Origin of the sequence: Lacinutrix sp. Hel_I_90 (assembly GCF_000934685.1) — a bacterium.
GTDB lineage: Bacteria > Bacteroidota > Bacteroidia > Flavobacteriales > Flavobacteriaceae > Lacinutrix.
The window spans coordinates 1-57,671 of record NZ_JYNQ01000001.1 but is presented as its reverse complement, the minus strand read 5'-3'; the positions used below and the strand labels follow the sequence as shown (position 1 = coordinate 57,671).

Annotated in this window: 36 protein-coding genes; 5 read left to right on the top strand and 31 right to left on the bottom strand. The window is 34.1% G+C overall.

Annotation, left to right across the window (positions count from 1 at the left end; translation table 11 throughout):
- Positions 1 to 248: 248 nt before the first annotated feature.
- The 7 genes from GQ46_RS00180 to GQ46_RS00150 all read right to left on the bottom strand — a co-directional run bounded on the left by GQ46_RS00180 (position 249) and on the right by GQ46_RS00150 (position 5,747).
- Positions 249 to 587: a DUF4870 domain-containing protein gene (locus GQ46_RS00180; protein WP_044397290.1), complete on the bottom strand. Its 339-nt coding sequence runs from the start codon at positions 585 to 587 to the stop codon at positions 249 to 251.
- Between the two features lie 333 nt (positions 588 to 920).
- Positions 921 to 1,340 carry a DUF6691 family protein gene (locus GQ46_RS00175; RefSeq protein ID WP_044397288.1) on the bottom strand — a complete coding sequence of 140 codons (420 nt, stop codon included), beginning with the start codon at positions 1,338 to 1,340 and terminating at the stop codon, positions 921 to 923.
- A 1-nt stretch (position 1,341) separates the two neighbouring features.
- On the bottom strand, positions 1,342 to 1,896 hold the full coding sequence (locus GQ46_RS00170) for a YeeE/YedE family protein (RefSeq protein ID WP_044397286.1): 555 nt from the start codon (positions 1,894 to 1,896) through the stop codon (positions 1,342 to 1,344).
- 18 nt (positions 1,897 to 1,914) lie between these two features.
- Positions 1,915 to 3,333 carry a rhodanese-like domain-containing protein gene (locus GQ46_RS00165; RefSeq protein ID WP_044397284.1) on the bottom strand — a complete coding sequence of 473 codons (1,419 nt, stop codon included), beginning with the start codon at positions 3,331 to 3,333 and terminating at the stop codon, positions 1,915 to 1,917.
- Positions 3,334 to 3,408: 75 nt separating this feature from the next.
- Entirely contained in the window at positions 3,409 to 4,215 is an 807-nt protein-coding gene (locus GQ46_RS00160) for a sulfite exporter TauE/SafE family protein (protein WP_044397282.1), read from the bottom strand.
- A gap of 54 nt (positions 4,216 to 4,269) precedes the next feature.
- On the bottom strand, positions 4,270 to 4,902 hold the full coding sequence (locus GQ46_RS00155; protein ID WP_044397280.1) for a Crp/Fnr family transcriptional regulator: 633 nt from the start codon (positions 4,900 to 4,902) through the stop codon (positions 4,270 to 4,272).
- Positions 4,903 to 4,973: 71 nt separating this feature from the next.
- Entirely contained in the window at positions 4,974 to 5,747 is a 774-nt protein-coding gene (locus tag GQ46_RS00150) for a zinc-dependent peptidase (RefSeq protein WP_044397278.1), read from the bottom strand.
- A 108-nt stretch (positions 5,748 to 5,855) separates the two neighbouring features.
- Here GQ46_RS00150 and GQ46_RS00145 point away from each other — a divergent pair, with 108 nt between their 5' ends.
- The 3 genes from GQ46_RS00145 (at position 5,856) to GQ46_RS00135 (ending at position 10,533) form a co-directional block, all read left to right on the top strand.
- Positions 5,856 to 6,494, top strand: coding sequence for an HAD family phosphatase (locus tag GQ46_RS00145; protein ID WP_044397275.1), 639 nt, complete (start codon positions 5,856 to 5,858; stop codon positions 6,492 to 6,494).
- A 69-nt stretch (positions 6,495 to 6,563) separates the two neighbouring features.
- Complete coding sequence (locus GQ46_RS00140) at positions 6,564 to 7,766, top strand: GAF domain-containing sensor histidine kinase (RefSeq protein ID WP_044397273.1); 1,203 nt, start codon at positions 6,564 to 6,566, stop codon at positions 7,764 to 7,766.
- Between the two features lie 529 nt (positions 7,767 to 8,295).
- The gene (locus GQ46_RS00135) at positions 8,296 to 10,533 is read left to right on the top strand and encodes a T9SS type A sorting domain-containing protein (RefSeq protein ID WP_044397271.1); all 2,238 of its coding nucleotides are present in this window, start codon (positions 8,296 to 8,298) and stop codon (positions 10,531 to 10,533) included.
- Positions 10,534 to 10,667: 134 nt separating this feature from the next.
- Here the strand turns inward: GQ46_RS00135 and GQ46_RS00130 are convergent, their stop codons facing one another.
- The 13 genes from GQ46_RS00130 to GQ46_RS00070 form a co-directional block, all read right to left on the bottom strand.
- Positions 10,668 to 11,150, bottom strand: a complete 483-nt coding sequence (locus GQ46_RS00130) for a hypothetical protein (protein ID WP_156133062.1) — start codon at positions 11,148 to 11,150, stop codon at positions 10,668 to 10,670.
- 5 nt (positions 11,151 to 11,155) lie between these two features.
- Positions 11,156 to 12,142: a hypothetical protein gene (locus GQ46_RS00125; protein WP_044397267.1), complete on the bottom strand. Its 987-nt coding sequence runs from the start codon at positions 12,140 to 12,142 to the stop codon at positions 11,156 to 11,158.
- Positions 12,117 to 12,527: a hypothetical protein gene (locus GQ46_RS00120; RefSeq protein ID WP_156133061.1), complete on the bottom strand. Its 411-nt coding sequence runs from the start codon at positions 12,525 to 12,527 to the stop codon at positions 12,117 to 12,119. The genes GQ46_RS00125 and GQ46_RS00120 overlap by 26 nt, the downstream gene beginning before the upstream one ends.
- 127 nt (positions 12,528 to 12,654) lie before the next feature.
- Positions 12,655 to 13,833 carry a hypothetical protein gene (locus tag GQ46_RS00115; RefSeq protein ID WP_044397263.1) on the bottom strand — a complete coding sequence of 393 codons (1,179 nt, stop codon included), beginning with the start codon at positions 13,831 to 13,833 and terminating at the stop codon, positions 12,655 to 12,657.
- The gene (locus GQ46_RS00110) at positions 13,833 to 15,770 is read right to left on the bottom strand and encodes a type II secretion system protein GspD (protein WP_044397261.1); all 1,938 of its coding nucleotides are present in this window, start codon (positions 15,768 to 15,770) and stop codon (positions 13,833 to 13,835) included. The genes GQ46_RS00115 and GQ46_RS00110 overlap by 1 nt, the downstream gene beginning before the upstream one ends.
- Position 15,771: 1 nt before the next feature.
- Positions 15,772 to 17,181: a GspE/PulE family protein gene (locus GQ46_RS00105; RefSeq protein ID WP_044397259.1), complete on the bottom strand. Its 1,410-nt coding sequence runs from the start codon at positions 17,179 to 17,181 to the stop codon at positions 15,772 to 15,774.
- Positions 17,175 to 17,666 carry a prepilin peptidase gene (locus GQ46_RS18115; protein WP_197077318.1) on the bottom strand — a complete coding sequence of 164 codons (492 nt, stop codon included), beginning with the start codon at positions 17,664 to 17,666 and terminating at the stop codon, positions 17,175 to 17,177. Before GQ46_RS18115 ends, GQ46_RS00105 begins: the two co-directional genes overlap by 7 nt.
- A 4-nt stretch (positions 17,667 to 17,670) precedes the next feature.
- Positions 17,671 to 18,087, bottom strand: a complete 417-nt coding sequence (locus GQ46_RS00095; protein ID WP_044397254.1) for a type IV pilin protein — start codon at positions 18,085 to 18,087, stop codon at positions 17,671 to 17,673.
- 81 nt (positions 18,088 to 18,168) lie between these two features.
- On the bottom strand, positions 18,169 to 19,290 hold the full coding sequence (locus GQ46_RS00090; protein WP_044397252.1) for a type II secretion system F family protein: 1,122 nt from the start codon (positions 19,288 to 19,290) through the stop codon (positions 18,169 to 18,171).
- Entirely contained in the window at positions 19,280 to 19,774 is a 495-nt protein-coding gene (locus GQ46_RS00085) for a type II secretion system protein J (RefSeq protein WP_044397250.1), read from the bottom strand. The genes GQ46_RS00090 and GQ46_RS00085 overlap by 11 nt, the downstream gene beginning before the upstream one ends.
- A complete protein-coding gene (locus GQ46_RS00080) occupies positions 19,758 to 20,117 on the bottom strand; it encodes a hypothetical protein (RefSeq protein WP_044397248.1) in 360 nt (119 codons plus the stop codon). The genes GQ46_RS00085 and GQ46_RS00080 overlap by 17 nt, the downstream gene beginning before the upstream one ends.
- Positions 20,095 to 21,321 carry a hypothetical protein gene (locus GQ46_RS00075; protein WP_044397246.1) on the bottom strand — a complete coding sequence of 409 codons (1,227 nt, stop codon included), beginning with the start codon at positions 21,319 to 21,321 and terminating at the stop codon, positions 20,095 to 20,097. Before GQ46_RS00075 ends, GQ46_RS00080 begins: the two co-directional genes overlap by 23 nt.
- Positions 21,308 to 22,021 (bottom strand): toxin-antitoxin system YwqK family antitoxin, encoded by a 714-nt coding sequence (locus GQ46_RS00070; protein ID WP_044397244.1) that lies wholly within the window; start codon positions 22,019 to 22,021, stop codon positions 21,308 to 21,310. Before GQ46_RS00070 ends, GQ46_RS00075 begins: the two co-directional genes overlap by 14 nt.
- A gap of 168 nt (positions 22,022 to 22,189) precedes the next feature.
- Here GQ46_RS00070 and GQ46_RS16975 point away from each other — a divergent pair, with 168 nt between their 5' ends.
- A complete protein-coding gene (locus GQ46_RS16975; protein WP_255350647.1) occupies positions 22,190 to 23,344 on the top strand; it encodes an RHS repeat domain-containing protein in 1,155 nt (384 codons plus the stop codon).
- Positions 23,298 to 24,470: a hypothetical protein gene (locus GQ46_RS00060; RefSeq protein WP_156133060.1), complete on the top strand. Its 1,173-nt coding sequence runs from the start codon at positions 23,298 to 23,300 to the stop codon at positions 24,468 to 24,470. The genes GQ46_RS16975 and GQ46_RS00060 overlap by 47 nt, the downstream gene beginning before the upstream one ends.
- A gap of 291 nt (positions 24,471 to 24,761) precedes the next feature.
- Here GQ46_RS00060 and GQ46_RS00055 read toward each other — a convergent pair whose 3' ends face one another.
- The 11 genes from GQ46_RS00055 to GQ46_RS00005 form a co-directional block, all read right to left on the bottom strand.
- The gene (locus GQ46_RS00055; protein ID WP_044397239.1) at positions 24,762 to 25,811 is read right to left on the bottom strand and encodes a tyrosine-type recombinase/integrase; all 1,050 of its coding nucleotides are present in this window, start codon (positions 25,809 to 25,811) and stop codon (positions 24,762 to 24,764) included.
- Between the two features lie 168 nt (positions 25,812 to 25,979).
- Complete coding sequence (locus GQ46_RS00050) at positions 25,980 to 26,456, bottom strand: hypothetical protein (protein WP_044397237.1); 477 nt, start codon at positions 26,454 to 26,456, stop codon at positions 25,980 to 25,982.
- 2 nt (positions 26,457 to 26,458) lie between these two features.
- Positions 26,459 to 26,851: a hypothetical protein gene (locus GQ46_RS00045; protein ID WP_156133059.1), complete on the bottom strand. Its 393-nt coding sequence runs from the start codon at positions 26,849 to 26,851 to the stop codon at positions 26,459 to 26,461.
- A 64-nt stretch (positions 26,852 to 26,915) separates the two neighbouring features.
- Positions 26,916 to 40,259, bottom strand: a complete 13,344-nt coding sequence (locus GQ46_RS00040) for an RHS repeat-associated core domain-containing protein (RefSeq protein WP_044397233.1) — start codon at positions 40,257 to 40,259, stop codon at positions 26,916 to 26,918.
- A 23-nt stretch (positions 40,260 to 40,282) separates the two neighbouring features.
- Positions 40,283 to 41,008 (bottom strand): hypothetical protein, encoded by a 726-nt coding sequence (locus tag GQ46_RS00035; RefSeq protein ID WP_044397231.1) that lies wholly within the window; start codon positions 41,006 to 41,008, stop codon positions 40,283 to 40,285.
- Positions 41,008 to 44,034: a hypothetical protein gene (locus GQ46_RS00030; RefSeq protein ID WP_156133058.1), complete on the bottom strand. Its 3,027-nt coding sequence runs from the start codon at positions 44,032 to 44,034 to the stop codon at positions 41,008 to 41,010. Before GQ46_RS00030 ends, GQ46_RS00035 begins: the two co-directional genes overlap by 1 nt.
- 7 nt (positions 44,035 to 44,041) lie before the next feature.
- Positions 44,042 to 49,909, bottom strand: coding sequence for a hypothetical protein (locus GQ46_RS00025; RefSeq protein ID WP_044397227.1), 5,868 nt, complete (start codon positions 49,907 to 49,909; stop codon positions 44,042 to 44,044).
- A gap of 4 nt (positions 49,910 to 49,913) precedes the next feature.
- Complete coding sequence (locus GQ46_RS00020) at positions 49,914 to 50,471, bottom strand: hypothetical protein (RefSeq protein WP_052503360.1); 558 nt, start codon at positions 50,469 to 50,471, stop codon at positions 49,914 to 49,916.
- Between the two features lie 25 nt (positions 50,472 to 50,496).
- Positions 50,497 to 50,994 (bottom strand): OmpH family outer membrane protein, encoded by a 498-nt coding sequence (locus GQ46_RS00015; protein ID WP_044397223.1) that lies wholly within the window; start codon positions 50,992 to 50,994, stop codon positions 50,497 to 50,499.
- Between the two features lie 103 nt (positions 50,995 to 51,097).
- Positions 51,098 to 52,072: a type IX secretion system membrane protein PorP/SprF gene (locus GQ46_RS00010; RefSeq protein WP_044397221.1), complete on the bottom strand. Its 975-nt coding sequence runs from the start codon at positions 52,070 to 52,072 to the stop codon at positions 51,098 to 51,100.
- A 42-nt stretch (positions 52,073 to 52,114) separates the two neighbouring features.
- Positions 52,115 to 57,671, bottom strand: a 5,557-nt coding sequence (locus GQ46_RS00005; RefSeq protein ID WP_052503359.1) for a T9SS type B sorting domain-containing protein, incomplete at its 5' end; no start/stop codon positions are given.

Genomic DNA, 57,671 nt, shown 5'->3' with positions numbered 1-57,671 from the left:
CTAGTTTGTTTTGATACTATTAATAATTGATAAAATTAATAACTTAAATAGATATAAAAACAGGTACTTATACGGTATTATTCGTTTAAGTAAATCTACTAGGAATCCAAGGCGTCATAAAAAAAACAACAAACTATTAGGAACTAAAAAACGCGTACTTTTCAGTACGCGTTTACCTTTTATCTCTTAATTAATTATAACTAACTAATAAAACCAACTCGTGAGATTTCTGCATTCGCAGGAAAACACTAACTAATAAAATTAAAAGATAAAGGATATTTTGGGTTTTCACCATGACTGGCTTTAATCGCATTTACAATGGGGAATAAGACCGAAACAACACCTAAAACAAGGAAGCCTAACAAGCCTAAACCAAAAAATAAGATTAGAGGAATACAGATGATACAGTTTACAATTAAACTTAATTGAAAATTGATGATGTTTTTTCCATGTTCATCTAACTGGTACGATTCATTCCGTTTGCTTAACCAAATAATTAATGGTACAATTAAACCGCCAAAGCCTGTGAGGACTGTTAGCAACTGACTTAAATGGGTTACGACTAATAATTGTCTCTCTTCTTTCATGATTGTAGCGATTTGATGATTGATACTTATATGACGTTCAATCTTTTAAAATGTTACAAGAAATTGACAAAAAATAATTTTAGAGCTGACTAAATCCGCTTTCTTTTGATTAAAAAAATCATGCTCTTTTTTTAAAAAGAGCTATACATCCCCAGATCTGTAGTACTCATTTATACTATCAAAATCCCCGTTACTTCATTTAATTGAAGGCAGATGTTTTTTTTGAAGAAGCAAGCGGAAGGTTTAACGGCAAATCGCAAAACCTATTTTAAATCCTATAGCGTACTACCTTCAAGGTTCTTAAAAACGTGCAGGATAAAATGCCTAAAAATATTAATGAGGTAATTTTTTTCTTAACAAACCATAAGCAAAGGTTCCCAAAAGCGCTCCAAAAATTAACACTAAAATGCTGCTAATAAATCCGGATCCTAGCAACACATACATGGGCCCTGGGCATGCACCAGCCAAAGCCCAACCTAAACCAAAAATAATACCCCCAACCATATAACGAGTGAACCCTTTATCTTTTGGTTCAATAATGATGTCCTTTCCGCTAAAATCTTTTGCTTGAGTATATTTAAAATAGGTAGTGATAATGATTCCTAGGACAATAGCCGAACCTATTATGCCATACATGTGAAAGCTTTTAAACTGAAACATCTCATAAATACGAAACCAAGAAGCGACTTCCGATTTTATAAATAGCACGCCTAATAATAAACCGATACTGAAAAATGATAAAAACTGTCGCATATTAAAATATAATTGGAAAAATTAAATGAATCATAACTAAGCCGCCAATAAAGAAACCAATAACCGCTATTAGCGATGGTAACTGCAAATCACTAATCCCTGAAATCGCATGACCAGAAGTACAACCTCCTGCATAGCGCGCACCAAAACCAACCAGGAATCCTCCAATAAGTAAGATGGAAAACCCTTTAAGGGTTAGCAAACTTTCTAAACTAAATAGCTCTGTTGGCAAAAAGGAGGTGTTGGTACTAGTAATACCTAAGCCTTGTAATTGGTCAACAACATCTGGATGCACTTGTGGGGCATGAGGTGTTAAAAATTGAAAGGCAATAATACCACCGACGATAACACCAGCAACGACATACAAATTCCATTTTGAAGACTTCCAGTCATACTTAAAAAAATCTGAAAATTTCCCTGCCCCACCAATAGAACACATGGCTCTTAAATTGGAGGACATTCCGAATTTTTTACCCATTTTAAGAAGTAAAAACATGACAAGCGCAATTAATGGCCCTGCAACATACCAAGGCCAGGTATTGTAAATTAATTCCATAAAAGATTTATATTTTTTTTATTTTTTTAGTGTTGATGGACAAACGAAGTCTGAAACCGGAATACCTACTTGCTTAATAGCTCCCATACCTCCTGCAATATCAATCATGTTATGAATGCCCCGACTTTTTAAAATTGAAGCTGCAATTACCGATCGATAACCACCAGCACAATGCATATAAAAGGGTTCTTCTTCTGGAAACTCACTCAAATACTTATTCAAATCATCTAAAGGCGTGAAATTTGCACCTTCTATATGACCCGCAATAAATTCACCTTCTTTTCTAACATCAAATACAGGGATATCTTTATTGGCTTCAAGTCTGTCTTTAAAAGTTTCAGCTGAAATAGACAATAGATCATCTGTTTGTTTTCCTGAGCTTTTCCAGGCCGCAAAACCACCTTTTAAATAACCAATTGTATTATCAAAACCAACACGTGATAACCGTGTAATTGCTTCTTCTTCATTCCCTTCATCAACCACTAATAATAAGGGCTGTTTTACATCTGCGATTAAAGCCCCAACCCAGGGTGCAAAGCCCCCTTTAAGACCAATAAAAATAGACCGTGGAATATGTCCTTTTACAAAATCTGATTGATGACGTACATCTAATACTAAGGCTTCCGTTTCATTTGCCGCAGCCTCAAAGTCGTCTGAAGATAGTGCTTGTGCGCCTTTAGCAATGACATCATCAATATGCGCGTAGCCTTCCTTATTCATTTTTACATTTAGCGGGAAGTATTTTGGTGGTGGTAACAAGCCTTCGGTCACCTCTTTTACAAATTCTTCTTTAGTCATATCGGCACGTAAGGCATAATTCATTTGCTTCTGGTTGCCTAGAGTATCTACCGTTTCTTTCATCATATTCTTTCCACAGGCAGAACCGGCACCATGTCCAGGATACACAATAACATCATCTGCCAAAGGCATGATTTTATTTCGCAAACTATCAAAAGACAAACCAGCTAAATCCTCCATAGTCATATTTGCCGCTTTTTGGGCCAAATCTGGTCGCCCAACATCTCCTAAGAACAGCGTATCGCCACTAAAAATAGCATGATCTTTTCCGTTTTCATCCTTTAGAAGATAGGTCGTGCTTTCCATGGTATGTCCAGGTGTATGCAACGCTTTAATGGTTATTTTCCCTAATTTAAACTCCTGTCCATCTGTAGCAATAATGGCATCAAACGATGGCTTTGCTGTTGGACCATAAACTATTGGCGCACCTGTTTCTTTAGAGAGCGTTACATGCCCACTTACAAAATCGGCATGAAAATGCGTCTCAAAAATGTATTTTATTTTGGCGTTATTCTCTTCCGCTTGAGCAATGTAATCTTTAACTTCTCGCAACGGGTCTATGATTGCTACTTCCCCTTCACTCTCTATATAATATGCGCCTTGCGCTAAACAACCTGTATATATTTGTTCTATTTTCATAAAATTTGTATTTATTTTTTTCAACGTTACAAAGTTAACGAAGATTATTCATTTTGAAAGTAACCTATGTTACAGTTAGTGGTTTACAAAAAATTCAATATAAAAAATGAAAATGGCCATTACTAATATAAAATAGCCAAAGCCTTTTTTTAGCTTTTTTCCGTCGACGAAGTTGCTTAAATAGCTTCCTATAACAATACCTATTAGCGATAATACCGTAAATACTATTAGAAATTCCCAATCTATAGTCATGGTAAATGCATCTCCTAAAAAGAAACCTAGTAAGGATTTAAAGGCAATGATAATAAGAGACGTACCCACAGCGATTTTCATTTTTACATTCGCTAAGATCACCAGTGCAGGAATGATTAAAAAGCCACCGCCTGCGCCTATGAATCCTGTTATTCCTCCAACAACTAAACCTTCAATTAAAATAAGTACGTAATTGTATTTTATTGCACCAGTTATTTCTCTTTCCTTGTCCTTTTTTAACATGGAAATGGCAGCAGGAATCATTAAAATGGCAAAGAGACCGAACATGCCCATGCGCCTAGTGAACTCAAAATCGTATATACTAAATAGCACATTAGGCAACACAGGAACAAGGTAATGGCGCACTAAGGTTACCCCTATAATAGCTGGAATTCCAAACACAACAGCCGTTCGCCAATCTACATAGCCTTTATAATGTTGTTTTATTCCGCCAAACAAAGCACTTGAGCCTACAATGAACAGCGAATATGCGGTCGCCACTTTTTCATTTACCGAAAATAAATAGGCCAACACCGGAACGGCTAAAATAGAGCCACCGCCACCTATTAACCCTAATAGAATTCCTATTAGTATTGCTCCGAAATATCCAAAAATTTCTATTGTATTCATACACTTAATTTCTGCAAATGTATAGCCTTATATTGGTAGGTAATGTGACTAATGTTACAAATCTATTATTTTAATAAAGTTACGTTGTAATTGTATTTGTTTATTGTTTTCTAGGGCTTTTAGCAATCTGGAAATAACAACTCTAGAGGTATGTAAGTCATTTGCAATCTCTTGGTGTGTTGTTTGTAAACAATCGTTGTGGTTTACTTTGGCTTTATCTCTTAAATATTTAAGTAAGCGTTCATCCATTTTAAGAAAGGCAATATTATCGATAGTTTCAAGCATCTCCATAAGTCTTTCGTGGTAGCTTTGGAGTATAAAATTTTGCCAGCTTTTATACTTACCCATCCATTCACTCATTTTTTCAACAGGTATCATAATAAGCTTTGTCTGTGTTTCAGCAATGGCTCTAATTTCACTTTTTTTATCTCCTATGCAACAGGTTATCGTCATAGCACAGGTGTCACCTTGTTCTATAAAATAAAGAATAAGTTCATCTCCCTTTTCATCTTCACGAAGAATTTTAATTGCTCCTGACAATAATAAAGGCATGGCTTTTATTTTTTGTCCGATATCAATGAGCATAAAGTCTTCTGGAACTTCTTTATAGCTCCCTACTTTTTCGATTTCCTGAAGCAATTCATCTTCAAACAAATAGCCATATTGTGATTTAAGGTTTTCTAGCATTTAACTTTTAATATTTATCCGAGGTTAAATTATTCAATATTTAGGCATAAAACAAATAGGTCCGCTCAAAGTCATATGGTTTTTGGCTGCTGAAAACAAAGCGATAACATCTTATACAACTCTGGATGTTTCTGTTCAAAAAGCTTGGGGCGTTCAAAGAAATACTCTGAAGCTACAGCAAAAAACTCAGCCTGACTTGTACCACCGTAGGTTCTAATATCTGAATCATCCTTATTAATCGCTTCCATTTCTTTGTGCATTAATTCCAACCAGGGTTCAATAAATGCTTTACCCACAAAATAATCCGGAATACCGTCTATATTATTATCCATTTTATCTAGTAAATGCACAAATTCATGTATTGGTGTGTTTTGTTTATCGGTTTTGTTACTAAAAGCCTGTCTAATGGCTTTTCGAGATAAAATCATCTGATTTTCAAAACGGCCTGTACCAACCATACCCCATATTTTTCTGTTTTTATTAGCGGCAGCAAACTGTAAATCTTCATCAAAAGCATCGGGATATACTATAATACCAGAGAGATTATTATAGCTCCAATTTGGGAAACCAAAAACAGGTATAACGCCGCTTGATGCAATAAGTATTTTATCTAGTTCATCAATCTCCGTTTTAACACCTTCAATATGAATTTCGCTTAGAAACAGCATGATTCGCTTCTTGAAATCTGCTTGTTTTGATTCTGAAAGGTTTTTATAAAACAACACATGCTTTAACAAACTAGGATGCCAATGGTTTGGGAAAATGGCTGCTTTTTTAGTCTTAACCTTGGTAAACGCATATATAACAAAGGCTACTAAAAGAATAAAAATAAATATATAAATCATATAAGAAATGTATGACCGCAAATTATCGCAATTTATAGAGAGAAAAAAATAACTTGTCGTAAAAGCGCCTATAATAATTATCTTTGCGAAACTAAAAGAAAAACTCCAATGCATAAAGCTGTTTTATTTGACATGGATGGTGTGATTGTAGATACAGAACCACTGCACAAAAAAGCGTATTATATGATGTTTAATCATTATAATATCGCTGTCTCAGACACACTCTTTCAGAGCTTTACAGGACAATCTACAATCAATGTGTGCAAACAGGTTTGCTCGGTTTTCAATTTAGAGCATCCAGCAGAAGTGCTTGTGAGTAAAAAACGGGAGTACTTTAAAGCCTTATTTTTTAATGATCCCGATTTAAAACTTATTGATGGTGTTTTAGACTTGATAAAGAATTATTATAATAATGGCTTAACCCTAGTCTTAGCCTCTTCTGCTTCTATGACTACGATTGATAATGTATTTACGCGCTTTGATTTAGATCAATATTTTAAGGCTAAAATAAGTGGTGCCGATTTAAAAGCCTCGAAACCACATCCTGAAATTTTTGAAAAAGCGGCTGAGCTTTCAGGTTTTAAAAAACAGGAATGTATGGTCATTGAAGATTCTACGAATGGTATAAAAGCGGCAAAAGCAGCAGGCATTTATTGTATTGGATTTGATAGTTTTCATTCTAAAAACCAGGATTATTCACTTGCAGATAAGGTGATTACTAATTTTTTATCTATTCATATAAACTAATACTAAATAAAAGTTAATTGCACAGTAAACCTGAGCTATTTGACTACATTTACTTTGTAAATGTAGCATATGTTAGTCCCAAAAACACCTTTAAATGAATGTGAAAGACAGAAAGAAGTTGAAAAATACCATGTTTTAGACTCTTTTGAAGAGGAATCTTACGATAATATAACTTCAATCATGAGTTTTATTACCGATAGTCCAATTTCGTTTATCACCTTATTAGATAATGATCGTAACTATATTAAATCTAATTATGGCTTTTCTGTCAAAGAATCGCCAAGAGCCCTGTCGTTTTGTGGTCATGCAATAAATCAAGAAGATATATTACTTGTTGAAGATGCCAGAAAAGATGACCGTTTTAAAGACAACCCACTAGTTATAGAACACCAACTTATATTTTATGCTGGTGCACCATTAATAAATTCTAAAGGCTACAAATTAGGCACATTATGTGTTTATGATCACAAACCTAAAACCCTAAATCCAGCACAAATTGATGCTTTGAGAAACATGGCCAAGCAAGTGGTTCATCTCTTTGAATTAAGACTGCAGAATAAGCTTCTTAAAACGTCTCAAAATATTATAACAAACAGAAATACAGAACTGGAAAAATTTGCAAATGTGGTTTCTCACGATTTAAAATCACCACTAGCAAACATTATCTCTTTAACAGAATTATTAGAACAAGAAAATGAGGGTAAATTAAGCGAAGACTCAAAAACCTATCTTAATTACCTAAAATCTTCATCAAACGCTTTAAAAGATTATATAGATGGTATTTTAGCCTACTACAAAAATGATGACCTTCTTAAATTTGATAAAGAAACGGTTTCATTTAATAGTTTAATGCATGAGATTCAAAAAATAGCTATTCCTAATGACGACAAGATTAGTTTTACGTTTACAGAAAACGCGGGGGATCTAACCATTAACAAATCTGCAATTTTAAGAATTTTGGTTAATTTGGTTATAAATGCTATAAAGTATAATGATAAAGACACCATCGAAATTAGCGTTAATTTAAAAGAAAGCGCAAAAGATTATCATTTTACAGTTTCTGACAACGGAAAAGGTATTGCTAAAGAGAAAATAGCTACTATATTCGATTTATTTGCTACAGAAGGTGTTACTGACAGAAATGGCAATATGGGGACAGGTATAGGTTTAGCTTCAGTAAAAAAACTTATTGAAAGTCAAAACGGTAAAATAAGCGTGGCGTCTTCTCCATCTGTAGGTAGTCGTTTTCTATTTAATATTCCTAAAAAATAATGAAATAAAATAGATAATCTAAGCTACTAAACTGTACCATTGTTTTACTATGAAAATGTGATAAGTTAAACCGATATAAACAGTAAGTTTCTATTTTAACTTTATAATTAATCAGTATCTTAGCGCTTCAAATAAATCTATTAAGATGGAATTACGCATTTCAACAACATTTTTTTTTAGCAGCATTGGTTTTTATAATAACACCTTATATCTGTTTAATATAAAAAAGGAACAACGGACTATTCCAATTTTAAATACACAATAGTTTAAATCTTTCACAGTAAAATGTATTATAGTAAATGCTGTAATTTATTAGATATTAAGGACACCAGTTTTTTGAATTGAATAGCTATGACCTTAAAAAGTAAAGCAATCTTTAAACAGTATCTTCAAGTCATTACTATTTAAAATTAGCCTCTGTTAAAAGAGGTACATAAACCATTAAACGTAAATTCAAACAGACAAAAATTATTGACTTTCTAAACATAAAAAATTTCAAATTAAACTTTAACTTTTAAGCCATGCTTTTATGAAACACCTTTCTCTTTTCTTTTTATTAGTACTTTTATTTAATTTTTCTATTAATGCGCAAGGTCCTCCACCTGTTGGCTGCCCTATAACTGTCTGGAACGGTTCAAGCTGGAGCAATATTACGGGTCCTAATCTTGGAATAGAAGCTATTATAGATGGAGATTATGATACAAACTTATTAGGAATAGAAAGCTTTACGTGCTGCCAACTTACAATAAATGCACCTTACACACTAACTATAGCTCCCTCTAATTATGTAGAAGTAAGAACTATAGCCAAAATAAATGGTAACCTTATAGTACAACATCAAGGTTCTTTTGTTCAAAAAGAAGACTTAATAAACGCTTTTATAGTTGGACCAACTGGAAGTGCTACAGTAAATAAAAGTTTTAACTCTACTTTTTCTACTGCTGTCAAGTTATGGAGTTCCCCTATAAAAGGGGAAACAATTGATGAAACTTTTACCAACACACCCTCTTTTGGTGGATACCGTTATTATTATAAAACTGAAAACTTTCAAGACTTAACTTATGAGGAAAATAATAATAACGCAACGAATCCAGGTATTGGTGTTGATGGTATAGACGATGGAGCTCCCTTTGCTTGGAATTTTGCATATTTAAATTTACCTGTTGAGTCTGGTGTGGGTTATATTACAAGACAAGCTCCTGGTTCTGCTGGCATAGGCACTTTTAATTATGCCTTTGATGGAGAATTCAACAACGGTTATATAGAAGTTCCTATTACTAGAAATGACGCAAATTTATCGCCGCCTGCCGGCACAGCTCCAGGCAATGATAATAATAACGTATTTATAGGCAACCCTTATGCTTCAGCAATAAGTCTAGAGGCTTTTTTACTCAAAAACACCTATGATCCTGTTAACAATACTACCGGAATTCTTGATGGCTGTGTCGCTTTATGGTCTGCTTCTGCGCCACCAATTAGTAATAATAATGGAAATGAAAGTTTAAATTATAGCGTATCTGATTATTTTTATATGAATTTTTCAGGCCCAACCTTAAACGTTTGCGAATCGTTGCCATTTACGACTTGTGCACCAGATGCCGGTGGTACGCCTTCTCCTACACCAGACCCCTCTATTTCATCAGCGCAAGGTTTTTTTGCTAACTTCTCTGACGATATCCCATCAATGTCTCCTTTACCAACAACTGGTAAAGTAATATTTAATAACGCCATGCGAATTGTAGATTTAAATGAGAATTTTTATAAAACCTCTTCAAGCTCTAAAAGCACTCCTTTAAGTAATAAACTTTGGCTTAACTTAAATAGTTCATCTGGAATAAATGAAAATATTTTATTAAGTTATGTAAATGGAGCTACAAGTGCTAATGATGGAAGGTCTTATGATTTAGATTTAGATATCCCTTATGCTATACCTTACAGCTTAATTTACTTTAATATAGACGAATCAGAAGAAAAGTTTAGAATACAAGGTAAAAATCCAAGCGACTTAAACAGTAATGAGGAAGTCTCTCTTGGTTTCTATAACTCTATTGAAGCTGTAGATGCTGCGCCAGAGGAATTTGCAATCTCAATTACGCAATTTCAGGGTGAATTTATTCAAAACCGCACTACGTTCTTAGTTGATAATTTATTAAATGTTTGCCATAATTTAACTGATTCTCCTTATTTCTTTACCTCTGAAGTGGGTGAATTTAATGAACGTTTTAAAATAGTATTTCAAAGTTGTGATTATTCTGAAGCCTGTAATGTTATTTTTGATGCTTTTGCTGGCTCAATAGCGCCCCAAGGAAAATGTGGGAAATATAGAATCAAAGCGCCAAAGGGTGATTATAAAGGCTATAACGTTGTTTTAACACATCAAGGAACAGATATTAATGTTCCTACCAATGGAGCAAATACGACATTTTTATATACTGAGAATGGTAACTATATCGAAGTCTTATCTATATTTGACGAAGAGACTGGTGAATTATGTTACAGAGGAGATGTAGAACTAGTAGTAGATTGCTTTAAAGATAAAAAGACATTATCCATCTACCCTAATCCTGCAAGAGATACTTTTAATGTTAGACTAAACAATACGTCTGAACAAATAGAACGTACTGTCTTAAGAAACTTAATGGGTATTATTGTAAAACAAAGTAATGCGAATAGCATGCGTATTACTAGTTTAAAACCTGGTGTGTACTTTGTTGAAGTAACTAGCAAAACTGGGAAGACCTATAGAAAACAATTAGTTGTGAAATAAAATTGTTTTAATGGCATAAAAAAAAATGAGAGAAGCGATTCTCTCATTTTTTTTATATTATATATGGTCAAACCATTAGGTCTCGAAATCGCAGTAGGTCATTCTTTTATACAAACTGTATTTCAATTTAAGAACTAGTTTTTCCTTATTATTCGCTTTTCGTTATTAAAAGCGACTTCAATAGAATCTTTATAAAAAGCAACCACATTAAAGCCTTCAATAAAAGCTTCTGATGCTTTTTTTCTATAGAGCTTCTTGTTTATCTTAATTAGCAAAAGCGGTTTACCATGCGCCTCTTTAACAAACCCTAGATAATCAATAAGTGGCCATTTCTGATTTGTAGGTATTGCTTGTTTTATTACTTTTTTTGTTGCACCTAAATTGGACTTCACTTCTTTAGGCGTTTTAAAATTGCCTAAAAAAGGGTCTCTTTGATAATCTTTAAGATTAATCGTGTCTTTGGCTACCTGAGCAATTATTTTTGCTTCAGGAAGGTTTTCGGTCGCTATTTCGGTATCCTCATCAAAAACCATAGTATTAATAAACTTATACAGTAAAATGCTCCATATTATGGTGACCCCTACTATTAAGACTCTATTAATGTTTTTTTTCGACATCTATATTAATTTACTGTAATCTTATTATAACCAGAATAGGCGCTTTCATTACCCGCCTGGTCGCGGGTTTTTACTCTCCAATAATAATCTCCTGTTACTACAAAAGTAATGCCTTGTGTTAGTGTTGTCGTTGAATATACTTCTGCGTTGCTGAAATTTGTATTTGTCGCAATTTCAAGTAGATGTGTTAATGGTGCATTAATATTACCCGGATCCGTTCCAGAATCCCAGTTAAAAACAACATTTGTATTTACTACGGCCGTAGCATTATTGGCTGGACTCAACAGACCTGGTACATTAGGAACTGTTGAGTCAAAAAGAATACTTCTGCTGGCATATATTGTTTCTGTCATTGTAGTTGTATTAAGCGCTTTTACTTTCCAAATATATGCCGCATCTTCATTAAGATAACTACCATCTATAGTGTAGGTGGTTGCTGTAATTCCTGCTTCTTGATAAAGTGTCGTTGTATTACCAGATAGTCGTTTTTCCAATTCAAAGGTATAGGAGTCTGCAGAGTTTATACTTGCCCAAGTGGTAATAATGCCATTTCCGGAGTTAGTATAATAATTATTTGTAGGTGTATTTAAAAAAACGGTTTGGTTTGTTAAATCGTTTGACGCCTCAACCGAAAACGCTATTGGAAAAGTATAAGCCGTGTGATAAGCAAAATTTTCTCCTCTTACTCTCCATTTAAAAGCCCCAGGATTTAGAGGATACTCTAAAGTGGTTGTTGACACCACAGAATCTAAAATAACCACATTGGTATTATTTTCTATTTGAACCCGATAGTCATCTGCACCTTCTAAATTGTTCCATTGAAATGAGACCGCGTTAGAGGTAATTACTTGTCCAGAACTTGGCGTAATGGTTACTACTAGATCATTTGCTAGATCTTCTTCAACAATATCATCACAACTAAAAACAGACAAGACCAGTAGTGATAATAAACTACTAATTAGTGTCTTATTTATTTTGAATCTCTTTTTCATAATTTTGAAATATAATTTTTGAATATAATTTTTGTTGTCTTGTTTTATAATCCTTCTTCTTAAAAAAACTAACATTAACAAGTCTTGAAAAAGAAAATTCTCTCTCAAAACGATATACTGTAGTTAATAAGTCTTCAAAGCTGCCTTCTAGAGTTAATTGATTAGAGTAAATAACAAAACCATTATCACTTGCATTATGAACTTCCTCAATCGTGACAACAGACACTTTATCACTAGTATTTGTAACAAAATTAAGTATTTCTTGTTGTACTAGTTCTGGCTCTACCCCGTCTTCTCCAATTAAGTTATTTAGGAATTTAATTTCGCTGTCTAATACTCCAATATCGCTAGACGATTCGTTTATAAAATCTAATCTTTCAGACAATTGTTTGCTTTCGTTATACGAATTAAGTGTTAATTTGAAAGATCTCTTATAGGCTGTAATACTTAAAACAACTCCAATGAGTATTAAGATATAGAACTTCTGCTTATATGTTAAATTATCAAACATCTTATTTAATCATCAGTTTAATTTCGAAATCGTAATTATTACTCTTATTCGATTTATAGACTATAATGTCTAATTTTGAAATCCACTCTACTTTTTTAAGTCCTTTATACCAGTTATTAAAGTTAATATTTGATGCTGATTCTCCTTTTAGAGTGATGCTATTTTCATTAAATTTAATTTTCTCTAATGGCTTGACCTTTTTGCTGTAAGGAAAAACATGAAACTCACTTAATGTGATCGTACTAGGCAGATTTGTGGTTAATTCGTTGGCATAAAATGAAAGAAACCTATTAGTGAAAACACCAGATTCATTTAAAATCTCTCTTTTATTATCTCTATCGCTTTGAAGTTCTTTAATAATATCAAACGTTTCCTGTACCGATTGAATACTTGAATTGGTATTTACAACCTTATCATTATAATGACCTAACAACAAATAACTAAGTAATAATAAAACAAAAAAACCACCAAGAATAAACATTCCTAATAACTGATAATACTTTTTAAAACTGGCTTCTTCTTTATTCTTTATCAGAAAATCCTTATCATAAACAAACTCCTCAGAAGGTTGAAAATAATTAATAGCAGAACCTAAAAGCACCGTTTCTTTTTCAGATAGCTCTTGATCATCTATGGTTAATACGCTCTTCTCTTGTGTTATTTTAAAATCTGACAGCTTATTTTCAGAAACAAACAACTCCGTCGTGTTGGCAATAAAACTTTCTTTTTCTGTAACATACGCTAATAGAGACGTGATAAATGGACCTATACTATAATCTATAATTAAATAATTAGAGGCATTGAAGAGACTAATATATTCCTGTACTTTCTCTTTTCTTATAACAGAAATGAAAACATGCTTTTTCTGAAGGTGTTCATAAAAATAAAAATCATTTTTATCAACATTTAGCAATGCTTTAGATTTGTAATCTGGAACATTGGCTGTTTTTTTGTTTAGAACCCCTTTTCCAGAAAAGTTTAATATAACAGGAGATTTATTGTCTACGGCTTTTTCCAATGCATCAAACGTATCGTATGATGATTGCTCTATAATTAATAATTTATTTTTTTCTTGAGATACTTTTAAGACGTTATAGACTACACCTTCATTTTTAAAGTGTAAGCCTACAACGGTTACTGCTGTATGTTTTAATAATTTATTTTTTAAACTACTAATCATCAATACGTGACTGTTGGTTTAATCAAAATATGTAATTTTGATTTCGATTTCTTTTTAGACCGACCACTAAAGAACCATTTCAAGACTGGAATTCTAGATAAAAAGGGCACACCAGTTCCCGAGTTTTCTCTTGTGAGTTCATCTAAACCGCCAAGAAGTGTCATTTCGTTATTTTTAACTCGTATTTCAGAATCGAAAGATTGCGTCGCTTTTCCTGGAGGTGCGTTCTCTCCTGCCCTACCTAGGAATGAGTTTTTTTCAACCCTTAATTTTAAAGTAATTTGCTCATCTTTTGAAACAAAAGGCTTAATTGTTACGCTTAGATTGGCTTCTGTTGGCTTCCAAGTTCCAGACTGTGTTATTGTAGGGTTCAATCCTGAATTAAAAATATTATTATTCTGTTCAAAATAATAACTGGTTTCTCCTATGGTTAACGTTGCTTCATGACCACTTAAAGTTGCTATTTTAGGAGTAGATTCCAGTTTTACTATTGAATTATTTTCTAAATACTGTAAACTCGCATAAAACTGCTCTGTAACTTTTCCTAAATTAAAAATACCAAAACCATTAAAGATATCTATTAAGTTATTGACAGACTTCGCATTCAAATTGACATCACCAGTAGGAAATAAAATACCAGAGGTTACTCTATCTTTTCCATCAGGATCTAAACCTGCTTTTAATCCTGTTTGAATGTCATGAGATTTATTATACTGAACAATAAAAACTTCCAATTGTACCATTGGGACTACGATATCAATTTGATAAATATAGAGTCGCAATTCTTCAATTTTGGGCTTGGACCCAGAAACAATTAAACCATTTAATTCTGGAAATTCTTTAACTTCGAGATCTTTTTTTAATTCTGCAGGAATAGAGTTCATCACACTTTCAATAGTTCTATTCTCTAATTGAATTAATTCTGTCTCACGCAGCCCCTCTTCACTTCTTTTCCCTATAAAATAAAACCCAGAATCGTCTTGATTGTAAGTATACTCTTTACCTCGAAAAGCAATAGTTAAAAGATCATTAAAACTAATTTCGCTAGCCACTAATGTTGTTTTTATATCGTCTGGTAAGGAATACATGTAATAGTTTAGCTTCAACTGCTCTGCTGCTTCCATTAAAAGGTCGGTAACTTCTGCTTCTTTAGCATTAATATTTAGAAACCCAGAGTTTGAAGTGGTTACTTCATAAAACCCTTCTCCTTCAGATTGCCCTGTATTATTTTGTGTTCCTTTTCTTCTTCTGTTTGATATATTCGAATTAGTGACAACAGTTTTTATCTCTTTTGGTGTTTCGTCTTTTTCAATAAAATAAGAACCATTTTCATTTTTAGTGACTATTAAACCGTTGGATTGCCCAATCATGTTTAAAATATCATCAAATGGCCTATTTTGAAAGTACCCTGTGACTTTAATACCTTTAACAGCAGGTGAAATAATAATATTTTTTCCAGATTCCTTGGTTATTTTTTCTGCTACTCCTGGTAAAGAATCATTTTTTAAATTTACAGACAAAAATTGATTTGCTTTGTTGTATTTAACGTCTATAAGTTTTTCTACGCGCTTTTCTATGACTTTTTCTTTTTCCTTTTGCTTCTTAAAAACAATAAATTGATTTACAAATTCAACTTCAATATTGTGCTGCTTAATTAAGAAAGTCAAAACCTCCTTTACAGGAACGTCAAAATAATTACTCTCTACTATTGTGTTTAAACTTGGGTCAACATCGACATTCAACTTATGTTCTAACGCCAACGAACTTATAAAGGTGTATAAATTAAGACCTGTGACTTCAGATTCTACTTTCTCGTTAAGTCCAGGCTGCTCTTTAGACAGTACTTCAAATTTTTGCTCTATCTCATTTAATGTCAGTTGTTGTCCCTGACATAAGTAAGCAAAAAACAACATTAATACTATAACTGTTTTTTTCATATTATCCGTTTATCAATATCGCATATACTTCTTCTAATGAGGTCTCCCCACTAGCAAATAGCTTAAATGCTTTATCTGATAGTTTTTCTATATTTTCTATTCTATTTTGCTCTAAGTTTTGAGCATCTGTTTTTATTCTATTGGCTAACTCTTGATTTACAGGGATAACTTCGTAAATAGCTCGACGTCCCTTATAACCTGTGTAATAACATGCTTCACACCCCTTAGCTTTATAATGCGCTTTAATTTTGTGAGGCGGATTGAAATTTCTTGGGAGTTCTTTTTCATCAAAATCATGCACTTCTTTGCAAGACACACATAATTTTCTTAATAAACGCTGTGCCACCGAAACGTTTAATGTTTCAGCAATTAGAAAAGCAGGTACACCCATATCTACTAACCTAGAAATGGTTCCTAAAGCCGAGTTTGTGTGTATGGTAGACAAAACCAAATGTCCAGTTAAGGATGCTCTAATCGCCATTTTAGCTGTTTCTGCATCTCTTATTTCACCCAGCATAATAATGTCTGGATCCTGTCTTAAAAAGGAACGTAAAGCACTCGTGAATGTTAGCCCAATATCTTCTTTAAGCTGCACTTGATTAATGCCTTTAAGTGTATATTCTATAGGGTCTTCAACGGTTACAATATTGCTTCTAATTTTATTTAAAAGCTTTAAAGTTGCATACAGTGTGGTTGTTTTTCCCGATCCTGTTGGCCCACTTATTAATACTATACCGTTAGTGTTTTTAACCCCTTCAAGATAAATTTCTTTTTCTTCAGCTTCAAAACCAAGTTGATCCAAATCTATGTTTGAAGCATCTTTTCCTAAAATACGCATCACTATTTTTTCGCCATGCAATGTTGGTAAAATAGACACACGAATATCAAAATCGCTATAATTTATTCTACCGTCTTGAGGTAAGCGTTTTTCGGTAATATCAAGATTTGCTTTAATCTTAACTTTATTAACGAGTTCTAAATAATTTTCTTTTGGGATTCTGTATTTCTCAATAAGTAAACCATCGATTCTTAAACGTACTCTCGCTTCTTCCTCATAAACCTCAAAATGAATATCACTACTAGACATTCCTTTTGCTTCAAAAATGAGATTTTCTAGAAAATCTTCGTTATTTAAATTTACTGTTTTGTCTTCTGTTTTATATTCGTTTTTACGATAATATACCGATAATGCTTTCGAAATCCTCTGTTCTGAAATCGGCATTAATTTTATAGAATACCCAAGAATCATCTCTAATTCTTCAAGACTATCGTTAGTATTAGAATCTGCAGTATATAAAATTAACTCATTATTAGAAATAGCACTGGGAATCACTCTATAGTGCTGAGCAACTTCAGCATTTATTAGTTGCTGTATCTCTACGCTAATATGGATGTCATCGCTATTTACCATAAAATGTTGTGGGTATAAAACAACTCTGTAGTAGTGGCTTTGTTTAACAGAATAAAGACTAATAAATAGAGAGAGAGGTAGCCTGCTAAAGGCACGTGTAACTCTTTCCTTTTATTAAAAAGCAAATGGCATAGTGCAGAAAACAACATGCCTGTAATAAAGAATAGAATATAAGTGGTTGAATAAAACAAAGGGATTATCGCTATAAAAAAGATAATGTCACCTAAGCCTATTGCACTATTTATTGGATTGATTATTTTTTTAGACTTTATTGAAAAATAGATAAAAAGACCTAGCAAGACTAAAAACAAAAAGCTTGAGGTTATGAATAACTCGTTAAAATTTTGCTTTAAATATATAAAACGGCTAAGACCTACAACAAACAAGGCTAAAGGTAAAACATAGTGAATAGCCCTATGCTTTACATCCTGAACAAGGATTAAAAGTAGGATAACAATAAGTATTATGGTAGTAGTTAGGAGCAAAAATTTAATCTTTGACGGTTTCTAAGAGAATTTTTCTATGGTCAATTTCCCAAGTATTGTAATTACCATCATCATCAAAATCTTTAACCGAAACTGCTCTGGCTTTAAATGTATTAACAGATGCGTCTATAATTTCAATCTTGTAAACGCCTTGCCCTCCCTGATCTATTGTTAATTCTTGTTCAAAGCCTATTTCTTCAAAACTTGAAGAATATTTAGAAAACCTGAAGTTATAGCTTTTTTCTAATCCATATAAATGATTGAGCATTTTTTGAGCTTCTATACTTCTGGCTTGTGCCACAACTGACGTTTGATTAGGCAATACCATCATTAATAATATACCTATTATAGCTAGTACTATTAAGATCTCTGTTAAAGAGTAGGCCTCTAAATATTCCTTTCTATTTATTTTCTTATTCATATCATTGAATATTAATGGTTTCGATGTCTTTAGCAGGTAATAATTCGCGAAAATATCACTTTTTTTATTCTTACACGTCTCTTAGCCTATAATTTTACTTAAATCAAACATTGGTGAATACATAGCCACCATTATCACACCAACAATTAAACCGATAATAATTATTATTAAAGGTTCGAGCACGACACCTATCATCTTCGTTTGATGTTCTATTTCTTCATTGTATTGCTCTGAGAGTCTTTCAAACATGTCATCGAGCTTGTTTATTTGTTCTGCCACTTTAATCATGGAAACAAACTTATAATCATAAATGCGATATTTAGACAAACTTTCTCCCAAAGCACTTCCTTTTAAAATATCACTTTTTACTGCCTCAAGACTGGTTTCGATAGGAAAGAAATCAATCATCTTATGCGTTAAATCTAATGACATGACTAAAGGCGTTTTTGCTGATAACAGCAAACTAAGCGATTGGCATAACCGTGATAAATAGATTTTTTTGATTAAGGCTCCAAAGAAAGGAATCCGTAAAACCATTTTAGACGTAAAATGCCTATACCATTCTTTTTTCTTACTTAAGTGATGAAACGCAATAATCGCAAGAACACTAAAAATAAAAACACCAGAAAGGGTTGAAAAGTTGTGAGAAAGATTGATTATTTTTTGAGTTAGTGGTGGTAGTTCCGCTCCAAACTGTTTAAAAACAGATGAGAACATAGGCACGACATTATTCATCATAAAATACAAGACCCCAAAAGTCACTGCCAGTACAAAAGCAGGATACGTAAACACAGAAATGAGTTGCCTTTTCATTTTTATCTTACGATCAAAATACTTTTGTAATTCTATAAGTACTTTGTCTAATTTTCTGGTCTCTTCTCCTATTTTTACACTAAAATACTCATAAGCAGAGAATTTTTTACTCTGCTTCATAGCTTCGTGTAAAGACTTACCCTGCACTACTTCTTGTTTAATCGTGGTAATTAGTGCGCGATCTGTTTTGCTCTTATATTGTTCTGTAATAATTTCCAGCGCTTGCTTAAAGTCTATTCCAGACTGTATGAGTAACGCCAGTTCTTTATAGAAGCGTTCTTTTTTCTTATCTGAAAATCCAGACACAAAACGCACGTCTCGGTCTAGAAAACTCGTTTTCTTAGTTTTAGACACGCCCTTTTTAGTGTATGTCGCTAAATCAATTCCCATGCTTAAAAAATCGCTTATTTATTTGGTTTGCAACACCAACATCTTTAAAATAAACCGCTTTAAGATCTTGTTCTAAAAAATTATAAGTGAGCGTGACTTGTTTTATACCTCTCTCTAATAGTTGATTTTCCTTTTTAAAATCAAAGGCTTTTATCGCTACTGAAAAGGTGTCAATACTGGTTAGTGACCCTCTAATCAATCTATTTTTAGTATACGTGTATTTTAAACTATCCCCTTTTGATATGAGTAACAACACATTATTCGAAAACTGGATATCGTTTGCATTGTGCAAGTCTCGTTTTAAAGCGGTATCTAATTGATTGTAATTATTAATCTCCTCTGTTAAATGACTATACGCATACAACTGCTTAGACAATAAGGTAAATATAGTGTACACCATCACTATTATAATACTCATAATCGCTAGACTCATTACCACCTCTAGGATAGTAAAGGCTTTTATTTTTTTAGTTGTTGGTTTCAAATGGTTTTACTTTAACTAAATATTTAAAGGTTTCTTTTTTGTTTTTGGTTTCTACACGAAAAGCCACTTCTTTTAAAAACACACTGTAGTCATTAACCGTTTTATCAATTTTAAATGATTTATAATCATAGACTTCATCTTCAAAAGCCTGTTGTTCTATAGTTTCTAAATGTAGCTGCGTGACTTTTTGCATCGCTTTATAGTAACTCACTTCGTAATCAGAGTCCAAGAGCTTCACATAAACCATCGTTGCTATAAAAACGCAGATGGAAATAATGGCAATCGCCATGACAGATTCTATAAGCGAACTGGCCTGTAATTTATAATTCTTTAATAAGTTCATATACTCTTGTATTATTAGCAAATAGTGGCAAACCAACAAAGGCACTTGGTAACTCTTTTTTATTTATACTACCATTAACCAAATAATTCTCATAAGTACCCCCATCTGTTTTTAAATAAAACCGATCGGTATACACCGTACCCGTTACTTTGCCTTTAAGTTGGGTTTTCCCATAGCAATACACATCACCTACCACTTCTGCATCTTTTTCTATCGTTATCAAGCGCTTTAAAGACCCCTCGTAGGTATTCCCTGTTAAAACCACACCGCCTGCGATTTTACTGTGTTCATCTATAAATATTTCAATACTTTTGTCTTCATTGTCATTATTTAGATAAATACTAGAAGGGTATTGTAAATGTACCCGCTTTTCTAAATGGACTCGTGCTTTAGCAAACACTTGAACACTACCATTAAAACCAGAGCTAAACGTGACTTTTGGCGCTTTAATAAGCACGTCTTTTAATTTTGCTGTTTCTTTTATCACCAGTGAATCTTTAGACTGAATGATAAAATTTCCAGATAATGTTACCTCACTTAAATGGGTGATCCCATCAACAATAACAGTTATCGTAGGCTCATAAAAACTATTGTACAGTGGTTTATTTACAATTTCTTCGTAGTACAGTTCTCTTTCGCTCATTGTAAACCGAGCATCTGCTTTCCATTCTAATCTAGGTAACCTATCGCTAGAGTGTCCTATTTTCCCTTCTATTAACTTACCTCCCGTAAAGTTCTGGTGGCTTAAATAGGCTTGTTCCACACCATAACTAGAAATTTTAACATCGCCCACTACACGTGTTTTACCTCCTATTTTTAAAGGGGCATTGTATTCTGTTAAATACAACGCTAAGTCTTTTTCTGTTGTTTTACTCCCAATAAGGCCTGTTTTATAAAGCGTGTCGTTTTTAAAATAGGTTTTGGCTTTTACGAGATCATAGAACCCCCATTTTGATAGTGTGTAATTCGTGGTTAGTCGATTATCGTCACTAATAATACTTCCTTTAGAAGTATTTGTTGTCGTATTTAACAGGTCTATAAATTTTAGAAAACTAGAGTTGCTGTAGTTTACTAACTCGTTTTCTAAAAAAAACTGTTGTTTTAATCGGTATTGGTAATTAAAAATAAGAATAAGACTCCCACACAGTAGCGAGACCACTAAACATATAAAAATAGCATACAATAATGAACTAGCCTTTAGCATTAGTATTCTCTTTCTTACTAAACAAACGTTTTAGAAACGGCTCTTTTTTTGGTTGCTGGGTCTTTTCTTTTTTAACAGTTTTCTTTTTATTTTGTGTTAAAGGCTTTGGTGTCTTTTCTTTTAGCTCACCCTTTTCTTCCGTTTCTTTTTTCTTAAACAGACGTTTAAAAAACGACGGTTTTTCATCTATAGTAATAGAGTCTTTTACAACCTGTTTCCCTTTTTTATATCGAAGCGTATCCTTTGCAATATAATCGATCCATTTTCCGTTTTTAATATCGTTTTTATAACGCCCTCGTGTTACCACATTCCCATCATCACCATACAATTCAAATTTGCCATTCAATTTCCCATTACTATAGTGCTCTACTGTTTTTAATTGACCGTTTTTAAACCAGCTTTTCCATGTTTTGGTTTTTAGACCATGATTAAAGACGCCTTTCTCTGCTAGTTGATTGGTAATGTAATATTGTATGTACTCACCATGTAACAAATCGCCACTATACCCACCTTTAGATTGTTGAATATTATTAGACTTATACCAATAATACGTTCTACTAGTATTTGTATGCGTGGGCTCTTTAGTGACCATAAAGTCTTCTTTAAAGGTTGTGGTTTGTATCTTTTTTTGGTGCAGGGATTCTTTACTTGCACCACAGGATACTACCAGTAAAATAATAAGTAGGAGTTTTATTTTCATTCGTTTAGCTTCTAAAGCTGCGAAATTACACAATTTATTTTTCTAACAGAATAACTAGGTCTATTTCTATATTATTTTATGCATCAAAAAAGTGCGTTTTTAGCATAAAGTGGTTATTATTTACTATTTTTATAAGGTATAAGTTCTTTTATTTATTGATTTCAAGACATATTAGATTACTATCCTTTTGGGATGCTATTACCTAATAGACATAAAAGCAGTTCTAGTTATAGGTATGGCTTCCAGGGACAGGAGAAAGATGATGAGCTTAAAGGTGAAGGGAATAGTCTAAACTATACCTTTAGAATGCACGACCCAAGAGTTGGAAGATTTTTTGCGGTGGATCCGTTAGCCGCTACTTATCCTCATTATACGCCATATAGTTTTAGTGGAAATAAAGTTATTAGCCATAGAGAACTGGAAGGATTAGAAGAATACTCTAGTTTCGAAGCTTATGTTTTACATACAGGTGATGCAAAAATAACAGTTGATGATTTAGATGGGAATAATGGGGTTTGGCTAACTCAAGATAGAGTTAATGAAACTCATAGATGGAAAAATGCTATGAAATTTATTACTCAAAATGAATCATCTGAACTATTTGTTTCAAAAGGAATGACAGCAACCTCAATTGGTTATACATATGTGGAAACTCCTACAACTGACAATTATAGCTTTGGTATTGTTAGAGATTATTATAAATGGGTTCAAAGAGAAGTTGACAAAAAAGGATTTAAATCACAATGGGCTAAAGGTGCTGCTTATTTAGTCGACGAACTTGCTGACACATGGGAACTAGAGTCGGATAATAGTATAGCGACTGGAGCATTTACTCCTGGATTAGGAAAATTAATGAAAAGTTTGAATTTAGGTATTGCAAAATATGCAACTGAAAAATTTAATGACATTTTATTTGAAAAAGAAGTAGTAGATGATTGGTATAAATGGGATTCAAATTTTGTTTGGCACGAGCAAACCGTAGTAGCTTTAGATGTTTATCAAAATGCAGACAAAAGTGCTTTGTCTTTTGCAAATAGCTTAGCTACTAAATCAGGTCTTATGGGTAATATAGCTATATCTAAACATTTTTTTCCTGACTTTTCGCTTTTTGGAGTAAGCTTGCTAAGCTCAGACGATGAATTTGGTTCGGTAGGAAGATATAACATACCAATGTTTATGTTATACCCAGATAAACATCAAACAAAAAACAATACTAGCTTGAATGAAGACCAGCTTAGCGACGTAAAAAGAGCTAACAAACAAGTCAATGAATATTATGAAAAAAACATTAAAGAAAAACCTTCAGAAAAACCTAAAGGTTAAATTAGTTCTATCGTTATTATTTCTTTCTGGATGTAATCCAAAATCTTCTGAGACATTTTTTGAGTCAATATTAGATTTAAAGAAATATGAATTTTATAATGATGATTTAGTATTATTAAAAAACACCTCAATAGAGGATGGAATATTGATTTTATCATCTATAATTCAAAATGAAAGTATTGAAAAAAGAATACTTTTCTATTTTATTGATTTAGATGACAAGAAATTATTGAAGATACTAGAAAGTCCTATAGATGAATATGTTGGTTTGAGATATTCTTTAGATAATGGAATGTTTTACTTATTAAAAAACACTTCGTCAGAGACTATATATGTTAATAATATAAGGGATAAAAATGCGAAATTTGAAAAGAAGCAGTTATTTGAAGGTATAGATAAGTATACACCTTTTGAATTTAATGTAGTTGATAGAACCACATACTATACTAAGGACCTTAAAGGGGGGTGTGTTTTTAATTTTAAAAACTATATTTTTCATGAAAAATCAATATTTTCAACAGAAAATGCTGACTATAATAGCCTCTCACTCCCCTTGAAAAAAAGAAATGTTTTTTCATATCTTAAAAATGATTCATTAAATATTTTTTGCTTTTATAACAAGAAAGAGTGGCAAAAAAAAATACCTCTTAAAAAGACTAGTAACGGTACATTTTTTAATTCTAAAATTTATAATTTAAATAGTCTATTTGTAGTAAAGTATAATAACAACCTGGTTGGCTTAGACAAGATTAATGGAAAAGAGAAATGGAAAAAAACATTTAATGCAAACATTTTAAATATATATTTTTACAATGATAGACTAGTTATTATATGTAATAACCATAACAGCACAAAAGTCATTCAAGTATCAGATAATGGACAGGTTATAAAGGAAGTGTTTTTGAAAGAGAAGATAGATCATAAAAATCAAATATTTTTTTTAGAAGATAAAATTATAGTTCACGTCTCAAAATCAAAAAATTCTTCATACATATTAAATCTGACCACTAATAATTTTGAGAACATTAAAATTAATAACAATCAAGATTTAAAACAAATATTTGATAAAAGAAGTGGTAAATACTATATAAAATTTGGTGAAAATATTTACAATAAAGCTATTTAGCGAATAGATTTCTAATCTCCGTTAGATGGGATTTGTAATGAACTCCTATAATACTATATAAAAAAAAGAAGGCTTCTATTATTTTATAATAAAATTAGTAGTTGTTTAACTTCTCATGTACCTTTTCAACCCGCTCGTAAGACATATGTTTAGATTGGCGCGCTTCTGTGAAGCGTGTCTAATTTTTAAACACATTGTAAATTTACCCAAAAACCGAACTGACCAAAGAAAAAAAGATTATTCTCATTATTAATAGCTGAAAAATGCAGAATAGCTTGTAAACTAAGAGAATTAATAAGTATTCAATTTCTCATGTACCTTTTCAATCTCCTTATCCACATAGACTTGTGCATAATGGACATAACGGTTAAAGGAGTTACTGGCATGACTATGCCCACTAATTTTACGAACTAAATGCTCTGGCATTCCTAAAATTAACAAAGTAGTAATAGCAGTACGCCGCATCATGTGAGAACTCATCTTATCACAAAAACGTGTTTGCGTAATTTTTACAGCACTTTTATTAACTTGCGAGGCTTTGCCTTGCTTTTCTCGAGAGATCGCAACAGGAGTAGTAAAATCTGCTTTCTCGCCTAATAGTTTTAAGTTCTTATTAAAATTAAACAAGGTGATGTTTTTAAATACCGCTGTTTTGGCGCTTTTAGGCTCATATTTTTTATAAATGGATACAGCATAATCTGGTAATTTAATAAAACTATACGTTTTTGTTTTTTGAGATTTTATTTTTAAATACCAATCACCTTCTTGTAACTCGAAGTTTTTGTTGGTGAGATTGAAAATATCTGAATACCGCAGTCCTGTAGTACAACCAAAGACAAAAATATCTTTGATGCGTTTCAGAGTTGGGGTTAAAGACTCCTCAAAAATAGTGTCGTGTATTAAAAATTTTAACTGTTCTGGAGACAACACGAAAATTTCTACCTGTTCATTGCGGACATAAAACAACCGTTGGAAGTCACCTGTATTAATATCTTTATCGTGTTTTAGATAATTGAAAAAGGTGCGAATGGTTTTGATGTTTGCGCCAACATAGTTGTCATAACAGCCATTTTTATAAAGATATTCTGTGAATTTTTTATAAAACTTTTTCCAGTAGTTTTTCTCCGATGTTAACTCCCGTTTGTTAAGCTTAGAAGCGTCACAAATGCGCAATTCAAAACCAGCCTCTATCGAGAATTTTGTAAGATTGTTAAGTGTGTATTTGTAATTCTCTATACTGCCTTTCTTTATACGCTCTCCATTTTTTTTAAGACGCTTCCCTGTTTCCGTTTCACGAATGAATTTTTTGAATAAGGGAATTACAGGTTCTGGCTTTTTCATGGGTTCTTTTATCTGACTGTAAATGTAACTATTTTATATAATTGTAAATTGTTGTTGAGGGTGAGAGATTTTTTAAAACGAAAAGCCTTTACATTCCTGTAAAAGCTTTTTGTCTAATTTCTTTCTTACTCGACATGGCACTCGTCACAGACGAGCGCAAGCTGGGCATTACCAATAACTCCCTATTTTACTAATGCCTCCAAAGATTATTATTTGATTAGGATTAGATTTTATTCTTAAAAATTTTTCGCAATTGTTTTTTGTTTCCAAAAAAGATGTTCCTTTTTCGGATATAAAAGCGTTATTTTCCCTAGCTTTTTTAACAAAAAATTTATAATATTTTATATCTCTTCCGGAATAAACATTAAAAACATAAGCCTGTAGTTTATCTTCTTTAAAAGCAAAATAGTATTCAACTTTTCTGTTTATATTGAGTATCTTTTGATTTATAATATAAGAATAAATGGATATATCATCATCTAATTTACTATTAGAATCTTTTTTTAATTCTGGTATAATATTTTTTAAGTCAGAACAAGAAATGTTTAAATCATAGTCATTTATTCCAACTGAATTAAAATCAATCTCGCACTCATTTTCATTTGTGAAAAAAGAAAAGACAATAAAAAAAAGGAAATATTTCATATTTAATTATTTAAAAAATTTAAATCGATATAGTAGTTATTATTCAAAGCATTAATGTGAATTTTTACTTTTTTTTGCATATTTATTTTAATCCTTAAAATTGTGCTATCCATAGGAATTTGTTTCACAAATTTTTGTTCAAGACCTTTTGAATTAATATATCTACAAACCAATAATGATTGTATCTGATATTTATCTTTAACATTATACTTGGCTATCTTCAAAAATTTCAATCCATATGTTTCAGAGGACTCATAATAATTATGCTTTAATATAGTATCATTTTTTATTACTTCACAATTCTCTGCATCTAACTCAATAATTGTTCCATTATTTTTTATTCTTTCTATTGCCAATTTTTTTCCTTGCAATAAAGAAGAACTATCTGATTTCAATTTTTGATTGAGAAAAAATATAATTACACCAATTATTAATATTGTTATAAAATAATACACAAATTTATTTTTTATCTGATTTAGTTTTTGGACTTGATTCAACACGGTTTTCCGTATTGAGGTATGCTCTATGCACACGAATACTTTCTCCATCATCAGAGTATTCAATTAAAATAGCACTATCTCTTTGTAACATTGCGTTTTCATCACTCCAAATAGCATTATCTAACTCTTCTTTAGTTTTAATTTGTCCAGTTAAAAAATCACCTAATAAAGACGTTGGTAAACTTATAACTTCAAAATTATCTTTAATAACACCATTTCCTACAACATTCTGTAAAGATGAAACAGGATTGTTTCTAGATACATTTAGTACATAATCTCTTCTAGCTTCTTTTATGTCATCTATCATTTTTTGAGCTTCATTTCCTAGTAAGTCAATAACTAACCCTGCCGCTAAAGCTGGTAAGAAACCACCAGAAGAGGCTATATATGTTGTTATACCTGTTCCTAATAGAGAATTTGCATCTACTTGACCATCATTGTTAGCTGTCTCACTGACTAATGAAACTACATCCCAACCATCTCCAACTTTCTCTAAAACACTACCAAGATGTTTAAGAGACCTACTTCTAAATGCTTCTACTTGATTTATCTGTTTAGTATTGAAGTGCTGATTTCCTAAATTTCTAGCTGCCATGGTAATATCCTCAACAACAGTTCCATCTATCAACGTTACATCTCTAACTATTAACTCATTAACAGTATATATCTTACCGTTTGTTCCTTTTAATTTTCCTTTACCTAATTCTTTGTATGCAAAAGAATAAGAAAAAGCAGTTGCTTTTTCTCCAATGATTTCTAATCCTTTTGTCACTACACCTACTGAAATCGCTTCACCGTTTACTGTAGAGAAAAAAGAAGCCCCTTCTTCCTTTGGTGTAATCGCAATTAATTCTTCTCCGCCTTCAAGCTCTTTGTGAGATATAACATTGTTACCACTAAATTGATAAGGTGAATAAAAAGGATATTGTTTCGCTAAAGGGTCAACAGTAAAAAATCTACCAATTCTAGGGTCATACATCCTAAAAGTGAAATTCATAGAATTCCCTTCCCCTTTAAGCTCATCATCTTTCTCCTGCCCCTGGAAGCCATAGCGATAGCTAGAGCTACTTTTATGTCTATTAGGTAATAGCATCCCAAAAGGATAGTAATCATTGTACGCAATAACGTCTGGTGAAAATTGGTTTAAATTAACGATATCGTTACTGTTCGTCACATCAATAATAGTAACATTATCTACGTAAAAAGGGAGTGCTTCTCCAGAGTACCCACTTTCTCGTAGTCTTAGGTTTAGTCTATATGTATTGGTTTGCGTTGGTGTGAATGTGGTACTTATTGTTCCAGATTGCGTAACATATTCACTGTATAGTTTGCTGTTACCTTTCCATATTCCAAATTCTAACTGTGGTGTGAATTCAGATTTATCAATATAAACACTAACATTATATGTTTTATTAGCTTCTAAATCGTAATATCCGTTCGCGCCATTTAAATGCGCGCCAGTGACTACTTTTAATCGACCGTTTTCTACTGTCGCACTTTGAGTATTCTCACTAGCGGCCCAAGGTGTTTGGCTACTGGTAAACGTTGTCGTATACACTGGTGTACTTAACGCTCCACTTCTATTAAACAACTTTCTATCTGTGACTACACTTAATACATTACCCAAATGGTTAGATAACTCATAACGTTTATCTCCTATAAGGTTTGCATAATCTGCAAAATCTATTTGCCCTAATGGTTGCCCATACAGGTTATCTATAGCATCAATATAATCTGGTATACCATCGCCATCGGTATCTGTTCCTTGTGGGTTACCAGCAGAGGCTGTATCCTCTTCGTAGGTATAGAACCCGTCTTCATCATCGTCTGTATCTAAATAGTTTAGTATGCCATCTCCATCTAAATCGGCACGCGCACCTATGGTTGTGGTAACACCATAGTAGGTAATTAAATCTTGTGCTTCCTGATACGTGATTACGGTATCGTTATCATCATCTGGATCTAAATAGTTTGCTATACCATCTTCATCTGTATCTTCATTAATCGCATTGCCTATACCGGCAACATCAAAATCTTCATCTTTGGTTAATACAGAATCGCCATCATCGTCATCGTTTAAGAAATTTACGGCGGTTGAAGGGAACGTATTAACTATCGTATAATTTACTATTCCAGAATCAGTAGTTGTTTCTAATGCGTTATGTAAACCATTAGCACCAAAAACAGATGCATTTGTAAAATCTATAGCGCCATCATTGTTAGCGTCTACTACATTACCTGTATTTAATACACCCGATTCGTAAATATCATCGATGCCATCATCATCACTATCTAAATCCAGACTGTTTATAACCCCATCATTATCGGTATCTGTGTCAATACCTCCTGCATTCTCTACGGTATCTAAAATACCATCGTTATCATCGTCTAAATCAATGTTATCTGTTATCCCATCGTTATCTGAGTCTGGGTAAACTATAGGATCTCCACAAGCCCCATCTATCCACATCGCAGTATTCGATAAAGTCATGTTAAAGTTTATATCACCTGCTTCTTCTGTGGCCACCGTGCCTGAACCAGTATCAAATAAGTATGATCTTTGAGTGGCAACACCAGTGAAGTCTGTAGTCGAATAATTATAATAACACATGGTGTAATTAATACGAGCATCTGCACCAATGGTATTCGTGTTTAATGTTAAGATATTATCTAAACTTGGCGTGGTAGATGTCGTTGTTATTAACCCCCCATTACTCAAGCTAAAGACAACATCGTTAACCGATAAGACTGCAGTATTAGCTGTTATGCTAGTACTGTTTACTAAACTCGCTTGAAAATCAATATCCAACTGTGGTGTTGAAAAGCCTTGATTTGAGCTATAGATTACTTCTTGGTAATTAACAAAAGGAATCCCGTCTGGTCCAATAATGTTTGAAGTTTCATATCGCTTTAGTTTTATGTAAGGATAAAATAATGCACCTTCTTTTTTCACGTATAAATACATGATGTTTTGACCTCTACGCATTGGTCTACTTCTTATTATTGAGATTAGATAGTCTCCATCTGGAAGGGTATTCGTAATATTTATAGACGTTTCAATACTATAATTACCCGCTCTTAATAAATTAAAAATTCTATCATCATTCCAATACGTAATATTATTCCCTGAGAAATCCAATGCAAAACCTGAAACATCAGAGCGTTGCATAGCCTGTGTATTTATTTTAGCTAATGCACTCTCATCTATTAATCGAGGCACAATAAAGCTATTAAGTATGGGCTCTATATCGTTACTCAGTTTTTGACTTAAAGCATTATATGAAATTGATGCTATTAGATCTTCTGTACTCGTTAGCGTATCTCGGTAAGCAGAAATCTTATTAGTGATAGCCAGTATTAATTCCTCACTCCCTTGTTCTGGATAAGAAGTCTTTATCTTTTTAGCAATGATCTGTTCTAGTTCTTTTAATTGCTCTTTTTTAGACGTCTTTTTGTTTGTCTTTTTATCCCATATGCTATTAAATGCAATAGCCAGTTCTGATGCTAACTCACTAGCAACAAGATCATTTTGTGACACCCCATCTACATCTTCAAATGGCAATCTAAATTTTGTTGCTTTCGTTTCTTTTAATATGATTTCTTTTTGATCACTAGAGGCTAACAATTCATTGCTTTCTTGTAGACCTAATCTTGAGCTACCATAAATATGATGTTCTTTTAAGAACATTTTTTCTTTAGCCTTTTTACCCCCTTTAATTTCCTTTTCGTAAATGGCCATGACATTGCCTTGTGCATCACGATTATAAAAAGTAGGTGTTTGCTTTTTAATACGTCCTTTTTTATTAAAGTCGATCACGTTTTTACCAATTCGGTTACCTAAACCATCGTATTGGAAGACAATTTCTTGACGCTTAATATCATAAGGCTTATTGACCGCTCTCTTAATCACTTTTCTTACTTTCCCATCTACGCGCCATTCAATAATTAAACCTTCTGTTTTATCTTGAGTTAGCTGACCTATGGCATCATAAACGTAGTTATGTGTAGCTTCATTATTAGGATTAAAGGTAATACCTAGCTCTTCTTGTAGCACGAGTAATTGATCATCTAAATCTGAAGATACTTGTACTCGCAATGGATCACTAACAGCCGTTAACTGGTTGTTTACAATATTACCATTAGCATCTTTGTTATATAAGTATTCAAAGTTATCAATAGCAACAGTACTCCCCTCTCTTAGTGCATGTCTTGTTAAACCTGTTAAGTTTCCGTTTCTGTCGTAATTGTAAGTTGCAGAATAGGCATTGTCTTTTTGAAATTCAATTATATTCTTATCATTAACCGCCATACTACTAGCGTTCATAGATTTAATTCGGTTAAGTTGATCGTAAAAATATTGCGCATTTTGTGTAAAGGTGCGAGAATTGTTCGGCGTGATTCCATCGACACTCAAATGTCTCATGCTTGAGACCATTTGTTTAATGTTACCATTATACAAGTTGGTTGTGCTAGACTCTAAGCTACTCTTGGTAAAAATATTGGCATCGGCTCCAGGAATTCTTGACGTATAATCATTATCAAAATACTGTAATGAAAACCCATAGGCATCTCTTGCTACCGTTTCATTTGCACTCCCTAATACACCATCTTGACTGTAATCGTTTTCTGAAAGTACGGCTTCAGAATTAACAGATTTTAGCCAACCTTGAATGGTATAGATATAGTCTAATCCCTGAACTTGCTTGTTACCCAAATTCATTCTTGCCAATGGTCCATGCTCATAATATTCATAAGTAGCATCATTCTCCCAAATAGCAGCATCAGTAGAAGTTTCAATACTCACAATTCTATTATCTGCATCGTAAGTATAACGATGCATAAACTGATCCTTCTTACCTTTTTGATAGACGACACGATTCACGTTTCCGCTAATTAAATCGTATTCATATTGTAATCGCTTATATTCCTGATCACTGTTTTGAATGGCCATCTCATTATTTTGAACCACCAATTCTTTTACATTCCCATGTACATCATAATTATAGAATAATGCATTATTGAAACTATTAAGATCAATCGTACTGGTGACCACTTTATCAAAGTATAAAACTGAAGTGACTCTGTTTCTAGAATTGTATCCCTGATAGGCTGTTTCAAATAATAAAGAGGCATCACTAGTTCCTGTTCCTAACAGTAAAGGATTATCATACGTTGTATAGGTAACCTCTCTACGTTCTACAAAATTAGCATTAGAAAAATCCTGTTGTACAACGCCTGCTTTCAACAACTTACCATTATTATCTATGGTATATTGCTCTGTAACAAAAGTATCTATTTCTCCAGCCTCTGTTATTCGTCCTATTGCATCATAATTAGTATAACTAAATCTTAAACGCGCAATAGGTCTTGGCCCACTAATTACCGGGCTATATGCCTGTTCTTGCTTTGCGTTTTGCGAAGCTATAATTCTACCTAAATCATCATAAGCAAATTTTGTAATCCCGCCGTCTGGAGTTTTTTGCCAAACGAGCTGGTTTAGAGAATTATATTTATACTGTGTTGGCATTCTATGCACTGGTAACTGCGCAGGAACTGCCGTATTTGGATTTGCATCTCTAGTAATATCAATAGCATTGGAAAGTACTTCTTTCTCTTCTATTGTTAAACCATTCCCTAATCTATCAACGCCCTCTGGCGCTACGGTTTGTATTAAATTGCCCGCCTGATCGTAATAATATAGTGTGTATTGGTATTCTTTATCTGGATATTCCATAGAAAAATGCTCTACGGCATTTTCCATTGCTGCATTAATATACGCCGTCTCAAATTGATTTCTCAATTGGTCTAAGTACGTTATGTAGCTATCACGAATGTATGTTTCTATCAACGCTTGAGCGACACCATCGCAAAGGTCTACCGAGGGAACGTCTAAATAGAAACCAAACGGATTTGGTATACAAACCTTTAAACTACCGTCTTGATTTATAACTTGTGAATCTATATAATCACTCCAGGTTTGAGTGGCAATACCATTTTCATCGATATTTCCAGTATAGCCATCTATTAAAAGATGCATTTCATTGGCAAGAGTATCTAAATTATCATAGCCATAATTTACGGTAGTATTACCAAATTCACCAATGCTTAAAAATAAGGGGTGGTCAACACTGTCTACTCCTTTTTCTGTAATATAGTAAATGTAAGCGTCTGTTATGTAAGCAAAATTAGCATTACAGAAATAATCTTCATTAAATAATGGTAATAACTCATAATTTGCAATGGTAGTAGACACTTGCACTTCTACATTTATAGGAATTTGATTGCCTTGATTGTCGGTTTCTGCTCCATCAAAGTAAGTTGGTTGGAAATTCATGAATTGCATATAGGCCTCATACTTTTCGTTACAACTTAAAGGGGCTACTTGTTGCACAACACAATCTTCACAATCTTCTTCAAGGAAACGTTGTGAATTAGTGCTGTTTTTAGCAAAGGCGCTTTGCTTTGATTTTTGTCTCGCTTTGTGATTACTACTGGTAACCACTTTTTTAGCAACAATAGAATTGTCTGCAAATGCTGGTGGCGTATTGTTTTTTGTTAAAGAAGTAAGACCTCTTGCTTTATTCGAGGTTGCTGAACCTTCAACACCTGCCATATATACTAAAAGTGAATATTGAGCATCTTCCAACACACCAAGCTCATTGGTATGAACCGCATTGTGATTTAAATGTGCAATGTTACCAAAATAATCATAACCTGGACCAAAATCGTAAATATCTGCGGTGATTTTTAATTTTGTACTAAAATTAATTAAGACTCCTTCATCAAAATTATAAGGAATGCTATCATTCCATTTTGGATTTATAGAGTTACAACTAGAGGATGGAGATTCACCAGTGATGTTAATATAACCAGACGGTAAGTTTACTCCTGACCAAATATCTGTTTTTGTTGTCGTCATGGTGATAGAATTATCAGAAGACTGCAAGGAGTTAAAATTAAAATCAAAGGCCTTATTTACAGCATTAAAGTCATAATTAATATAATCCATTTGGTAATTTGCTGAATAAAAACCACTTTGAGATAGCATATCACTAGGCGGACAAATAACAAATCCAAAAGCATCATTATCAAAACTTGTGGTGACAATTAATCCATTAGCAGTTGTATACTCTACTCCATTAATAGTTAATTTTGCACTGCTATAATCACTTGACTCTGAATAATCACTTGAATTAATATAGAAGTCAAAATCGAACACTTCACCTACAGCAAATTTAACGCTAGGCACTTTAAAGGTAACATCATCATATAAGATAACATTATTTGTGCCTGCATTAGATACTTGCTTTCTTAGAGACACTTCTGGGTACATATACTTAACTGGTCCAGGTACCTCATCATCACAATCTTGTATTTGTTGATAAGCACCATCTAAGAATGAGGTTAAATCTGATTTAAAATCAAAATCTGTATTAAATTTAATATAATCAGAAGTTGCTATTGAATTATTCATTTGATAATCAATTACAGGTCTATCAAAAAGAGTCGCCAAATTAGTATTTGTAAAGGCATCTGCTGTGTTGTTAGTCTGTTCAAAAATAATAAAGAACGGTTTTATATTTTTGTCAAGAATAGCCTCTTGAAAAAGTATCTTATTAAGACTTACGTTATACTGGCTCACTAAATAGAAAACCGTTTTTAAACTTTCACCATCATAATCTTTGTTTAATATATCTTGGTTTATAACATCAAATGCATAACCATACGTTGAATTTTGAAGTTGTAAAATTGTTGATAATCCGCCAACATGTATTTCACTACCGGCATCAACAGGAAGTGTCGCTCCTGAAGAATTTGTTGACTGAGGTAGAGCATCACTCATGAGTTGATTATTTGCTCTTAGTCTTACGCCTCCACCAGAAATGGCATCGTATCCAGTAAAATATAGGTCCTCTAGATTATTATTTACAAAATCTACGATGGCGTTACCAATATTCTCTCTATCAAAACCATTCGTTATATTGTTAGCTCCCATACCAGGAACGATACTTGCAAAAGCGATGTGTTCAGGAACACATGGTACTGTATCATTTTCACACTCTTTAATCTTAATACCATCAATACAAATGGCTCCTCTTTCACTTATTGAATTATTAATATCTGAATAAGCTATGAAGCTAAAATCTGAAACTATATTTTCTGTTGGCGTATATTCAAACTCTACACGTTGCCAATCGTTTGATGTTGTGTTAGAATATCCTAATAATGGAGATAAAAATTGCTGTCCATTAGACAATTGTAACTTAATTCCCAATTCTCCAACAGGATTGCCTTGTGAAGGACCAGAGTGTTGTCTACCAAGATTGGCCATATAAAACGAAATTTTATATGTTTTCCCAGTTTCTAAATTGTAATTTGAAGATTTTATTCCGTCTGAAAACTGTAAATACCCTTGATTATATGCCATACTAATGAAAACGCCACCATCAGGAGACGCCTTATGATCTGGCAAAACGTAGCTAGAGCCAGTTCCTGTACACTCATTGAAGAAATTTGCCGGATAGTTAGTTTTTGGCAACCAAAAATCTACGTGATTATTAGTATTAACCCATTCTGTTTGAGAAATCCATGTGAAATTTGAATTACCTGTTAAACATGGTAATGCATTCGTTTCAGAATGAGTATCTATATAAGTTTGTAAACTATTATAAGCAGACTCAAAACCATCCTCTAAAACAGTTGTACAGCCCTCTTCTTCAATACAACAACTTAACAAGTTATTATCAGTCTGTTCTATAAGCGCATTAAATATTTGACCATTGTAGACTAATAAAAAGTTATCACCCTCATCAGGGATTATTTCAATGGTATTTGATAACGTATTTGTATTATTACTTAACCTCGATGGATAATAAGTTATAGTTACGTTATAAAACTCATTCGGGTCATTCTCTGAAACAAAAGACAGTGTAGTAATAGCAGTGCCATTAGGACCAAGATTATTATGCGTAAAGCTTGCAGTAATACACTCTGGCATGTTGAAATCATAGATTCCTTCTAGATTTTCATAGGTGGTATGCCAAAAGCCGCCATTATTATCTAAGTACATTAGAAAATCTGCAAAATCGTTTAATACAAAATTGGAAAAATCTTTCTCTGCTGGGGTATCACAATCTGAAGGTAATTCTGTTTGACATTCCGGAATACAATTTAACAAGTTAACACATGTAGTTCCCTTAAATACGTATTCTTTAATCGTACCGTTAGATAATTTTACTTTACCCAATAATTGATAAGCATAGGTACCATCGACCGTTACCGCTACATCGTGAAAAGAATGCGACAGACTCAACAACTCCCAAGAGCTACCTATATTATTCCATGAATGTGAAGCATTCCAACTTTGATTTTCTGGCAAGTTTAAGGTTATCGGTTTATCACAAATACTTTCTAAAGAGGTACTAATAACTAATTCATTGCTATTGATGACGTTGTTTATTGTTAATCCATTAGCATCTGCTTCTTCCCCACCTAAAGCTGTGAATAAGTCTAATACCATGAATCCATCTTCATATAGGTATGGACTTGCTAAGTTATTTTTAGTTAGAAACCCATTCAAAAACAGCTCTAGATCCACTTGTATTTTACACTTACCTGTCTCTTGATAATAATTAGGAATCACACTGCCATCAACCGTTGGAGGATCTGTTGAAACGTCTACCCCTAAATCATTAAATAGAAAATCTGAAGGAATAAAACGCTTTTCATATAAGTCAGTACCATCTGTTCCTACATCTCCATAAAGAGCTGAAGAGGGAGAAGTACATAATTGAAGTGTAGCTGGTGCGTCATTATATTGAGCAATAGTACTTTGCTGTGTATACGTTTGTATTAAAGACATGTAGTCTGCAATCGTTCTATCTTCACCTCCAAGACAAGGATTATAACAGCCATTTTTCTCAGCATGGATTGATATAAACACATCATACAACCTTGTTTTTAAGCCTTGGTAAAAGCCTTTATATAGGTTCCAAAACGTTTGTCTTTGTTCAGGATTTAAGCTTCCAAATGAATAGGGTCCACAGGTCGTTGCTAAATTCCCACATTTTACCATGGTATAGGCTAACTGTGCCATAGAAACACCTGTACCATCGTAATTAGTTCCCATCGCTTCTCGCATGAGTGCTTTACGTTGTGCAGCGTAATTATTGGTCGCTTCACCTATATAGTTCACGTTAAAAAACGGATCGCTATTAACAATGTTAGTGTTACTGGACGCGGAAGCAGGAATGAAACCTGCCGTTTGTGCCTCAGTATAAGTTATAGTTGTACTTAAAAGGGTATCAAATTCAAAAGAGGTCGTGCTTTGGTAATTATTGGCACAAATAGATTCATTATAGGCTAAATAACAATATTCTGGATGGTATGGCAATAAGGCCTGTGACCAATCTGTTTTCCAATTGGTTACAAAGTCTGTTACATATCTTAGGTCTTTAGGGTTTATGTAATATTTACTATCTATTAAGTCCCCATAGGCACCACTAAATGTAGACCCTAAACTTGGTTCTTGCACAAGTGCTCCAGAATCATCAACTGCTATAGCTGGTAACCATTGGTCATTTACCCAATTCACTTCAATTACAGAGTTAAATCCATCTTCTTGATAAGGTGTAACAGGATTTCTCCATGTAAATGTATGGGCTGTATTTGCTGGATCGTTAATATTACCTTGATAATATAATTGATTGGCATCATTAAAAACACTTAATTGATCGACAAAAATGATGGGCTCTACAATGGCTTCATCTGCATCATAAGTTAAGGTGTAGTCTAATCTACCATATTGACCATAGGGGCTCATGTCTGATAATAGCATGGCTGAATTAACATCACAGGTTTGTGATTCTGTACACAAGTCTTCTAAAATGAGGAATGATTCCTGCAATTCTGCAATGGCAATGGTCACATTACTATCGCTAGACGTAAAAACACCACCAGACTCTGTATAGGCGTTTGCACCAAATAAGGCGTTTAATTTTTCTGTCATAAAAATGGTCCTCCCATTTGCAACAGATTCGCAATTTACTTCATCACAATCGATACTTATAAACTGAGGAATAAACGCTTCCTCTGTTAAAATACAACCATCAGGAGCACTGTTTAAAAAGTTATTCCATGCGGCATTCAGGTTTTCTTTATTCACTGTCAAGCGCTTAGAAATACCATATTCTCCAGTATTCCACACTCTATCAATTGGATTGCCTGTAGCTTCCGTTCTCGAAAAAGATTCCATTTTATTTTCTGAAATCAATTCAGAATTACAATCGTCACTCAATGCTATGGCTATATCATAAACGAATGGAAAAGTAATGTCTCCACATGATTCATTAAAAGTAAAATCACCAGTGTTTTCTAATTCATATTCCAATCTGTAGTCAGAAAAATTCTCGATAACAACAATTTGCTTATCAACTCTTAAACCATCTTGTAGAACACCAAAATTACCTGTAGCGTATCTGTTATTGTTATCTTCGCTAGTATCTTTATCTCCTTGATTCAATTTATTTAATAAATCTGATGCTACTCTATCATGCAATTCTAATGCAGCATCAATTTCATCATCTAATGGCAATAATATGGCTTGTTGAAGTTCCGGATTATTTGGGTCTGTTTTACTAGGATTTCCTCCAGCCAAAGCTGTAGCAATCGTTCTTCCTTGCGGATCTATATAACTAACACTTACTTGCCCGTTAGGGTCTACTACAACATTCTTTTTGTAATGCTTGTAATTCCCCACCTGGTATCCAAACAATCGGTTTAATTCTAAAGCAGAATTTGGTTGAGAATAGTAATATTTCATCTCATGATTGCTACCTATTTGGTGTTGTACTCCAACACCGCCTTTACTTCTTATTCTACCTGTATTATCTGGCGTATAAACGATTTGACTAAACGGAAAATTCTGTGCGTCTGGTACTAAATCCTGAAAAGGCTTGGCTGAATTAGGCGTATTATTAGAAGAATAATACTTACTTGAACCCGAAATATCAGACATACCAAATAAGTTTACCTCACAAGTTGGATCCTCTTCTGTTGAAACAGGGGTATCCCAATCAAAATCTTTAGGTGAATAAATGGCAAGGTTGCCGGTTGTGGGATCTACTACCTGTTCACTGATATTAAAATTTGGGTAGTACTTTATTTTATTATTATCTGTAGGAACTGGAAGTACTTCAATAGCTGGTCTTCCCTGCATATCGTATATAACTTCTCCAACTACCGCATTGTCATCACTATTAATTTTCGTTACGGTTTGACGGTTTCTTAGTGTTCCATCAAAATAACTAGCCACCGATTTATTTTTACCGTCCTCGGCATAACTGGTTTGAAATTGCCAGTTTTTATCTTGTTCATGAGAATTTAAAAGCAGATACACATCAGACCAATCACCTACTTTTATTTCGCCATTATTACCAGACGTCCATGGGCCAAAATAGCGTTTAGTGATATCTTCTGCAAAACGCGTGACTGCTCTTAATCGATAAATAATATAACCTCTAGAATAAATTAAAGGAATCTCATATGATGTACCTTTAGTTTCTATTCGCGTACTATTTAATTCGAAGTCTCTACTTGAAAAATCGATATCGGAAGCCAAACGTACAGGCGTATTAAATCCATAACTATCTATCCACGTCCACTCTAATTCATATTCTTCAGCAGCATTTAATAGGGCACTACTAGAATTTGACCAATCAATATTTAAAGAACACGGTTCTGAAGCTGACGGTAATTCTTGGTACGATAACGAAGGTAGTGTATCTGGAGGTAATTGATAATAACGGTCTACTTTGAGACCTAATTCAATAGATACATTATCTGGAATGCTGTTCATACCCGCCCCATTAGAACTAAAGGCTACCGATGAGTTTACCACTATTTGTATTCCATATCTATTTTTTATTTCAAAATAGACTTCGTCAACGTATTGAAAATTACCTGCGTCTTTATTATACTCAATTTCAAATATTTTTTGCTCAGCTGCCGCTGTTTCTATCGTGCCATCTGGTAAAATAGGGTAAACAGTAGCGTTTAGCACATAGGTGAAATTACTATTAAATGGTATATCGTCATTAATTTTTAATGTTAAATATGCGGTAGGATTAACAGAAGTAACATTAACAGCACCTAATTCTGGATCCACAAATTGGTAGGTCGATGGCATTGTATTTACAGCAATGGCTCCATTTGAAAATTGCTTTTCGTTAGCAAAGCTGAAAAAAGTAATGCAAAAGACTACTGCGGGTAAAATATTATTTTTTAGATAAACTAAATAATTCATGTGGCTAAATTTTGATCCGTTACTTATTGTGCTAAAATGATTTCGAAATTTTTGTATTGCGATACTCCTGAAATCTTATTAGGTGTAACTTTTATATAGGTGTCTTGTGAAAAATAATTTTTGTTGATTTTAATCTTAGAGCTATAATCTGAATAGCTTATTTCTAATCTTGGGAAATCGACTAATGCATCTGTCTTTTTCTCTAAATGGTCTTTTTCATAAAATGAAAAATCTTTTAAGCTCGAATAGTAAATAACAACTTTGGACTGTTGGTAAGTGTTTTTATCGAGGTGAAACTCTATCCTAGATGTTGGCAAACTCGAATATTCCTTAGCACTAAAACTCAGTTTATAGGTTGTTTTAGTAACTTCCAGTGTGCCTTTATCATAATATGAATAAATTAAATCAGGATCTATTGCCTCAAGACTCGGTTGTACATCCTCTGATGATAACCCCACGAGCATGGCTTTTTCTTCCGTATTTAATTTTATGAAGCCTTTAGGCATTTGAAGATGAACCATAGCTCCAATTTCCTGATAGGTGTGAGTGTTATATTTGGCCATCAAGCCAGAATACTGCTCATAAGACTTGGTCCCTTTTATGCCTTTATAAAGGTTGTAATTAAGTGTTACTTGGTAGTCTGTTTGCTTCTTTTTTACAGCACTAAACTGATTAAAAACCTCGTCGAACGTTTGTGCACTAACACCCGTAACCGTTAATAAAAATAATAGTATAGTAATTTTTTTCATTATTCTTTGGTTGCGCTTTTAGATCGTGTTTCCTGAATGGTAAAAACCCCTTTCTCTGTTTCCTTCTTTACTCTAACCAATCCGCCTTCTTCATCATACTCATACATGGTGGCATAGTTATTCTCATCCAACTCTGCCATTAAACGTTGCGTGATGGGATCGTAAACAAAACTTTTCATGTTACCATTAAAGGGGTGAATTCTAATATCGTCGTAAAACACATCTACGCGTTCATTAGGCTCTGGTTCTGTTATTATAAATAAATCTGCTAATGCATCACAAGAAATAGTAGCAACTTTTTCTACAAATCGTGATCTTCCACGTCTTGCAATAGTAGGATTACTAACCTTAATATAAGGTGAGAGTAAATCTAAGGGTACATTATTTGGTAACCCTCGTGAGGTACTCAGTTTATAAACTTTATTGGGCAATAACTCTTCACTTGATTGTATTTTAATCTGTGTTGTTGGTATACCATCGCAGTTGGTAAACTCATTACCTACATCAACCACATCGTAGCGTCTTGTAACACCAGGGAAAACTGATGGTAAATCATCAAAGTAGGGGTCTAAATTTACTACCTGTGGATCTAATGGTTCTGGATTAGCAATAATTAATTGTGAAAATTGATTGCATGAAATTGTAGCCTGGTTTGTTACAGTTCCCAAAAGCGGTGCTACATTATTAGTTTCATTAGTTACCGTTATATATCCAGAACTAGCATTTGGAACTGGGGGATATCCAAATAATGGCGTATACCTGTATACTATATTTTCTTCTAATGGTCCATTACTTAGTATTCTATAGCTATATGTAGAGCTGGCTCCGCAATTTGAAAAATCGTCATTTAAAAAATTTATGGTATACGTTTGAATGCCAAATACCTGTGGTGGTCTAGGTACAAAATAATCACTAATATTAAAAGGTACTGTTTCTGGAGCATCAGCATTATTTAAATCGATGCGCACTTTTGTTGCTGTAATAGGCACAAAAAACTCACCAACAACACGCTGCCAACCTTCTATAATTTCTCCAGAGGGTGAAAATGAGAACGCTTCTTTAACTTGGTCTCCCTCTAAAAAGGTTAAATCTAATTTTGCGTTTTCGTATGATACCACTTGTTTATCCTGGTCTTCTTTAACCCAAGCACTAACAATGTATTTATCGCCACGTTCTAACTCAAAGGAGTTACATAGGCATTCGCCAGTTTCGGGGCTGCAATTATTTACAATATGAACTTTAATATAGAAACGTTGCGATGAATACATATTTGACAGATTACCAGTACAATTAGCTGTAAATGTGGGCACTCCAAATTCTTGAATCCAAAATTCATCTCCTTCTTCTAGTGGTGTCGTTGCAGAAATAACCCCGTTACCCGCTGCATCATAAAGCAAATCATTGCCATATTTCGATCCCCATAAGGTTAACGGATTACCCGTAACACTTCTATTTAATGATAGACTTAGTACTGTTGGATCATCTGCACTACAAAAGTATTGATCAGGATTTGTATAAGTAGTTATTAGGTCTCTTAGATTAATTGTTAAAGTTTTATATTCTTCATAATCATTATCAAAATGATAATCACCACAATTACTAGTCACTTTAAAATAGAATACTTCATTGCAATTAACTTCTAAATCACTTAGTTCGGCTACGATGCTATTATATTCGGCATTAGTAGTAATTTGAACTTTATTTCCAGCACCATCATCTTTATACATCATATATGTATAACCTAGGTATTGCAAAAAGCCTTGTAAGTCTGGTGCAGCTGTCAAACCTTCATTATTAAAATAGCCTTGTTGTCCTCTTAAAAACAAATTATACATCGCTTTGTATGTTAATTCATCTTCTTGAACACCATCGTAATCCAAATCATCTAATCCGTTTGTAAAATAGCCTCTGTCAAAATTGTGAAACACATTTGTAAATTCATTCGTTATATCAATAAAAAAAGAATTTGAATATATATCAGAACACAGCTGAGTTGGGTTACCATTAGAATCTAGTGGATTAGATGGTATATACTGTACTCTATAACTTGAATCGTAAGTTGAGCTACTATAAAAAGTCGATAGGTCGACTAAAAAATGAGAAAAAACACCATTAACAAATACTGGGTTCGTTAATGCTATTGACGTTGAATTTGATCTTCTTAACCTATACGTTCCATCAGTATGGTCTAGAGGGAAGCTTGATTCATAACTTAAAAGAGGTATTATAATCTCACTATTGACGTCGCAGACTGAAATGTCACCATAGTTATTACCTAACCTAGGCCCTACGTAAGGCTCTGCATTGGTTTCAGATACAGTTCCAATAGTAATCTGTAATGGTGAAATATTACATGTACCACCATTATTTCCAATTATAGAACTAAATCTTGGATAAAGTAAATAAACATCACCTTCATTAACATTTGCGTTACCTGTAACTAAATTACCTTGATTATCATAGTAAGATATATAACCATAAATTGAGTTAGTAATAATATTACTTAAACGTGCTTGATTACCACAAGATATTGTTATGTCTTGAACACTATTCCCAGTAAGTGGCTCATCATTACTTAATTCTATATTAAAAACTCTATCTATATTATTGTATACACTTCTTGGATCACTATTAGGATACTCTTTAACTTTTATTGCAAATGAAACTATCCTTCTTTGACGATTAGTCATATTTAAATTATTTCTTAAATCCTCTAGATTAATTTGAATAGAACCAAGTACAGGAGGTTGAGTAGGCAGAGTAACAGTATTTGTTTGCGAAGTGGAAATTAGTTCATATTCTAAATCGGCTGGTGCGACTTCACTTGTATTATTTAAATTAATTATAACTGGAGTTATTGTATAAATTCCTTGCGAAACACAAAGATTAATTCCTAAAATCCCATCTAGGTTAGTACCAGTTAATGGAACCATATCTGGATCATTAGTATTCATTAAGTAATTACCCTGTGCAAACGAAAGATTTACAAAACTAAGTAGTATTAGTGTATATATTATTTTTCTCATCTCTATTTTAATTTAAGTCAAACCTTACAACAGTACAACTCGCTGTATTACACTTAAGTTCTATATATGTATTGTCTTGAATACCATCTTCACAAGACACAATTTCTATAAAAGCATCTTGACTAAAGGGTAATGTAATCGCTCCAGTAGCAGAATCCTCTATACTAGCAAGCTCATTACCATCTCTATCTAAAACTCTTATAAAAGTATCGGCTTGATCCATAACACTATTGTAATAAATATTAGTGCAATTTGCTCTTATTAAATATGTTTTAGAGCATTCATTACTTCCAGAATCTTCAAGTAATACCTCAATACCACTAGGTATGGTTTGACATGGGTTTTCATTAACGCCATCCAAATTTTTAAGTAATGACACACGTTTATCTTTAACCACTTTTAAACTAGAGCGCCCGGTGTGTGAGTTGTTATAATCTAAAATGGCGTCTGTACTTAACTCATCTTTAAAACTAAAGTGCGCATTCACAGGTTCACTAGATGCTCCAGAGACGTTGGGTGTATAGTCGTAATCTTCAAAACCATCAAAAGCGAGTTCCTGATATTTTGTATTTGAACCCACTGCAGTTGGTAAAGTATAACGATACCCATATTGCGCAGCAGAATAACGATTTAAGGCATCTTTATTCTCTAATTCTGTACCATAAGGACTGTATGTTGTGACTTCACTTGCAAAGGTCCAATTGGTATCATTCTTACTCCAAGCACCGGCAGCATTCACTCTATAAAATGGTGTGAAGGTTTTAAAGAAGCCTTCTTTTCTTGGGTTATAACCTACCACGCCATTATTACGAGAGGTCAAATAGGCATACGATTTTATGGCGCGCCACTCTCCTTTTACATTGTGCAGATAAGGGTTAAAACCTACCATATTTATATCAGCAATATTACCTTGGTCGTCAAACAAGCCTTCAACATCATTATAAGGTAACCTAAATTCACATTGACTATTCCATGCATCACTGTACTCCACAGCACTTGCATTTACTACTTGAAAAGGTGTAAAATCTGTACTCGTACTAATACGACCAGATGCTAATGGATTTTTTTGTGTAGTTATAGAAGCCATACTCGCCATAGGTTGGTTTTTATAACCCGATCGATATACTTTAAAGGCCTTAGTATCACTTACGGTTTTAATTTGCCCGTTAGCATCCATTAATTTAACTTGGTTGGAAGCATTTCTTTCTACAACCCAGAATACACCAACACCATCTACAATAAGTCTATCCCCTTCAATTAGCGTATGATTATTAATATGTATTTGAGAGGTACTAAATGGGTGCAAAATAGAATGAAATTCACCAGACGCCTTTAATCTTCCTTGTAAATTGATATTATTACTCGCCGATTTCATGTGGTCGTAATGCCAGTTTGCAGGATAATTGAAGTTGAAATAATGATCACCGTATTCGTTTATTGTTTTTGTTAACAAGACATCTCCTGTCTGTGCATCGAAGGCTAAGTTCTCGGTTTCTACAGAGGACCCTAAATCGTAAGCAACCTTCTTAGTCATGATTCCTGTTCTATGAATAACCTTTGTTGCAGTAGCCATTTTTAAATCATTTTTATCGGTTTGAATCACTGGAAAAACAAACCCAAGTGGAATTGGAATTCCAAACAATCCCAATAAAACCGATAAATTTCCGTCAAAACCACCAACTACTGTTTCCGTTGTATTTCGTCTAAAATCTGTAATCATATCATATTGCACACCAATAAGATTTTCTGTTACGGTACCATTGGCATTTACAACATTTAATTTATTATTTAGTTTTTTACTGTTTTCTAATGAATATATATAATCGACGCCCGATAAAAATTCACCAGGTTCTTGAGATTCCGATCGTACACGTTGGCTTTTCTGCTTTCCATTCATGTCATTCGTTTCAACAGTAAACCCTTGAGACAAGGCAATGGTACTTTGCGTTTTTACCTTAAGTAATTTCCCTATAAAACCACTGGTATCAAAATTGTTGGTTATATCTGTATGATCTGTTAAGGTTGGAAAATCTCTTGATGTGTAAAATTCACTAATCACTTCTCCTGTGGCATGTTTTTTAACAACAAGTGTAGGATCATTGTCATCAACGCGTTGCAGGTTTTTAACAACCACTTTAGAATACGTGATGGTTGGCGAAGGGAATAAGGATTCTCCAATAGGTTTTTCTACATAGTTAGACTCCTTTGGGGCCTGTAAGCGTTGTGCATCATCATAAAAGGGTTGCACAATTGGATTTTCTCTAGACCCATTAGGTTCAAAGGTAGCCACACCAGAACTTAAACCTAAATCATCATTATAAGTATACTCTTGTCCGTAATTTTTTTTATAAAATTCATTATCAATATTATCGGTCATGACATCCCAATTATCATGTAATTGGATTGTTTTAACTCTTAAGCCACCGCCATATTTTCGTCCTTGAGCATGGTATAATCTTACCCAGGATTTTTCTTTTTTAAATTCTCTTGCATTTTTCTTTCGCTGTAATACTTGATTAGGACCTTGAAAAATCTCAGCAATGTTTCCAAAGGCACTCACAACAGCTTTACCAACCTGAAGAAAGTCTCCTGGACCATCAAAATTTGCATCTGGCAGATTATATACACGTCTGTTTAAATATTTTCTAGAAAAATACCAACCTGCTTTTGAGACTGGATTCACTTGTAAACCAGAATTAAAAATACCCCCTTCTCTATCTACACTTCTGAACTTAACAGAAGCATATGTTTTTCCATCTGTATGTAAATAAGTATTAATAGTCGAAAGATCGAGTATTGCGTAGCCTGTAACATAGTCAAATTGGCTTTGTGTCGTATTTAATAAAAATTTAAAATACAAGGGATTAGATTCACTACCAATATAACCTAAACCAGCATTTTCTGTATCCAACAAGTAATTTTCTTTGAAAGTTGTGGCATCTACATTTTCTGGTAATTCAATATGCATAAAATAGTTGTGGCTGGAACTATTATATAACACAGTACCTGAAGGATTATTCGCTGCCTGATTATTTACCCCAGCAACTTTAAACATTTGCATGGCTTTACGATCTTGAACAAAGCGGTAATCGTCGGACTCCATTTCCAATTCTAACTTACCGCCTGAAGGCAAATTAATAGACGATAGGGTCCAAGCATTCGCATTTTTGTCTGCTTGTTCTTTTGTCTGGTTTTGGTCTACAAAGGGAAATTCTGCAGTAGTTGGTAAATCGTTATCACCACATCCAATAGCAGGAGTCTCTTCTGGGGCTGAAGCATTTTTTTTATAATTACCCCAAATATCATGACCTTTTAAATTGTACTTAGGATTGAAAGTATTGTAATTGAATTCGTAAGGCGTGTATTTGCCCATATTAGAATTTCTATAGGTGAAATATACTTTCTTAAGTGTTAATTTTCCTTTATTAAGGTTATCATCCTCTCCGTCATTATCGCCATCATAAAATGCGCCATCGTTATTTTCTATATTAGGACAGAGTGAATAATCATATTCAAAATGCGCTACTTTAATGGGTTCGGCTGTAGATGGATTGGCATCATATTCTGGTCTTGAATACAGTCTAATACTGTCTATTTGTTGCATTCTACCTGCGCCTAGTCCTCCATTTTCTCCAGCACTACCTATAGCATCATGACGATCACTTAGATAAAAAACAGCAGTATGTGTTTTTGTTTCTATTTTCTCTAAAAACTTTAATTCTTTTGTACCATAAACATAACTGGCTTTTTGGTCTTCATCTTCTGTATTTAACCCTGCATTATATAGAGCTGTATTAGCTAAATAAGGGGTACGCCATTTATAGTCACCTGTCGTTTGATAACTAAATTTAGTGTAAGCGCCTAAATCATCTAAGGTAGGACCATTGCTTGTTAAATCTTCATAATCTGATGACAAAACAGAGCTCAATGCATAAGTGTGCGCATACGCTGGTGTGTTTATTGCGTTAAAGAAATGATCTTTCCCATTACTATTACCAGTAGTGTTCCAGCTTGTATTATAGTTGACCAAACCTGTCGCACAATTTGTATCATTATTACCTCTAGGTAAAGCAAAAGTGACTTCACGTTTGGTCTTATTGTAAGCTGTTTCCCCAAAAACATAACGACTCCCATCGCCTTTTAATATTTTTATACCTGCATGATGGTGATTTTTAGCTAATGGATTGATTTCTATTAAACCATCGCCAGCAGCATTCGCATCTTTTTTAGTAATCATTTGTATCGTTTGCGTACGCTGCAAACGATTGTCTCTTTTTACCTTGTTAATCAAACTATTTACATAGTTGATACTTAAATTTGAATTGTATTTCTTTATTTGATATTTATTATTCGTTTCTCTATTAAATTTACTTCCGACAATATCAAATTTTACAGGGGCATTATCATACATTTTATTTTCGAACAGATCCACTTCTGCATCTGAAGTCAATTCACCAACCATTTTATAATAGACCGGCTCATAGCCAATCTTCTGGTTTGGTGCTTCGCTATCATAAATAAATTTTTCAAGTGCTTGGGTGCCCCAAACTCCAGAATAACTGTTAGAGGCATTAATTTTCACATCTACACCACCTTCAGCATAAGCCCCTACTCCAAGCTCAACGCCTACGTTGCCTCCAACACCAAAATTCCCACTATTTACATCGTAAATAGTACCTACTTCACTTCTAAAGGGTCTAAACATACCACCAATGCCTTGTCCTTGCACAGAATAAATATCATAAGTGTAATTTGTCAATGGCAAAACATTAGTTCTTTCACTTACAGTACGATCATTTTCTCTATTAAAATCTAGAATACTAGTTCCTACCGCTCCATTTTCTGTGTTTAAATAGCCAAAAGCATTAATTTGTTTATTTTTTTCATCATTCTGAAGATTCTGTAATGTCGCCCAACCTTGAAGTCGTGCATCTCCTTCAAAACCAAATATTTCTACACCAAACCCAAGGTTTAAAGAAAGGTTCAAATTTGTGTAAGACAAATCATTTGCTGGGGTAAATAACATGCTATCGTTGAAAGATAGTCCTATGCCTCCACTACCTTTTGCTGCTCCTGATGCACTGCTACGTGTTGTGCCGCCAGAATTAGTATATGTTTTTGTCCCTCCTTTTAATTTTGTAACATTGGCACTAAATGTGGGTAATGACTGTCTTGAATTAAGACCAATACCTAAAGTAGTTTTAAATCCATTTACAGCACTTGTGGTCTTATCTTTCCCTTTTTGTTTTATACTAACACTTGCATTAACATTAGCACCTTCTCCATTCGTAGCGCCTACATTGAAATTTAATCCTACATTATTAGAAATATCAAAACTAGGCCCAAACGAAGAATTAAAAGTAATCCCATTATAATTATTAAATTTAACTCCTAAACTAGCGCTTAAACTAACTGGTAAAAAATCATCTGTATCAAACCCTAAAATTGGCACTCTTAAACTCGTCGTTACACCAAAAGTATTATTTGCTCTAATATTATTTTCATAGACCATTTTATCACCATTAAAATCATCTGGTAAGCCACGGACATTTCTTGCAATTTGTCCAACATTTACATTCCAACCCAGCCCTACCCAAGAGGCTTCTTGTCCCATAGCAATACCAGAATCGTAGGCCAGGTTAATAGGATAACCTCCTACATCCATGATTGGTAAATTGTAATTAAAATCACCGCTAGACAGATTCACCATATCAGAAGTTCCAATAGGCGTGAAAGCGTTAAATTCTGGCTGAGATGGCCCACTGGTTAATGCAAAAGCTGCAGTAGGCTGTACAATGGTAATAATTAATTGTAATGCTAAATAACAGGCAACAACTTTTGTTAATTTACCTTTTCTTATTTTCTTAAAACTCATGCTTTTATAACTTAAATGGTTTCTGGTTGAAACTAAATTTTATTAATCCGTTACCAAATAATTGGTCATTATATATTAATTGTAGGTTCTCATTTTCAGGGATTCCTGTAAAAAAAAGGAGTACTCTTTTAAAAGGCGCTACTTTGAAGTTACGTTCTAAAGTAGCACCAACACAAGCAATAGTATCGCCTTTAGAGGTTACTACAGAGTAGTCTTCACTGATCTTAAAAGCAGCATATTTCACCGTTTCTTCGTAATCCTTCTTCGTAAACTCGTTTAAGAACAAGTCTTTTTCTTCATCGTGAGAAAACTGAAACTCAATAATTCGCTCTCTACTATTCGCTTTACTAATAGAATCGATGGTGCTCAAATCGTTTAAGCCTTGTTGCTTTATAATGTAATATTCAATGGGAACTTCGGTAGCTGTGTAGTTTATGTTACCGATATATTGGTTGATTTTTTTCGTTTTCCAACCGCCATTAGAGAGGTTATCAAGTCTTAGGTTGATGTCTTCACTTGTAGTCACTTCATTTTTTTCCTTAACACAAGAAAGAGAAGTCACACAAAAAATTAGGAATATTACAATTCTATTGAACACCTTCGTATTTTGAATTTGCAAAAATTATAATATCTTCTGTTATATTAAATTCATCCTTTGAATACATGATATTACCATTACCAGACGTACCTAATATGATATCATATTTTTTTAATTCTCCATAGTCATTTATATAACCATTCAGGCGCTGCCATACCTGGTCACTTACAGAAGTTGTGAAATAATTTTGATACTCTTCAAGTTTGTTGTTTTCTTGTTGTAAATTATATTGAAGTAATTTATCCTCTTTTTTTTCTTGTATTGATATTTGAAATAATTGATAGAGACTGTCTACCTTTTTGGCTTGTGTCTCTATTTTATTTTTATGTAAAAGATTCATTTCTTTAGACATTTTAAAATTGTTGAACAATTTTATATTGTCAATGTAGACTTGTTTTTTTTCTTGAGGAGAAAAATAAGAAAATGCTATAAAAAGAATAAGGCCTATTATCAATAGACCATTAATGAATGGTAGGTTTTTTTTCAATGTTGGTTGCAACTTAGTTAGTCGTGCAAAAGTATTAAAAAAATGTTAAAATTAGCAAAAAAAAAAGCAGCTATCGCTACTTATTTTTTTAACAAATTGATATCTAATGCCTTACCGTTGATTTTGTACACGGACAGTTACTCATACCTTGTAGAAAATCGATACCTATGGTAATCATGTGTGTTCCTGAGTTGTATCCTGATAAATCATTCATGGTCATCTGGTAAGAATACGCAAAGTAAAATTTATTTTGCATGATGCCTGCCATAGGCCCCAGGTTTAAAGGCTCAAAAAACTGATCGTTAAGAAAACGATACGAGGCGCCAACCCAGTAGTAATTTTCATTCCTGCTGAATTTTCGGTATTTAAAGTTTATATCCGTACTTGAACGCCCGTCACTACTAAATAATTGATAGTAAAGAGAGGGTTCAAATTCAACGTTTTTATTGGACGGGCTTTTCATCACATAACCCGTATATACCTGGTAGTTTAATAGCAAACTTGGTTCTATGCCTGTAAAATTATCGATGTCCTTGGGTAAGATATTATTCGCATTTAAACTTAAATAATAGTCCTTGTAGCGGTATAGGGCCCCTACATCAAAGTTATGGTTTGATATCGAACGGTCATCAACGATACTTGGATCGACAATAGGCATTTCATAGCTACCCTCAAAGTTGTTAATGTCTATTTTAAAACTATTCAGATTATAAGAGAGTCCTAAGGACAAATACTGTTTGGATTTGTAATCTAAAATTAAATGCTGTGCAAAAGAGAACTTAACCCCTTTTTGACGCGTGTTTCCATTCTTATCGTTATACAAGGATAAACCAATACCCGAGCGGTCTGCGATTCTAAAATCGGCAAACAACGACTGGTTATCTGGCGCATCTTTGATACCTACCCATTGGGTTAAGCCGTTGGCGCGTATTCTTAAATTATCCCCAATACCCGCATAAGTAGGCGAGATTACAAAATCATTATCTGCCAAATATTGCGTCCAAACTGGTAAATTTAATTCCTGTGCATACCCTTTGAGTAATACCAGTAGAAATATATATGTTAGTACTTTTTTCATTTGGATTATTTTTTTTTAAGATAACATCCCTATCTGTTATGATTATCTATATAGTGTGAAATGACCTACAAAATCACGCTCGTTTTCTGAACTATTTAACTTCACGACATACCAGTAATCTCCAGTTGGTAATTCTTTGTCTTCATATTTACCATCCCAGTATTCTCCTACGCGTAAGACCGCTACTTTACGACCATATCTATCGAAGATATCTACTTCAAGATTTCTGTAAATCTCTGCACAGCCTGGGCCCCAACCATCAGCAACGCCGTCTCCATTTGGTGTGAAATAATTTGGTATACAAACATCTATAAACTCCATTGGTATTTCAGCTTCTGCCGTACAACCGTTATTATCTGTAACAGTTACCCTATAAACGCCTGAAGCATATATAATAAAGGTATTGGTGCTACCATAATCTTCTCCATTTAATGTGAACTGGTATGGTGTAGCACCCCCATTGGCCTCTGCTACAATCTCATTTAACCCGCCTTGACTTAAGGTTAGTGTTAAAGGAGCAAAGCCTATAATATCAAATAACTCTGTTCGTACAATACAACCATTGGTATGTCTTACATCTATATAATGTCCTACCCCTGCTGCGACATTGATAAAGACATTACTCGCTTGGTAAGCTGCGCCGTCTAATGAATAATCTACATCTGTAAGATCTGTGATACTCTCATCTACACTAACGCTAACCGTATTAGCTGCTGCATTGTCTATACACGTATAATCAATGACCACTTCTGGGTCTAATCTTACCGATTCTGGGAAGGTGATATTCCATTCTGATTCACAACTCGCGCTATCACGAACATAGACAATGTGGTCGCCACCTGCTAAGCCTGTAAAATCAAACTGGGTTTGACCTATAGCGCCTACCGTGTAAACGCCATTATAATCGTCTAAACTTACACTGTAAGGTTCTGTTCCGCCTGAGAGCTCTATACTAAACTCGCCATCATTATCGCCTTCACAAACCTCTGGTATAATTGAATTAGCTACAATATTAAGAAGCACTGCTGCTGGTTCTGATACCGTGAAATTAATAATCACATAACAGCCTAACTCATCTTGTACAATAACATCATAAGTGCCTTGTGATAGATTATCAAATATATTCGTCTCAAAAAATTGATTCAACTGTGGTGAGATGGCATATTTTATAATCCCTGTACCTCCTGTAGCCGTGATCTCTATCGTACCATTATTAGCTCCAAAACATTGAACATCTGTAACAACGAAAGTAACTGCTAATGGGTTAGCTGGTTCGGTTATTGTTATTGGTGCTGTGGTAGACTCACAATCGCCGCTATCCACATGAACCACATAAGTCCCTGCCACTAGTTCTGTAAAGATCCCTGGGCTGTTTTGAGTCGCTGGTATTGGATTTCCTGATGTATCTTCTAAGGTATACACATAGTTGCCTAAACCGCCTTCTGCTGTTGCACTTATCATTCCTGTATTATCTCCAGCACAGTTAATGGTTGGATTAGAGGATACTAAATTAAGGACTAACGTTGGTAACGGTTCTATAGTAATGTCATTCGATACATTAGAGATACAACCATTGGCATCCTGAACATAATAAGAATACGTTCCTACTGGTACTGAAAACGTGGTCGATGATACAAATGAACCTAACACGGTTGTGAAGGTACTGTCTTCACTATAGCTGTATGGCCCTGTGCCTCCATTAGCATTCAGGGTTAGCGTTGACTCCGTTAAACAGCTTTGTGTTGCGTTTACTACTAAACTCGCTTCTACCTGAGTGGGTGGTGATATAACGATATCTACAGAAGTCACAAGACAACTATACCCATCGGTAACACTAACACTATACGTGCCTGCTCCTAGCCCATCAAATACTGGTGAAGATTGAGGCCCTGAGGCGCTCGGTACTGGGGAGGTCGTGTTTAATATATAAACATAATTACTGCCTTGTCCGCCAGTGACATTACTTACCGTAATACTCGCATTGGTATCTCCAAAACAAGGGAGCATCGTAGTACTTGGTGTAAACGTTGCTGTTATTGGTGTTGGTTCATCAAGGGTCACTGTATCTGATGCGATACAGCCTGCTGAATCTATAACGTTTACTGTGTAAGTTCCTGCTGATAAGCCTTCAAAGGTACCATTAGTAGAATATGGCACTGTAGCTGCCCCTGTTAACTCATATTGATAATTACCCCAACCGCCACTGGCAACCGCGTTAATAGTCCCTTGAGTATTGGTACAGGTAACATTGGAAGTTTCTGTAGCTGTTACTGTTAGAGCACTAGCTGGTGAACCAATAGTAACCGTATTGGTTGTTGTGGTACAAAACGGACTGTCGGTTTCTACAACTTCTACGGTGTAATTACCGCCTGATAAGCCTGTAATCACTTGTGGATTTGTTGCTGTATTAGCCGCTACTACTCCTCCTACCGAAGTTCCTGAAGCGTCAAAGACTTCATAAGTATAGTTACCAGTATAGCCACTTACATTAATTTCTAAGGTTCCATTGGTATCTCCAAAACACGTTACTGGTGTCGTCGCTGTCGCTACGGCATCTACTGTATCAAACGGAGCCACTGTAAAAGGCGCTGTTGCAAAGGTACAACCCGTATCTAAATCATTCACCTGGAAATAATAAGTGCCAGGGGTTGTGATCGCAAAGATATTTGAACCTTGTGCTGTTCCATTTGGTAACATCTGGTAAGTGAAATTCCCTGAACCTCCTGTAACAGTAATAATCACCGAACCGGTAGTATTACAGTCTATTGGCGAATTAATTGTTACAATAGCATCTGTTATTACTGGTAATGGTGCGATGGCAACAGTATTTGTTGCAATACAGCCATTAGCATCCTGTACATAGACCGTAAAGTTTTGCACGCTTCCTGTATCGCTAATGTCAAAAATATTGGTCGTGAAATAATTAGTACCGTTAATACTATAAGTATAAGGTGCTGTACCACCTGTTTCTGTAATGGTTATGGTAGACGTATTCACTGAATTATTTGCTGCACAAGCAAAATCTGTTGCTGTGGCTGAAACGTCTAATAAAACAGGTTCACCAACCACAACATCTGCAGTTTCTAAACAGCCTCTACCTGAATTTACCTGTACTGTATAGGTACCTGCTGGTAATCCTGCAAATACATTAGAGTTTTGCGGGCCTACAACTATAGGTGCCGTTATCTCATAAGTATACACTGGGTTATCATTACTCGCTGGTAAAGTAACCGTAATCACACCATCACTACCGCCGTTACAACTTACATCGTTTACAGACGTAGTGAATGTTACCGGTGTTGCTGCCCCTAAGGTTAAGCTGATGTCTTCTGTACATCCCGTTGTAGTATCTGTCATCGTTACCGTAAACGTCCCTGATGGTACGCCTGAAAACACATTACCTGCAAAAGTAATTCCTGTATTTGGGTTTATAGAATAGCTATAAGTACCTGAACCTCCTGAACCGGTTACCGTAATTTCCCCGTCATCATCTGAACAGCTTGGTAAAGTGCTTATGCTTGCTGAAAATTCTAAAGCTGGTAAAATATCAACAGGGATTGTATTGGTACACCCATTGGCATCTCTTACCGTTACAATATAGTTTCCTGAGCTGTTCACCGTAAAGGTTGGACTCGTTTGGAATCCGTTGCCTATACTATATTCATAAGGGGCTATTCCACTACCAACGTTTACTGTAAAGGTATAGTCGTTTGTTGCACTTGGGCATTGACTTAATCCTGAAATTGTGATTCCTGAAGGCACTGGGTCTGTTGCAATAGTAACGGTTAATGGCGTTGTAATAACACAAGCATTACCATCTTGAACATACACGTCCCATGTCGTTGAAACCGCAGGATCTAAAATCGCTGTATTTGAAGACGAATAAGGTCCTGCTGGACTACCGCTTACTACAAAAGAGTATGAATATGGAGTTATACCGCCAGAAGCAATAACACTTACTTGTGCTCCCATATTACAGGTCGCATTAATATTCGTATCTAAGATTAAACCTAAGGCTGCTGGTTGTGCGACATCAACTGATGTTGTTGATTGACAACCCGTAGTTTCATCGGTAACTACTATTGTTTGGGTGCTTGGTCCTGTTAAGCCAGAAACCGTAACCGTTGGACTTGATTGCCCGGTTACTGCTGGAGCCCCGTTAATAGAATAGCTATAAGTCCCTGCAAAGTTGGAAATAGTAAATAAGACTTCTCCATTTGCTCCTGGATTACAAGTCACATCGCTAATTAATTGGCCTGTAACAGTAATATTTTCAACGTCTGCAACAGTGTATAGCTCTTGGTAAGTACACCCATTGGCATCGGTTACTTGGAAAATATAGTCATCTGCTGGTAAGCCAGTAAATATTCCTGTTGAAGCGCCCGTTGTATTAGTTGTAGCACTTGCTGGTGATAGAATTTCATAACTCAATGGTGTTACACCATTGGTTGTTGTTAACGTTACATCACTAGTAGACACTAAACAGGTAATTGCTGTGGCGCTAAAGTCTAAGTCGGTAGGTGGATCCAATGGATCTACGTTTACTGAACCTGGTACTTCACAGCCATTAGCATCTCTTACAATATAATTAACCGTTTGAACGCTGCCATTATTATTAACCGTGTAAGTATTTGTTGTGGTAAAGCCATTGCCATTAAAACTATAGTAATAACCTGTTCCTGTTCCCGTAGGCGTCCCATCTTGTCCTAATACGGTGATTATAGTCTCTACATCACAGGTCGTATTTACAGATAATGTAGCTGAAGCGCTTAATACTGTTGGTTCACTTATGGTTATTGGCGCACTTGCTTGTGTACACGATTGCGCATCTATTACAGTAATAATATAAGTAGTCCCTTGTGATAAGCCTGTAAATACATTTGAATTCTGAAGGGCTCCTGCGTCCAATTGGTATTGGAAAGGACCAGCTCCTCCTGTAACAGTTACGCTAATACTACCATCACTTCCGCCATTACAGCTTACATCGGTTTCTACGGTAGTAAAAACAATAGCTGGAATTGGATCTAAAACATACGTTGTTGTGGCTTCACATCCCGCGCCATCTGTTACACTAAAAGTGTAGGTACCTGCAGTAGTAGCGGTATATACATTAGAACCCATTGGGCTATAGGTCGCACCACCATCGGTGGATACTTCATAGGTATACACGGTATCTCCGCCCGTTGCTGTTAATGTGATAGTAGCATCAGGGGTTGCTGTACAATCTAAGTCCTTAGTTAAGGCTGCGCTTAATATCAGCTGGTCATTAACAACATAAGGGGTTGTTGCTACACATCCATTATCATCTTGGATGCTAAGGGTATAAGTCCCTGGTGTTGTTATTGTAAAGTTTGGACTGCTTTGAAATGGACCTCCTATACTGTAAGTCGCTGTTCCATTATACGTTGTGCCTGATAAGGTAATATTTAAAGGAGAACCTACATAACATTGTGCGGCTACTGGATCTATTGTTGGTACTGCATCTTCTGCAATTATTACCGAAAGTGGGAATTCACAACCGTTAGCATCTCTAACTATGATGTCCCAATTGGTCGCTATAGCAGGATCTAAATTAAGAACATTATTGCCATTAAACACT

What these genes read in the sequence shown, in the direction of transcription:
- GQ46_RS00110 (WP_044397261.1), bottom strand. Translation starts at nt 15,770, where the DNA reads ATGAAAAAAACAGTTATAGTATTAATGTTGTTTTTTGCTTACTTATGT.
- GQ46_RS00060 (WP_156133060.1), top strand. Translation starts at nt 23,298, where the DNA reads ATGAAAAAAACATTAAAGAAAAACCTTCAGAAAAACCTAAAGGTTAAA.
- GQ46_RS00040 (WP_044397233.1), bottom strand. Translation starts at nt 40,259, where the DNA reads ATGAATTATTTAGTTTATCTAAAAAATAATATTTTACCCGCAGTAGTC.
- GQ46_RS00125 (WP_044397267.1), bottom strand. Translation starts at nt 12,142, where the DNA reads ATGAAAAAGAGATTCAAAATAAATAAGACACTAATTAGTAGTTTATTA.
- GQ46_RS00010 (WP_044397221.1), bottom strand. Translation starts at nt 52,072, where the DNA reads ATGAAAAAAGTACTAACATATATATTTCTACTGGTATTACTCAAAGGG.
- GQ46_RS00075 (WP_044397246.1), bottom strand. Translation starts at nt 21,321, where the DNA reads ATGCTAAAGGCTAGTTCATTATTGTATGCTATTTTTATATGTTTAGTG.
- GQ46_RS00160 (WP_044397282.1), bottom strand. Translation starts at nt 4,215, where the DNA reads ATGAATACAATAGAAATTTTTGGATATTTCGGAGCAATACTAATAGGA.
- GQ46_RS00035 (WP_044397231.1), bottom strand. Translation starts at nt 41,008, where the DNA reads ATGAAAAAAATTACTATACTATTATTTTTATTAACGGTTACGGGTGTT.
- GQ46_RS00175 (WP_044397288.1), bottom strand. Translation starts at nt 1,340, where the DNA reads ATGCGACAGTTTTTATCATTTTTCAGTATCGGTTTATTATTAGGCGTG.
- GQ46_RS00135 (WP_044397271.1), top strand. Translation starts at nt 8,296, where the DNA reads ATGAAACACCTTTCTCTTTTCTTTTTATTAGTACTTTTATTTAATTTT.
- GQ46_RS00080 (WP_044397248.1), bottom strand. Translation starts at nt 20,117, where the DNA reads ATGAACTTATTAAAGAATTATAAATTACAGGCCAGTTCGCTTATAGAA.
- GQ46_RS00090 (WP_044397252.1), bottom strand. Translation starts at nt 19,290, where the DNA reads ATGGGAATTGATTTAGCGACATACACTAAAAAGGGCGTGTCTAAAACT.
- GQ46_RS00050 (WP_044397237.1), bottom strand. Translation starts at nt 26,456, where the DNA reads ATGAAATATTTCCTTTTTTTTATTGTCTTTTCTTTTTTCACAAATGAA.
- GQ46_RS00115 (WP_044397263.1), bottom strand. Translation starts at nt 13,833, where the DNA reads ATGATTAGTAGTTTAAAAAATAAATTATTAAAACATACAGCAGTAACC.
- GQ46_RS00025 (WP_044397227.1), bottom strand. Translation starts at nt 49,909, where the DNA reads ATGAGTTTTAAGAAAATAAGAAAAGGTAAATTAACAAAAGTTGTTGCC.
- GQ46_RS00150 (WP_044397278.1), bottom strand. Translation starts at nt 5,747, where the DNA reads ATGATTTATATATTTATTTTTATTCTTTTAGTAGCCTTTGTTATATAT.
- GQ46_RS00180 (WP_044397290.1), bottom strand. Translation starts at nt 587, where the DNA reads ATGAAAGAAGAGAGACAATTATTAGTCGTAACCCATTTAAGTCAGTTG.
- GQ46_RS00140 (WP_044397273.1), top strand. Translation starts at nt 6,564, where the DNA reads ATGTTAGTCCCAAAAACACCTTTAAATGAATGTGAAAGACAGAAAGAA.
- GQ46_RS00145 (WP_044397275.1), top strand. Translation starts at nt 5,856, where the DNA reads ATGCATAAAGCTGTTTTATTTGACATGGATGGTGTGATTGTAGATACA.
- GQ46_RS00105 (WP_044397259.1), bottom strand. Translation starts at nt 17,181, where the DNA reads ATGGTAAATAGCGATGACATCCATATTAGCGTAGAGATACAGCAACTA.
- GQ46_RS00155 (WP_044397280.1), bottom strand. Translation starts at nt 4,902, where the DNA reads ATGCTAGAAAACCTTAAATCACAATATGGCTATTTGTTTGAAGATGAA.
- GQ46_RS00130 (WP_156133062.1), bottom strand. Translation starts at nt 11,150, where the DNA reads ATGTCGAAAAAAAACATTAATAGAGTCTTAATAGTAGGGGTCACCATA.
- GQ46_RS00030 (WP_156133058.1), bottom strand. Translation starts at nt 44,034, where the DNA reads ATGAGAAAAATAATATATACACTAATACTACTTAGTTTTGTAAATCTT.
- GQ46_RS00165 (WP_044397284.1), bottom strand. Translation starts at nt 3,333, where the DNA reads ATGAAAATAGAACAAATATATACAGGTTGTTTAGCGCAAGGCGCATAT.
- GQ46_RS00095 (WP_044397254.1), bottom strand. Translation starts at nt 18,087, where the DNA reads ATGAATAAGAAAATAAATAGAAAGGAATATTTAGAGGCCTACTCTTTA.
- GQ46_RS00170 (WP_044397286.1), bottom strand. Translation starts at nt 1,896, where the DNA reads ATGGAATTAATTTACAATACCTGGCCTTGGTATGTTGCAGGGCCATTA.
- GQ46_RS00055 (WP_044397239.1), bottom strand. Translation starts at nt 25,811, where the DNA reads ATGAAAAAGCCAGAACCTGTAATTCCCTTATTCAAAAAATTCATTCGT.
- GQ46_RS00070 (WP_044397244.1), bottom strand. Translation starts at nt 22,021, where the DNA reads ATGAAAATAAAACTCCTACTTATTATTTTACTGGTAGTATCCTGTGGT.